Annotated in this window: 51 protein-coding genes, 3 tRNA genes and 1 other RNA gene (1 of these 55 running past the window's edge); 34 read left to right on the top strand and 21 right to left on the bottom strand. The window is 74.5% G+C overall.

Translation table 11 applies throughout. The features are described 5' to 3' along the window. On the bottom strand, positions 1–3 hold the 5' end (the start) of the coding sequence (locus tag B9L22_RS15690; protein WP_086151087.1) for a hypothetical protein. It extends 429 nt beyond the left edge of the window; the window shows 3 of its 432 coding nt (coding positions 1–3); its start codon is at positions 1–3; the stop codon falls past the left edge of the window. Between the two features lie 113 nt (positions 4–116). Between B9L22_RS15690 and B9L22_RS15685 the strand changes: the two genes are divergently transcribed. After that, entirely contained in the window at positions 117–1,406 is a 1,290-nt protein-coding gene (locus B9L22_RS15685) for a deoxyguanosinetriphosphate triphosphohydrolase (protein ID WP_051027575.1), read from the top strand. A gap of 21 nt (positions 1,407–1,427) precedes the next feature. Here the strand turns inward: B9L22_RS15685 and B9L22_RS15680 are convergent, their stop codons facing one another. Continuing rightward, positions 1,428–1,880 (bottom strand): VOC family protein, encoded by a 453-nt coding sequence (locus B9L22_RS15680; RefSeq protein WP_061268625.1) that lies wholly within the window; start codon positions 1,878–1,880, stop codon positions 1,428–1,430. Between the two features lie 96 nt (positions 1,881–1,976). Between B9L22_RS15680 and B9L22_RS15675 the strand changes: the two genes are divergently transcribed. Further along, positions 1,977–2,939, top strand: a complete 963-nt coding sequence (locus B9L22_RS15675) for a helix-turn-helix domain-containing protein (RefSeq protein ID WP_086151086.1) — start codon at positions 1,977–1,979, stop codon at positions 2,937–2,939. A gap of 9 nt (positions 2,940–2,948) precedes the next feature. After that, positions 2,949–4,895 carry a DNA primase gene (gene dnaG / locus B9L22_RS15670; RefSeq protein ID WP_086151085.1) on the top strand — a complete coding sequence of 649 codons (1,947 nt, stop codon included), beginning with the start codon at positions 2,949–2,951 and terminating at the stop codon, positions 4,893–4,895. A 198-nt stretch (positions 4,896–5,093) separates the two neighbouring features. Here dnaG and B9L22_RS15665 read toward each other — a convergent pair. Both B9L22_RS15665 and B9L22_RS15660 read right to left on the bottom strand, forming a co-directional pair. Continuing rightward, positions 5,094–5,166: transfer RNA gene (locus B9L22_RS15665), tRNA-Asn, on the bottom strand. Between the two features lie 55 nt (positions 5,167–5,221). Then, on the bottom strand, positions 5,222–5,737 hold the full coding sequence (locus B9L22_RS15660) for a hypothetical protein (protein WP_086151084.1): 516 nt from the start codon (positions 5,735–5,737) through the stop codon (positions 5,222–5,224). Positions 5,738–5,795: 58 nt separating this feature from the next. Here B9L22_RS15660 and B9L22_RS15655 point away from each other — a divergent pair. Continuing rightward, positions 5,796–5,869 (top strand) — tRNA-Ile (locus tag B9L22_RS15655). Positions 5,870–5,920: 51 nt separating this feature from the next. After that, on the top strand, positions 5,921–6,280 hold the full coding sequence (locus tag B9L22_RS15650; protein ID WP_198163054.1) for a DUF488 domain-containing protein: 360 nt from the start codon (positions 5,921–5,923) through the stop codon (positions 6,278–6,280). Here B9L22_RS15650 and B9L22_RS15645 read toward each other — a convergent pair. Beyond that, the gene (locus tag B9L22_RS15645) at positions 6,253–7,365 is read right to left on the bottom strand and encodes an acyltransferase (protein WP_086151083.1); all 1,113 of its coding nucleotides are present in this window, start codon (positions 7,363–7,365) and stop codon (positions 6,253–6,255) included. The two genes, B9L22_RS15650 and B9L22_RS15645, sit on opposite strands and share 28 nt — an antisense overlap. Before the next feature lie 142 nt (positions 7,366–7,507). On the opposite strand from B9L22_RS15645, the gene B9L22_RS15640 reads away from it, so the two are divergent. The 3 genes from B9L22_RS15640 to B9L22_RS15630 all read left to right on the top strand — a co-directional run bounded on the left by B9L22_RS15640 (position 7,508) and on the right by B9L22_RS15630 (position 9,536). Continuing rightward, positions 7,508–8,314 (top strand): DUF1206 domain-containing protein, encoded by an 807-nt coding sequence (locus B9L22_RS15640; RefSeq protein WP_233140185.1) that lies wholly within the window; start codon positions 7,508–7,510, stop codon positions 8,312–8,314. A gap of 67 nt (positions 8,315–8,381) precedes the next feature. Beyond that, positions 8,382–8,867 (top strand): peptide deformylase, encoded by a 486-nt coding sequence (def, locus tag B9L22_RS15635; protein ID WP_021481144.1) that lies wholly within the window; start codon positions 8,382–8,384, stop codon positions 8,865–8,867. Between the two features lie 168 nt (positions 8,868–9,035). Next, positions 9,036–9,536: a DUF3145 domain-containing protein gene (locus B9L22_RS15630; protein WP_021481145.1), complete on the top strand. Its 501-nt coding sequence runs from the start codon at positions 9,036–9,038 to the stop codon at positions 9,534–9,536. A 112-nt stretch (positions 9,537–9,648) separates the two neighbouring features. Here the strand turns inward: B9L22_RS15630 and B9L22_RS15625 are convergent, their stop codons facing one another. The 5 genes from B9L22_RS15625 to B9L22_RS15605 all read right to left on the bottom strand — a co-directional run bounded on the left by B9L22_RS15625 (position 9,649) and on the right by B9L22_RS15605 (position 14,724). Next, positions 9,649–10,893, bottom strand: a complete 1,245-nt coding sequence (locus B9L22_RS15625) for a beta-ketoacyl synthase (RefSeq protein ID WP_034651767.1) — start codon at positions 10,891–10,893, stop codon at positions 9,649–9,651. Positions 10,894–10,990: 97 nt separating this feature from the next. Continuing rightward, positions 10,991–11,239 (bottom strand): acyl carrier protein, encoded by a 249-nt coding sequence (locus B9L22_RS15620; protein ID WP_021482065.1) that lies wholly within the window; start codon positions 11,237–11,239, stop codon positions 10,991–10,993. A 163-nt stretch (positions 11,240–11,402) separates the two neighbouring features. Continuing rightward, the gene (locus B9L22_RS15615) at positions 11,403–12,410 is read right to left on the bottom strand and encodes a beta-ketoacyl-ACP synthase III (RefSeq protein ID WP_086151081.1); all 1,008 of its coding nucleotides are present in this window, start codon (positions 12,408–12,410) and stop codon (positions 11,403–11,405) included. After that, positions 12,407–13,393, bottom strand: a complete 987-nt coding sequence (locus B9L22_RS15610) for an ACP S-malonyltransferase (RefSeq protein ID WP_086151080.1) — start codon at positions 13,391–13,393, stop codon at positions 12,407–12,409. Before B9L22_RS15610 ends, B9L22_RS15615 begins: the two co-directional genes overlap by 4 nt. 131 nt (positions 13,394–13,524) lie before the next feature. Continuing rightward, the gene (locus B9L22_RS15605; protein ID WP_076405505.1) at positions 13,525–14,724 is read right to left on the bottom strand and encodes a CdaR family transcriptional regulator; all 1,200 of its coding nucleotides are present in this window, start codon (positions 14,722–14,724) and stop codon (positions 13,525–13,527) included. Positions 14,725–14,843: 119 nt separating this feature from the next. Here B9L22_RS15605 and B9L22_RS15600 point away from each other — a divergent pair, with 119 nt between their 5' ends. After that, the gene (locus B9L22_RS15600; RefSeq protein ID WP_034651756.1) at positions 14,844–15,530 is read left to right on the top strand and encodes a hypothetical protein; all 687 of its coding nucleotides are present in this window, start codon (positions 14,844–14,846) and stop codon (positions 15,528–15,530) included. A gap of 85 nt (positions 15,531–15,615) precedes the next feature. Here the strand turns inward: B9L22_RS15600 and aceE are convergent, their stop codons facing one another. Next, the gene (gene aceE, locus B9L22_RS15595) at positions 15,616–18,378 is read right to left on the bottom strand and encodes a pyruvate dehydrogenase (acetyl-transferring), homodimeric type (RefSeq protein WP_086151079.1); all 2,763 of its coding nucleotides are present in this window, start codon (positions 18,376–18,378) and stop codon (positions 15,616–15,618) included. 431 nt (positions 18,379–18,809) lie between these two features. Here aceE and B9L22_RS15590 point away from each other — a divergent pair, with 431 nt between their 5' ends. The 10 genes from B9L22_RS15590 to B9L22_RS15545 all read left to right on the top strand — a co-directional run bounded on the left by B9L22_RS15590 (position 18,810) and on the right by B9L22_RS15545 (position 33,781). Further along, positions 18,810–19,223, top strand: a complete 414-nt coding sequence (locus tag B9L22_RS15590; RefSeq protein ID WP_031316633.1) for a DUF3052 domain-containing protein — start codon at positions 18,810–18,812, stop codon at positions 19,221–19,223. After that, a complete protein-coding gene (locus tag B9L22_RS15585) occupies positions 19,207–19,704 on the top strand; it encodes a peroxiredoxin (protein ID WP_086151078.1) in 498 nt (165 codons plus the stop codon). The genes B9L22_RS15590 and B9L22_RS15585 overlap by 17 nt, the downstream gene beginning before the upstream one ends. Positions 19,705–19,773: 69 nt before the next feature. Continuing rightward, positions 19,774–19,847, top strand: a tRNA-Val gene (locus tag B9L22_RS15580). A gap of 142 nt (positions 19,848–19,989) precedes the next feature. After that, a complete protein-coding gene (locus B9L22_RS15575) occupies positions 19,990–23,718 on the top strand; it encodes a DUF4132 domain-containing protein (RefSeq protein WP_086151077.1) in 3,729 nt (1,242 codons plus the stop codon). A 36-nt stretch (positions 23,719–23,754) separates the two neighbouring features. Further along, a complete protein-coding gene (locus B9L22_RS15570) occupies positions 23,755–25,176 on the top strand; it encodes a YihY/virulence factor BrkB family protein (RefSeq protein WP_086151076.1) in 1,422 nt (473 codons plus the stop codon). Continuing rightward, a complete protein-coding gene (locus B9L22_RS15565) occupies positions 25,173–26,306 on the top strand; it encodes an AAA family ATPase (protein WP_086151075.1) in 1,134 nt (377 codons plus the stop codon). Before B9L22_RS15570 ends, B9L22_RS15565 begins: the two co-directional genes overlap by 4 nt. After that, positions 26,297–28,804 carry a DUF5682 family protein gene (locus B9L22_RS15560; protein WP_086151074.1) on the top strand — a complete coding sequence of 836 codons (2,508 nt, stop codon included), beginning with the start codon at positions 26,297–26,299 and terminating at the stop codon, positions 28,802–28,804. Before B9L22_RS15565 ends, B9L22_RS15560 begins: the two co-directional genes overlap by 10 nt. Continuing rightward, complete coding sequence (locus B9L22_RS15555) at positions 28,801–29,985, top strand: VWA domain-containing protein (RefSeq protein WP_233140184.1); 1,185 nt, start codon at positions 28,801–28,803, stop codon at positions 29,983–29,985. Before B9L22_RS15560 ends, B9L22_RS15555 begins: the two co-directional genes overlap by 4 nt. Further along, entirely contained in the window at positions 29,982–32,093 is a 2,112-nt protein-coding gene (locus tag B9L22_RS15550; protein ID WP_086151073.1) for a hypothetical protein, read from the top strand. Before B9L22_RS15555 ends, B9L22_RS15550 begins: the two co-directional genes overlap by 4 nt. Further along, a complete protein-coding gene (locus B9L22_RS15545; RefSeq protein WP_086151072.1) occupies positions 32,090–33,781 on the top strand; it encodes a bifunctional 3'-5' exonuclease/DNA polymerase in 1,692 nt (563 codons plus the stop codon). Before B9L22_RS15550 ends, B9L22_RS15545 begins: the two co-directional genes overlap by 4 nt. Positions 33,782–33,899: 118 nt before the next feature. Here the strand turns inward: B9L22_RS15545 and B9L22_RS15540 are convergent, their stop codons facing one another. From B9L22_RS15540 to B9L22_RS15525, 4 genes are read right to left on the bottom strand one after another with little or no spacing between them, the layout of a single operon-like run. Next, entirely contained in the window at positions 33,900–34,388 is a 489-nt protein-coding gene (locus tag B9L22_RS15540) for a VOC family protein (protein WP_086151071.1), read from the bottom strand. Then, the gene (locus tag B9L22_RS15535; RefSeq protein ID WP_198947315.1) at positions 34,354–35,259 is read right to left on the bottom strand and encodes a helix-turn-helix domain-containing protein; all 906 of its coding nucleotides are present in this window, start codon (positions 35,257–35,259) and stop codon (positions 34,354–34,356) included. The genes B9L22_RS15540 and B9L22_RS15535 overlap by 35 nt, the downstream gene beginning before the upstream one ends. Positions 35,260–35,276: 17 nt before the next feature. Beyond that, entirely contained in the window at positions 35,277–36,989 is a 1,713-nt protein-coding gene (locus B9L22_RS15530) for a SulP family inorganic anion transporter (protein WP_086151070.1), read from the bottom strand. Further along, entirely contained in the window at positions 36,986–37,432 is a 447-nt protein-coding gene (locus tag B9L22_RS15525) for a metalloregulator ArsR/SmtB family transcription factor (RefSeq protein WP_086151069.1), read from the bottom strand. The genes B9L22_RS15530 and B9L22_RS15525 overlap by 4 nt, the downstream gene beginning before the upstream one ends. A 90-nt stretch (positions 37,433–37,522) precedes the next feature. On the opposite strand from B9L22_RS15525, the gene B9L22_RS15520 reads away from it, so the two are divergent. From B9L22_RS15520 to B9L22_RS15510, 3 genes are all read left to right on the top strand, one after another. Continuing rightward, positions 37,523–38,500, top strand: a complete 978-nt coding sequence (locus B9L22_RS15520; RefSeq protein ID WP_086151068.1) for a Nif3-like dinuclear metal center hexameric protein — start codon at positions 37,523–37,525, stop codon at positions 38,498–38,500. Positions 38,501–38,580: 80 nt separating this feature from the next. Further along, positions 38,581–39,324, top strand: a complete 744-nt coding sequence (locus tag B9L22_RS15515; RefSeq protein ID WP_034653131.1) for a zinc ribbon domain-containing protein — start codon at positions 38,581–38,583, stop codon at positions 39,322–39,324. Beyond that, entirely contained in the window at positions 39,321–40,568 is a 1,248-nt protein-coding gene (locus B9L22_RS15510) for a bifunctional RNase H/acid phosphatase (RefSeq protein WP_086151067.1), read from the top strand. The genes B9L22_RS15515 and B9L22_RS15510 overlap by 4 nt, the downstream gene beginning before the upstream one ends. 57 nt (positions 40,569–40,625) lie before the next feature. Here the strand turns inward: B9L22_RS15510 and B9L22_RS15505 are convergent, their stop codons facing one another. Continuing rightward, positions 40,626–40,961: a TfoX/Sxy family protein gene (locus B9L22_RS15505; RefSeq protein WP_061268605.1), complete on the bottom strand. Its 336-nt coding sequence runs from the start codon at positions 40,959–40,961 to the stop codon at positions 40,626–40,628. Between the two features lie 104 nt (positions 40,962–41,065). Further along, positions 41,066–41,908, bottom strand: coding sequence for a YaaA family protein (locus B9L22_RS15500; RefSeq protein WP_043653506.1), 843 nt, complete (start codon positions 41,906–41,908; stop codon positions 41,066–41,068). 86 nt (positions 41,909–41,994) lie between these two features. On the opposite strand from B9L22_RS15500, the gene B9L22_RS15495 reads away from it, so the two are divergent. Continuing rightward, positions 41,995–42,378 (top strand): tautomerase family protein, encoded by a 384-nt coding sequence (locus B9L22_RS15495; protein WP_085387735.1) that lies wholly within the window; start codon positions 41,995–41,997, stop codon positions 42,376–42,378. Between the two features lie 57 nt (positions 42,379–42,435). Here the strand turns inward: B9L22_RS15495 and recQ are convergent, their stop codons facing one another. Both recQ and B9L22_RS15485 read right to left on the bottom strand, forming a co-directional pair. Further along, positions 42,436–44,265 carry a DNA helicase RecQ gene (gene recQ, locus B9L22_RS15490; RefSeq protein WP_086151066.1) on the bottom strand — a complete coding sequence of 610 codons (1,830 nt, stop codon included), beginning with the start codon at positions 44,263–44,265 and terminating at the stop codon, positions 42,436–42,438. Positions 44,266–44,333: 68 nt separating this feature from the next. Then, on the bottom strand, positions 44,334–46,412 hold the full coding sequence (locus B9L22_RS15485; protein WP_086151065.1) for an AAA family ATPase: 2,079 nt from the start codon (positions 46,410–46,412) through the stop codon (positions 44,334–44,336). 119 nt (positions 46,413–46,531) lie between these two features. Here B9L22_RS15485 and rnpB point away from each other — a divergent pair. Further along, positions 46,532–46,945, top strand: an RNA gene (gene rnpB / locus B9L22_RS15480) — RNase P RNA component class A. 660 nt (positions 46,946–47,605) lie between these two features. Here rnpB and puuE read toward each other — a convergent pair. After that, entirely contained in the window at positions 47,606–48,568 is a 963-nt protein-coding gene (puuE, locus tag B9L22_RS15475; RefSeq protein WP_086151064.1) for an allantoinase PuuE, read from the bottom strand. A gap of 146 nt (positions 48,569–48,714) precedes the next feature. On the opposite strand from puuE, the gene B9L22_RS15470 reads away from it, so the two are divergent. The 10 genes from B9L22_RS15470 to B9L22_RS15425 all read left to right on the top strand — a co-directional run bounded on the left by B9L22_RS15470 (position 48,715) and on the right by B9L22_RS15425 (position 57,287). After that, positions 48,715–49,491, top strand: a complete 777-nt coding sequence (locus tag B9L22_RS15470; protein ID WP_086151063.1) for an FCD domain-containing protein — start codon at positions 48,715–48,717, stop codon at positions 49,489–49,491. 109 nt (positions 49,492–49,600) lie between these two features. Continuing rightward, positions 49,601–50,743: a sialidase family protein gene (locus B9L22_RS15465; RefSeq protein WP_198947314.1), complete on the top strand. Its 1,143-nt coding sequence runs from the start codon at positions 49,601–49,603 to the stop codon at positions 50,741–50,743. A 149-nt stretch (positions 50,744–50,892) separates the two neighbouring features. Continuing rightward, entirely contained in the window at positions 50,893–51,522 is a 630-nt protein-coding gene (locus B9L22_RS15460; RefSeq protein ID WP_086151236.1) for a hypothetical protein, read from the top strand. Between the two features lie 30 nt (positions 51,523–51,552). Further along, the gene (locus B9L22_RS15455) at positions 51,553–52,350 is read left to right on the top strand and encodes an energy-coupling factor transporter transmembrane protein EcfT (protein ID WP_086151061.1); all 798 of its coding nucleotides are present in this window, start codon (positions 51,553–51,555) and stop codon (positions 52,348–52,350) included. Between the two features lies 1 nt (position 52,351). Further along, on the top strand, positions 52,352–53,224 hold the full coding sequence (locus B9L22_RS15450; RefSeq protein ID WP_086151060.1) for an energy-coupling factor ABC transporter ATP-binding protein: 873 nt from the start codon (positions 52,352–52,354) through the stop codon (positions 53,222–53,224). Next, the gene (locus B9L22_RS15445) at positions 53,221–54,087 is read left to right on the top strand and encodes an energy-coupling factor ABC transporter ATP-binding protein (protein WP_086151059.1); all 867 of its coding nucleotides are present in this window, start codon (positions 53,221–53,223) and stop codon (positions 54,085–54,087) included. The genes B9L22_RS15450 and B9L22_RS15445 overlap by 4 nt, the downstream gene beginning before the upstream one ends. A gap of 9 nt (positions 54,088–54,096) precedes the next feature. Continuing rightward, positions 54,097–55,104 (top strand): NAD(P)-dependent oxidoreductase, encoded by a 1,008-nt coding sequence (locus B9L22_RS15440; protein ID WP_086151058.1) that lies wholly within the window; start codon positions 54,097–54,099, stop codon positions 55,102–55,104. After that, positions 55,101–56,087 (top strand): 2-dehydro-3-deoxygalactonokinase, encoded by a 987-nt coding sequence (locus B9L22_RS15435; protein WP_158097219.1) that lies wholly within the window; start codon positions 55,101–55,103, stop codon positions 56,085–56,087. Before B9L22_RS15440 ends, B9L22_RS15435 begins: the two co-directional genes overlap by 4 nt. After that, positions 56,084–56,704 carry a 2-dehydro-3-deoxy-6-phosphogalactonate aldolase gene (locus B9L22_RS15430; RefSeq protein WP_086151056.1) on the top strand — a complete coding sequence of 207 codons (621 nt, stop codon included), beginning with the start codon at positions 56,084–56,086 and terminating at the stop codon, positions 56,702–56,704. The genes B9L22_RS15435 and B9L22_RS15430 overlap by 4 nt, the downstream gene beginning before the upstream one ends. 148 nt (positions 56,705–56,852) lie before the next feature. Beyond that, positions 56,853–57,287: a hypothetical protein gene (locus B9L22_RS15425; protein ID WP_086151055.1), complete on the top strand. Its 435-nt coding sequence runs from the start codon at positions 56,853–56,855 to the stop codon at positions 57,285–57,287. Between the two features lie 135 nt (positions 57,288–57,422). On the opposite strand, the gene B9L22_RS15420 is transcribed toward B9L22_RS15425, so the two are convergent. Further along, a partial coding sequence (locus B9L22_RS15420) for a PfkB family carbohydrate kinase (RefSeq protein WP_233140183.1) occupies positions 57,423–57,671 on the bottom strand: 249 nt, incomplete at its 5' end.

The raw sequence follows: 57,671 nt of genomic DNA, 5'->3' as shown, positions 1-57,671 counted from the left end.
CATACGCCGGAGGGTACGCCCACGGCGGCCCGCCCGCCGTCCGCCACGTGCCGACCGGCGTCGTTACGCTGGGGCCCGTGCAGACGTTCGAGCAGCAGGCGTTCGACCCCGCGGTCGTGGGGACCGGCCCGCGCCCGGCGCGCGGCGAGGAGGGCACGGCGTCGTACTCCGACGCCGACACCGAGCGGTGGTTCGTCGAGTCCGCGAAGTCCCGGGCCCGCACGCCGTTCGAGCGCGACCGCGCCCGCATCGTGCACTCGTCGGCGCTGCGCCGTCTCGGCGCCAAGACGCAGGTGCTCGGGCCGGGCAGCGACGACTTCGTCCGCACCCGGCTCACGCACACGCTCGAGGTCGCGCAGGTGGGCCGCGAGATCGGCAAGGCGCTCGGCTGCGACCCGGACATCGTGGACACCGCGTGCCTCGCGCACGACCTCGGGCACCCGCCGTTCGGGCACAACGGCGAACGGGCGCTCGCGGACCTCGCGGTCGATGTCGGCGGGTTCGAGGGCAACGCGCAGACGCTGCGCCTCCTCACGCGGCTCGAGCCCAAGGTCGTGGAGGACGGCCGGTCGTACGGGCTCAACCTCACGCGCGCGAGCCTCGATGCGAGCGTCAAGTACCCGTGGGGCGCGGGCGAGGCGCCGCTGCGCGCGGACGGCCGGCCCACCCACAAGTTCGGCGTCTACGAGGACGACCGCCCGGTGTTCGACTGGCTGCGCGCCGGGGCACCCGCGCAGGTGAAGTGCCTCGAGGCGCAGGTCATGGACCTCGCGGACGACGTGTCGTACTCCGTGCACGACGTCGAGGACGCCGTCGTCGGCGGGCGCATCGAGCTCGCCGTGCTCGACGACCCCGACGAGCGCGCGCGCGTCGTGCGCGCCGTCCACTCCTGGTACGGCACCGCGTACGACGAGGCGGCGCTCGACGCGGCGATCACCCGGCTCCAGGGCACCGGGCACCTGGTCACCGGGTTCGACGGGTCGCGCCGCGCGCTCGCCGCGCTCAAGGACGCCACGAGCCAGCTCATCGGCCGGTTCACGGGAGCGGCCCAGGACGCGACGCGCGCGCTGTTCGGGGACGGCCCGCTCACGCGCTACGCGGCGCGGCTCGTCGTGCCGGACGAGACGGTCGCCGAGATCCTCGTGCTCAAGGGGGTCGCGGTCGCGTACGTCATGGCGCCGCGCGAGCAGGAGCCGCTCTACCAGCGTCAGCGCGAGGTGATCGCCGACCTGGTGCACGTCCTGGGCGACCGCGCGCCCGTCGCGCTCGAGCCGTCGTTCGCGGCGGACTGGGAGGCGGCGCCCGACGACGCGGCCCGCCTGCGCGTGGTGATCGACCAGGTCGCGTCGCTCACCGACGTCTCCGCGATGCAGCTGCACGCGCGCCTCGTGCGCCCGCCCGCCTGACCGGCGGGCGCACGGGCCGGGTCAGCCGCGCTCGGCGACCCACGCGTCGCTCGCGCGCTGCACGTCCTCGGCCGTCACCGACTCGGCGACGGTCGCGAAGTACCAGCGGTGCCCGAACGGGTCGCGCACCGCCGCCTGGCGGAACCCCTCGAACCAGTCCGACGGCTCCGCGAGGCTCGACGCGCCGGCCGCGAGCGCCCGCGCGTACGCGGCGTCGGTGTCCTCGACCGGGACGGTGAACGACGCGTGCGTCGGGGCGCCGGGCTCCGGCGCGACCGAGTCCGGCGGGAACGCCTCCGCGACGGTGAACGTGCTGGTCCCCGCCGGGGAGACGAGCCGCAGGTCGGAGTGGATGACGGCGTCGCCCGCCGTGATCGTGTCGACCACCTCGGCGCCGAGCGCGGCCTCGTAGAACGCGATCGCCTCGCGCGCGCCGCTCACCGTGACGTTGGGGTGCAGTGCCGACATCTCCATGGTGTCCTCCTCCTCGTCGTTCCCCGCCCACCCGGGGCGGGCCGTCCCCCCATGCTCGTGTCGGCGGGCCGTGCCAGTCTTGGAGGAATGCGACAGGTGTTCGAACCCGCCGGTGCCGGCGCCCCCGCGGGGCCCCGGCGCCCGACGACGTCCGTCCGCGGCCTCGTCGACCCCGCGGCCGCGCGGCGCGGCTTCGAGCTGGTGCGCGTCGAGCCCGCCCCCGACCTCGCGGACCTCGTGGAGCGGCACTGGGTCGTGCGGTGGGACCTGCCGCCCGGCACGGAGTTCACCCAGGTCCTCGTGCCCCACCCGGTGGCGAACGTCGTGGCCGAGGAGTCGGGGTACGTCGCGCACGGGATCCCGCCCGGGCTGTTCGAGCGCACCCTGACCGGGTCGGGCGCCGTCGTGGGCACCAAGCTCCGGCCGGGCGCCTTCCGGGTGCTGCTCGGCCACCCCGACGCCGTGCGTCCGGGCGTCCAGGTCCCGGCCGCGGCGCTGCTCGGCCCGACGGCGGAGCGCACCGGCGCCGCCGCGCTCGCCCTGGCGGTCACGGGCCGCGACGAGGAGGCGGCGCAGACGGTCGAGCCCCTGCTGCGCGCCCGGGCCGAGCGGGTCCGCATCGCACGCGCGAGGCGCGACCTCGACCGGGTCGCGCGGGCGTTCGCGGCGCTCGTCGGCGGCGAGCTCGGGCCGGGGGCGGGCGTGGGGGACCTCGCGGACGTCGTCGGCACGTCCGCGCGCTCGCTGCAGCGGCTGTTCGCCGCGTCCGTCGGCGTGAGCCCGAAGTGGGTGCTCCAGCGGCACCGCGTGCACCTCGCCGCGGACCTCCTGGCGGCGGACCCGGGCCAGGACCTCGCGGCGCTCGCGACCGCCGTCGGCTACTACGACCAGGCCCACCTCGGGGCGGACTTCGCACGCGCGACGGGCGTCACCCCCGGCGCGTACGCGCGCCGCTGCGCGGCGTCGCGCGCGGCCCTCGTGGGGGCGGCGGCGGGGACCGGCGCCGGGGTGACGGACGACGCCGCCGGGGCACCCGCCGGGCCGGCCCGGGGCGCATAGACTCGCCTCGTGGCAGGCCTGATTCGACGCGAGGACGTGGAAGCCGTCCGCGACCGCGCGCGGATCGACGAGATCGTCTCCGCGCACGTCACGCTCAAGACCGCAGGCGTCGGCTCGCTCAAGGGCCTGTGCCCGTTCCACGACGAGCGCTCGCCGTCGTTCCACGTGCGTCCCGGCGTCGGGCGCTGGCACTGCTTCGGCTGCGGCGAGGGCGGCGACGTCATCTCGTTCGTGCAGAAGATCGACGGCCTGACGTTCGTCGAGGCCGTCGAGTACCTCGCGGACCGCATCGGCATCCAGCTCCGCTACGAGGACTCCGGCGGCCCGCAGCGCCCCCGCGAGGAGCCCGGCCGTCGCCAGCGGCTGCTCGAGGCGCACCGTGTCGCCGCCCAGTACTTCTCCGAGCAGCTCTTCGCCCCGGGCGCCCAGGCCGCGCGCGCGTTCCTCGCCGAGCGCAGCTTCGAGCGGGCCGACGCCGAGCACTTCGGCGTCGGGTACGCGCCGACCGGCTGGGACAACCTCCAGCGCCACCTCCAGGGCCGCGGCTTCACGCAGGCGGAGCTCGTCGCGTCCGGCCTCATGAGCCAGGGCCAGCGCGGCATCTACGACCGGTTCCGCGGCAGGCTCATGTGGCCGATCCGCGACGTGACCGGCGAGATCATCGGGTTCGGCGCGCGCCGCCTCTACGACGAGGACCAGGGCCCCAAGTACCTCAACACGCCCGAGACCACGCTCTACAAGAAGTCGCACGTGCTCTACGGCATCGACCTCGCCAAGCGCGAGATCGCGAAGCAGAAGCGCGTCGTCGTCGTCGAGGGGTACACGGACGTCATGGCCGCGCACCTGTCCGGCGTGACGACGGCCGTCGCGACGTGCGGCACCGCGTTCGGCTCGGACCACGCGCGCATCGTGCGGCGCCTCCTCGGCGACACGACCGCGGGCGGCGGCATGCAGCTCGCGTCGGGCGCGTCCGTCGGGGGAGAGGTCGTCTTCACGTTCGACGGCGACGCCGCGGGCCAGAAGGCCGCCGTGCGGGCGTTCGGCGAGGACCAGCGCTTCTACGCCCAGACGTTCGTGGCGGTCGAGCCGAGCGGCATGGACCCCTGCGAGCTGCGCATGGCGCGCGGGCCGGACGCGGTGCGCGCGCTCGTCGACGGCCGCCAGCCGCTCTTCGAGTTCGTCATCCGCACGACGCTCGCGTCGTTCGACCTCGACACGGCCGAGGGGCGCGTCGGAGCCCTGCGCGCGGCCGCGCCCGTCGTCGCCGGCATCCGCGACACCGCGCTGCGGCCCGAGTACGCGCGCATGCTCGCCGGCTGGATCGGCACCGACGCGGAGCGCGTCCGGCGCGAGGTCGCCGCGGCCGCCAAGCGCGGCAGCGCACCCGGGCCCGTGCGGACCTCCCGGCCCGACGACGCCCGCCCCGGTGCCGAGGCCCGACCGCCCGAGCCCGAGGTCCCCGCGCTGCCCCTGCCCGACCCGCGCGACCCCGTCGCGCGCCGGGAGCGACTCGCGCTCGCCGCCGTCCTCCAGTACCCCCAGCACGTGCCGCCGATGTTCGACGACCTCGGCGAGGACGCGTTCGCCGTCCCGGCCTGGCGTGCCGTGCACGCCGCGATCCGCGCCGCGGGCGGCGTGCGCGAGGGCAGGTCGCTCGGCGCCGGGCACTGGGTCGAGGCCGTCGTCGAGCAGGCAGCCGAGCCCGTGCGCGGCCTCGTGACCGAGCTTGCCGTCGCGCCCCTGCCCGAGGACCGGGAGAACGTTGTCGGCGGCTACGTCGCGGGCGTCGTGCGCGGCCTCGTCGACCTGGGCCTCACCCGCCGCGTCGCCGACGCGAAGAGCCGGCTCCAGCGGCTCGACCCGTCGGTCGACCTCGCCGCGTACCAGGAGGCGTTCGCCGCGCTCCTCGCCGTCGAGGCCGAGCGCCGCACGCTGCGTGAGGGCGAGATCGCCTGACCCCGGCGGCCTCGGTCGGTCCGGGGCGTCCTGCGCCGACGGAGGTGTGTCCGCAGACGACCGGCCCGCGCGAGCGGCACGGACGCGTCCACGGGCGCTCGGAGAGGTCGGACGCCCGCGCGCCGGTCGGAGGTCCGTCCCGGGGACGCAAAAGGTCCGGCCCCGGACCGCTGTGCGATCCGGGGCCGAACCTGAAGGCTCCCGCGGTAGGACTTGAACCTACGACCGTCCGATTAACAGTCGGATGCTCTGCCAGCTGAGCTACGCGGGATCGACCATAGCCGTTGCGGTGTGCACCGCAGCGACCGGGGAAAACTCTAGCAGGCTCAGAGGGGTAGTCCGGACGCCGACCGGACCCGACCCTCGGCCGCGTCGACCCGGGCCTCGACCTCCGGGTCCGCCAGGTCCAGCCCGGGGTCGGCGACGACCTGCGAGAAGAGCTCGCCGTCCGCGTCCCGCCGCACGGCGACGCGCGCGGTGAGGCCTGCGGCGAACGTCACGGTCTCCGAGAGCACGACCGACGACTGCACGCGCTCGCGCAGCGTCTGCGCGAGCGACGTGCGGCGCGGGTCGGCGAGGCGCAGGGCCAGGGGAGGGGCGCCGTCGACCCACGAGACCGTGATCGTCGCGCTCTCCGGGTCGTACCCCGCCCGGTCGACGTCCGACCAGAGGTGCCGGACGACGGTCGTCCCGCCGGCGTCGCTCGTGAGGAGCCCGGCCCGCGTCGCGACGGCCCACGACCCGTCGGCGAGCTCCGCCGACGCGAGGACACGATCGGTGGCCGGGAGGTCGAGCGCACGACGGACAGGGTCGGGCAGCGCGGGACGGCGGAACCAGGACACGTCCCCACCGTAGCGGCTCTCCGACCGCCTGCCGCACGGGCGGTATGCTCGCCCGCGCGCCCCGTTAGCTCAGCTGGTCAGAGCAGGAGACTCATAATCTCTCGGTCGCGGGTTCAAGTCCTGCACGGGGCACCCTTCCGCGTCGCGCGTGCGGCGCGAGCGTCCGCGCGGTGTCATGGCCTCATGACGGTGCGGACCAAGCGCGTGTACGAGCCGGCCGAGGAGCAGGACGGGTTCCGCGTGCTCGTCGACCGCCTGTGGCCGCGCGGCGTGAGCAAGGAGGCGGCGCACGTCGACCTGTGGCTCCGGGACGTCGCGCCGTCGACGGACCTGCGGCGCTGGTTCCACCACGAGGAACGGCTGTTCGACGAGTTCGCCGAGCGGTACCGGGCCGAGCTCGACGCCCACGGTGACGCGGTCGCGGAGCTGCGGGACGTCGTCGGGCAGCACCCCGTGGTGACGCTGGTGTACGGGGCGAGGGACGAGCAGCACAACCAGGCCGTGGTGCTGCGCGACTACCTCGCGGCGAGCGCCTCGTCCTGAGCGCCCCGGGATGCGGCGGCCCGGGTCGGGCGGTCGCGGCGCAGGTCGCGGTCGAGGGCGTGCCGCAGCCGGGGCCCGAGCGGGCGTTCGACGGCGCGGTGGATCACCCAGGCGAGGGCGAGGCACACCGCGACCGCCACCGCGAGGGTCGCGGCGCGCGAGAGGTACGGGTGCACGGACTCGATGACCCATCGTCCCCAGGACGAGTGCACGAGGTAGAGCGGGTACGTGAGGGCGCCGAGCGCGGTGAGCCAGCCCCAGGAGACGCGAGCGAGCGGCGTGAGCGTCGCCACGGCGACGAGCGCGAAGCACACGACGATCGCGACCCACCACGCGGTGGGGGAGACGACGACGTCGGTGCTGTTCTCGATGCGGCCGGACTGGATCCGCCCGGAGAGCGCCGCCCCGAGGAGCACGTTCAGCGCGAGCGCGAGCCAGAGGACGGGGGAGCGGCGCTCGCGGGTCAGCAGGTAGAGCACCATGCCGCCCGCGAAGAGCGGGGCGTCGGGGGCGACGAGCACCGTCGCGGCCAGCTCGGAGCCGGTCTGGGTCGCGATCGCGCCAGCGACGGGCCACAGCACGACGAACGCGAGGACCCGCGCCCGGGTCAGGCCGACGGCGACGAGCACGCCGACGAGGACGTAGAACCGCAGCTCGGACCAGAGCGTCCAGTAGACGGCCTCGAGGTCGGGGATGCCGAACGCGCGCTGGACCATGGTGAGGTTGGCCGCCGCCTGCGGCAGGTCGACGTCGCGCCGGCCGGGGACGACGAGCACCAGCAGGACCACCGTGAGCAGCACCGAGGCCCAGTACGCGGGGAAGAGCCGCCCGGCGCGCGAGGCGACGAAGCCGCGCACGTCGCGGCCCCAGGCCGTCATGAGGATGACGAAGCCGCTGACGACGAAGAAGAGCTGGACCCCGAAGGACCCGTAGGCCGTGACCGCCTGGGCGTCGGGGAGCGAGGCGCTCGTGCGCGCGCCCCACGCGTGGTGGTTGACGGCGACGAAGTGGTAGACGAGCACCGCGGCCGCTGCCGCGAACCGGAGTCCGTCGAGCACGGCGAGGCGAGGGTTCTGCGTGGGCATCCGCGGCACGTTACCGAATCGTGATCAACGCCGCCTGGCAACGCCGTCCGGCGTGCGCGGAGTGCGCAGTTCTGGCACCGTGTGCGGGCCGGAGAACCCGGCGGCGCGGTGGGGGCGGCGTCCCGACGACCGAGGAGGTCCTGTGGCACCGAGCATGAGCTCGACCGGCAAGGCGGCAGCACGCGGCGCACGCGGCAGCAAGACCCTGGAGCTCCTGGCCCGCGGGGGCTATGCGGTGAGCGGTCTGCTCCACCTCGTCGTCGGCGTCCTCGCCGTGCAGGTGGCGACGGGCGCGGCCTCGAGCGAGCAGGCCGACCAGACCGGTGCGCTCACCGCGATCGCGCAGACGCCGGGCGGCACCGCGCTGCTCTGGTTCGCCGTCGTGGCGTTCGCGGCGCTCGCCCTGTGGCAGGTCACCGTCGCGCTGAGCGGCGCGGCCGAGACGTCCGACCGGCTCAAGGCCGCGGGCAAGGCCGTCCTCTACCTGGCGCTCGGGGTGGTCGCCCTCCAGGTCGTGACCGGGTCCGCCGGCGGCTCCGGCCAGGAGGAGAGCATGACCGCGACCCTCATGGAGAAGCCCGGCGGCGTGCTGCTCGTCGGCGCGGTCGGGGTGGGCATCGTCGCCGGTGGCGTCTACCACGTCGTCAAGGGGTGGCGGAAGAAGTTCCTCGAGGACCTCCAGGGCGGGACCAGCGGGCACCTGGGCCGCGCCGTGGTGACGCTCGGGCGCGTCGGGTACGTCGCCAAGGGCATCGCGCTCGGCGTGCTGGGCGTGCTGTTCGTCGTGGCCGCGGTCCAGCACGACCCGCAGCAGGCGGGCGGCCTCGACAGCGCGTTCGCCACGCTCGCGGCGCAGCCGTTCGGGGTCGCGCTCCTCGTCGCCGTCGGTCTGGGCTTCGCGGCCTACGGGCTCTACTCGTTCGCGCGGGCGCGGTACGCGCGGATGTGACGCGCGCCCCGGTGCGGGGCTGGGGACGACGGCCGGACGTCGTCGTGCGCATGGAAGAATGGTGACCATGGCGATGAGAGAGATCCGGACCATCCCGGACCCCGTGCTCCGCACCCCCTGCGACGAGATCACCACCATCGACGACCGGGTGCGCTCTCTCGTCGCCGACCTCGTCGAGACGGTCGACCACGAGGGGCGCGCGGGGCTCGCCGCCAACCAGATCGGCGTCAACCTCCGGGCGTTCTCGTGGAACATCGACGACGAGATCGGGTACGTGCTCAACCCGCGCATCGTCGAGCTGTCCGACGACTACCAGGACGGCGACGAGGGCTGCCTCTCCGTCCCCGACCTCTGGTACCCGACGCGCCGCGCCTGGTACGCGCGCGTGGTCGGCACCGACCTCGACGGCAACGAGGTCGTGGTCGAGGGGACCGAGCTCATGGCCCGGTGCCTCCAGCACGAGTGCGACCACCTCGACGGCATGCTCTACCTGGACCGGCTCGACCGCTCCGTGCGCAAGAAGGCGATGCGCGAGCTGCGCGAGCACCTCTGACACGGGTGTGCCCGGTCGGTCCCGGGCACGCCCGCCCGATCTCTCGCGCGCACGCGCGATGTCGTGCAAGATGAGCACGAGACACGCCGCGACATCGGTGCGAGCGCTGTGGACCCGCCCTGGGTGAGGACGTTGGGGAAGACGAAACCTCGACCTAGGGAGGCAGACATGGCCGGTGCCATCACCCGCGGTGTTCTTTACGTGCACTCAGCACCGCGTGCTCTGTGCCCGCACATGGAGTGGGCCGCGGGCAACGTCCTCGGCGTGCGCGTGTCGCTCGACTGGACCGAGCAGCCCGCTGCGCGCGGCCTCTACCGGGCCGAGTACTCGTGGCAGGGGCCGCAGGGGACGGGCGCCAGGCTGGCCTCCGCGCTGCGCGGATGGTCCCACCTGCGGTACGAGGTGACCGAGGAGCCCAGCCACGGCGTCGACGGCGGTCGCTGGTCCCACACGCCCGACCTCGGCATCTTCTACGCCCAGACGGACGTGCACGGGAACATCGTCGTGCCCGAGGACCGGATCCGGGCCGCGCTCGAGCAGGTGAGCGAGCCCTGGGCCATGCGCGACGCCCTCCACCTCGCGCTCGGCAAGGCCTGGGACGACGAGCTCGAGCCGTTCCGCTACGCCGGCGCGGGCGCGCCGGTGCGCTGGCTGCACCGCGTCGGCTGACGCTCGCGCGCGCCTGTCGGCAGCGACTGCCCACGAACGCCCGTCCGCAGGGACGGCGAAGGGCGCCTCCCCGAGATCAGGGAGGCGCCCTTCGCGTCGTCGTGGCGTGCGGTCAGACGCTGGCCACGGCGAGGGCGACGTTGTGGCCCCCGAAGCCGAACGAGTTGTTGATCGCGACGACGTCGCCGCTCGGCAGCGGCGCGGGCGTGTCGCGCACGAGCGGCACCTGGAGCTCCGGGTCGGGGTTCGCCACGTTGATCGTCGGGGGAGCGAGGCGCTCCGCGACGGCCTTGATCGTGAAGATCGACTCGAGCGCGCCGGCACCGCCGAGGAGGTGCCCCGTCATCGACTTGGTGGCCGAGAGCAGCACGTGGTCGGCGTCGTCGCCCAGGAGCGAGCGGATGGAGCGGGTCTCGGTGAGGTCGCCCACCTTGGTCGAGGTCGCGTGCGCGTTGACGTGCACGACGTCCCGCCCCGTGACCCCGGCCTCCTCGAGCGCACGGCGCATCGCCGCGACCTGGCCCCGTCCCTCCGGGTCGGGAGAGGTGATGTGGTAGGCGTCGGAGGACAGCCCGACGCCGGCGAGGCGCGCGTAGACGCGGGCGCCGCGGGCCGCGGCGTGCTCGGCGCTCTCGAGGACGACGACGCCCGAGCCCTCGCCGATGACGAAGCCGTCACGGTCGACGTCGTACGGGCGCGACGCGCCCTGGGGGTCGTCGTTGCGCAGCGAGAGCGTGCGCGAGGCGGCGAAGGCCGCCATCGGCATGGGGTGGATCGTGGCCTCGGTGCCGCCGGCGACGACGACGTCCGCGCGGCCCGCGCGGATCATGTCGACGCCGTAGCCGATCGCCTCGGCGCCGGACGCGCACGCGGAGACGAGAGCGTGGGCGCCCGCCCGGGCACCGAGCTCGAGCGAGACGTACGCGGTGGGGGAGTTCGGCATGAGCATGGGCACGGTCATGGGCAGCATGCGGCGCGCGCCGCGCTCCCGCAGCGTGTCCCAGCCGTCGAGCGTGGTCCAGATGCCGCCGATGCCGGACGACACGACCGTGCCGAGCCGGTCGCCGTCGACCTCGGGGCTGCCCGCGTCCGCCCACGCCTCGCGCGCGGCGATGATCGCGTACTGCGTGGAGGGGTCCATGCGCTTGATCTCGGGGCGCGCGAGGACCTCGGCCGGGTCGACCTTGATCGTCGCGGCGAATGTCACCGGGATCTCGTAGCGCTCCGCCCAGTCGTTCTCGAGCGTGCGCGCGCCGGACTCGCCGGCCAGTGCCGCGGCCCAGGTGGAGGGCACGTCGCCGCCGAGCGGCGTGGTGGCGCCGAGGCCGGTGACGACGACTTCAGTAGCGGCAGACATGGTGCTCCTCGGGGGTTGCGGCGGGGGCGGGAGGACGAGCGGGCCGGCGTGGGTGACGCCGACCCGCCCGCAGGCCTGCGAGGCAGGCGGGGCGTGCTCAGGCCTGGGCGCCCGTGATGAAGGACACGGCGTCGCCGACCGTCGTGAGGTTCTTGACCTCGTCGTCCGGGATGCGGACCCCGAACTTGTCCTCGGCGTGGGTGACGATCGTCATCATCGACAGCGAGTCGATGTCGAGGTCGTCGGTGAAGGACTTCTCGAGCGCGACGGCGTCGGTCGGCAGACCCGTCTCCTCGGCGACGATCTCCGCGAGGCCGGCGAGGACTTCCTGCTCGGTGTAGGCCATGGTTTCTCCTTGTCGTGGGGCCGGCGGCGACCGGTCCCGGTGGCGGTGCCCGGTGGGTGTGCCGGGCGGTACTTCGTCAGACGGTGCGCGCGACGGACGGGTCCGCCGACGGCGTGGGCCCTCCCCGCGGGGAGGGCGGCCGTCCGTCCAGGGTGATTCTCCCCTACGGCAGCACGACCACCTGCGCCGCGTAGACGAGCCCGGCGCCGAACCCGATCTGGAGGGCGAGGTCGCCGGAGCGGACCTGCCCCTCGTCGAGCAGGCGCCGGGTCGCGAGGGGGATCGAGGCGGCCGACGTGTTGCCGGTCTCCGCGATGTCCCGGGCGACCGCGACGGACGCGGGGAGCTCGAGCTGCTTGATCATCTGGTCGATGATCCGCATGTTCGCCTGGTGCGGCACGAACGCGCCGATGTCGGCCGGGGCGACCCCGGCCTCGGCCATCGCCTTGGCGGCGACGGGGGCCATCTGGAACGCGGCCCACTTGAACACGCTCTGACCGTCCTGGCGCAGCGTGGGCCACCCGAGCGAGGGGTCCTCGCGCAGGTCCGACCACGCGTGCGTCTGGCGGATCGCCTGCGCCTTGCCGCCGTCGGAGCCCCACACCGTCGGGCCGATGCCCGGGGTGTCGGACGGCCCGACGATCGCGGCGCCGGCGCCGTCGCCCAGGAGGAACGAGATCGAGCGGTCGGTCGGGTCGATGAAGTCGCTCATCTTCTCCGCGCCGACCACGAGCACGTGCGTCGCGATGCCGGCGCGCACGAGGGCGTCGGCCTGCGCGATGGCGTAGGCGTAGCCCGCGCACGCGGCGGAGACGTCGAACGCGGCGGCGGGCGTCGCGCCGAGGCGCTCCGCGAGCACCGCCGCGGCGGCGGGGGTCTGGTGGAAGTACGTGACCGTGGAGACGATCACCGCGTCGACGTCGCCACCCTGGAGGCCCGCCCGGGCGAGCGCGTCGCGCGCCGCGGCCTCGGAGAGATCCAGGACGTCGACGTCGGCGCCCGCACGACGCCGCGTGACGATCCCGGTGCGCTGGCGGATCCACTCGTCGGAGGAGTCGATGGGCCCGGCGATGTCGTCGTTCGTCACGACGTTCTCGCCGCGCACCCCGCCGATCGCGAGGATGCGCGAGTGCGCCGGACCGGTGGCCTGGCGCAGGGTCGCGCCGCTCACGCGTCGATGCCCGTGGCTGCGCCGGCCGCCACCGAGTGCCGGGCGACGAGGTCGCGGGCGGCCTCGACGTCGTCGGGCGACTTCACGGCCACGGCCTCGACGCCCTTGAGCGAGCGGCGGGCGAGACCCGTGAGGACGCCTCCGGGCGCGAGCTCGAGCAGCGCGGTGACGCCGAGCTCCGCGAGGGTCTCCTGGCACAGGTCCCAGCGCACGGGCGCCGCGATCTGCGCGGTGAGGCGGCGGACGACGTCGCGCGCCTTGCCGTACGTGCTGCCCTCGATGTCGATGGTGCCGTAGGACTCGCCGTCGGCGTTGGACAGGAGCGGCAGGCGCGGGTCGGCGACGTCCCACGACGCGGCGACCGGCTCGAACTCCTCGAGCGCCGGCTGCATGAAGGGCGTGTGGAAGGCGCCCGCCACCTGGAGCGGGATGACGCGCGCCTTCGCAGGCGGGTTCTCCGCGAGGGCGGCGAGGTGGTCGAGGGCGCCGGCGGCGACGACCTGCCCGCCGCCGTTGACGTTCGCGGGCCACAGGTGGGCCGCCTCGATCGCGGCGAGGACCTCCTCCGGGTCGCCCCCGACGACGGCGCTCATGCCGGTGGGCGTCGCGGCGGCGGCCGCGGCCATGGCGCGCGCGCGGTGCGCGACCAGCCCGACGGCGCCGGTGTCCGTCAGCGCCCCCGCGACGGCCGCGGCGGCGAGCTCGCCGACCGAGTGCCCGGCGGTCACGTCGACGACGTCGGCGGTGTCGCGCCCGTCGAGGATCACGCGGAGCGCGACGAGCGACGACGCGACGATGAGCGGCTGCGCGACGGCCGTGTCACGGATCGTGTCGGCGTCCGACTCCGTCCCGTGCGCGCGCAGGTCGAGGCCCGCGGCCTCGCCGAACGCGGAGACCTGGTCGGCGACGCCGGGCAGCTCGAGCCAGGGGGCGAGCATTCCGGGGGACTGGGAGCCCTGTCCAGGGCACAAGACGGCGAGCACCCGTCAACTGTGCCAACGCGAGGGCCGTGCGCCACGTCACGACGCGCACCAACCTTGCGGAGGGAGGTTGTGCCGAACCTACAAGACACCGATCGGGGAGGTGCCCGGGGGTGTCGGGCGCGCCCGGCTCCTCAGCGGACCGTCGAGAGCTGCCCGAGCGCGAGCGCGACCTGCAGCACGAACGACTCGCGGGCGTCCAGCGGGTCCCACCCGGTGATCTCCGAGACCTTGCGCAGGCGGTAGCGCACGGTGTTGGGGTGGACGTACAGGGACCGGGCCGCCGCCTCGAGCGACCGGCCCGTGCCGAGGTAGGCGGACAGCGTCTCGAGCACCGAGCCCGTCGCCTCGGCGAGCGGGCGGTACGCCTGGGCGACGAGCGTGCGCCGCGCCGTGGTGTCGCCGGTGAGGACGCGCTCCGGGAGCAGGTCGTCGGCGAGCACCGGGCGCGGGGCCTGCGGCCAGGCGGGCGCGGCCCGCAGCCCCGCGAGCGCGGCCTGCGCCGAGCGCGCGGCCTCCTCCAGCCCGGGGACGGTCGGCCCGATGACGACCGGGCCGGGCCCGAAGCGGGGCAGGAGCGACGCCGCGGCGGCCTGGAGGTCGCCCTCGCCGCCGAGCACGAGGACGAGCCGGTCGCCGTGGATGCCCACGAGCGCGTCGCCCGCCGCGCGGCGCGTCGCGCGGCGCAGCTCCGCCGTCCGGACCTCGTCGAGCGTCGCGGCGATCGTGCCCGCCATGACGAGGGTCGAGCCGTGGCCGCCCCAGCCGAGCGCCGAGACGCGCGACCGCAGGGAGTCGTCGCCGTCGCCGCGGATGAGCGCGTCCACGACGAGGGCCTCCAGGCGCGCGTCCCACGCGCCGCGGACCTCCGCGGCGCGGGCGTAGACCTCCGCCGCGGAGAACGCCACCTCCCGCGAGTAGCGCAGCACGGCCTCGCGCAGGTCGCGCTCGCCGCCCGGCGCCGCGAGCTGGTCCGAGTACGCCTCGACGACCTCGACGACGATGCGGACGAGCTGGAGCGTGTTCTGGAGCGAGATCGAGCGCGTGAGCTCGGGCGGGGCCGCGGCGAAGATGTCGCTCACGCCGTGCGGCGGGGCCTGCGGGTCCGCGTACCACGTGACGAACGCCGTGATGCCGGACTGCGCGACGAGACCCACGTAGGAGCGGTCCTCGGCCGGGAGCTCGCGGTACCAGCGGATCTCGTCGTCGAGCCGGCGCAGCGCGGCGGACATGAGCAGGCCGCTGCCGTCGCGCAGGCGCTGGAGGTTGTCCGCGTTGCCGGCCGGGCCGGTCGGGGCCGGCGCGGTCGCCGGGGTCCTGGGGGTGGCCGTCACGCGCCGAGCATACGGCCGGGGTTGTGGACAGTCCACAAAGCGTGCGCCACGGCGGCCGCCGGGTCGCCGGGGGACCGGGTCGCTGGGTGAGCACCCGGACGACCCGCTAGGGTCGGGGAATGGCACTCATGCCCCGACTTCGACAGCTCATGCGTCGGCCGACGTCCGCGTCGACCGTCGGCACGCGCCGCCCACGGTCCGGGGAGAAGCGTGGCGACACGGTCCACGAGGACGCGCTGCGGGCGATGCTCGTCGACGACCCGAACGACGAGCGGGCCTTCCGCGCGCTCGCGGAGCTGGTCCGCCGTCGCGCCGCGGAGGGACCGACCACGGACGACCCGCTCGCCGCCCCGGCGGACGAGACGGAGAAGCAGCGCGCCGCCGACCTCGCGGTCTGGGCGCTCGCCGAGGAGCTCGCCGGGCACCCGCGCGGGTGGTACCCGCTCGTGGAGCTCGGCCGCCTCTCCCTCGACGACGACCCGGAGGCGGCCCTGCGCCGCTTCGCGACGGCCGCGGAGCGCGACCCCTCGGGGCACGCGCTCGCGCAGTCCATGGAGGTGCTGCGCACGGCGGGCCTGCCGGTCGAGGCGCTGGGCCTCGGCGTCGGCCACTGGCGCGCCCGCGAGCACGAGGCCGAGGTCGGGCGCCAGCTCGTCCTCGCCGCCATCGAGGCCGACCGTCCCCTCGACGCCCGCCACCACCTCGAGTCGCTCGTCGAGTACGGCGACCCCCGGGGCGTCGCGCCGCTGCGCGCGGACCTCGAGCGCGCCGTCGCCCAGGCCGAGCAGCACCGCGCCGGGACCTGACCCGCGGCGCTCGCCACCTTCCGGAGACGACGACGGCCGGTCACCCCGCGGGGTGACCGGCCGTCGTCGTCTCAGGCGGTGGCCGTCAGGCCTCGCCGCCCGCGTTGCCGGACGTGCCGGCGGTGACGTCCATCAGGCGGTACTTCTCGATCGCCCGGGCCGACGCGTCCGCGGGGACCTTGCCCTGCTTGGCGAGCGCCTGGAGCGTGCGCACGACGACGGACGGGCCGTCGATCTTGAAGTGCCGGCGGGCCGCCGCGCGCGTGTCCGAGAACCCGAAGCCGTCGGCGCCGAGCACCTCGTAGTCGCCCGGGACCCACTTGCGGATCTGGTCGGGGACCAGGTGGTCGTAGTCGCTCGTCGCGACGAACGGCCCCTCGGCGCCGGAGAGCTTCTCCGTGACGAACGGGACGCGCGCGGGCGCGGCCGGGTCGAGGAACGCGGCCTGGTCGGCGGCGAGCGCGTCGCGCCGCAGCTCGTTCCAGCTCGTCACGCTCCACACGTCCGCCGCCACGCCCCAGTCCTCCCGCAGGAGCTGCTGCGCCTCGAGCGCCCACGGCACGCCGACGCCCGACGCGAGGATCTGGGCGCGCGGCCCGTCACCCTCGCCCACGGAGATGCGGTGGATGCCCTTGAGGATGCCCTCGACGTCCACGTCCTCCGGCTCGGCCGGCTGGACCATCGGCTCGTTGTACACCGTGAGGTAGTACATGACGTTCTGGTCGCGGCCGTCCGCGCCCACGCCGTGCTCGCCCGGGCCGAACATGCGCTCGATGCCGTCGCGCACGATGTGCCGGATCTCGTAGCCGAACGCCGGGTCGTACTGGACGATCGCGGTGTTCGTGCCCGCGAGGAGCGGCGAGTGGCCGTCGGCGTGCTGCAGGCCCTCGCCCGTGAGCGTGGTGCGGCCCGCGGTCGCGCCGACGATGAAGCCGCGCGTGAGCTGGTCGCCCGCCGCCCAGAACTGGTCGCCGGTGCGCTGGAAGCCGAACATCGAGTAGAAGATGTAGAACGGCACCATGATCTCGCCCTGCGTGGCGTAGGACGTGCCGACCGACTGGAAGGCGGCCGCGGAGCCCGCCTCGTTGATGCCGGTGTGCATGATCTGCCCGGCCTCGGACTCCTTGTAGCTCAGCATGAGCTCACGGTCCACGGCGAGGTAGTGCTGGCCCTGGGTGTTGAAGATCTTCGCCGACGGGAAGATCGAGTCCAGGCCGAACGTGCGGGCCTCGTCGGGGATGATCGGCACGACGCGCTTGCCGAACTCCTTGTCCTTGATGAGGTCCTTGAGCAGGCGGACGAACGCCATCGTCGTGGCGATCTCCTGCTGGCCCGAGCCCTTCTTGAGGATCTCGTAGGACTTGTCGCCGGGCAGGGTGATCGGCTTCGGCGACGAGCGGCGCTCGGGCACGAACCCGCCCAGCTGCTGGCGACGGTTCAGCAGGTACTGGATCTCCGGCGCGTCGGGGCCCGGGTGGAAGTACGGGGGCTCGTACGGGTTGGCGTCGAGCTCCTCGTCCGTGATCGGGATCCGCAGGGAGTCGCGCAGCGCCTTGAGGTCGGCCAGGCCGACCTTCTTCATCTGGTGCGTCGCGTTGCGGCCCGCGAACGACGGCCCGAGCGCGTAGCCCTTGACCGTGTGCGCGAGGATCACGGTCGGCTGGCCCGTGTGGGCGCGCGCCGCCGCGTAGGCCGCGTAGATCTTGCGGTAGTCGTGGCCGCCGCGCTTGAGGTTCCAGATGTCGTCGTCGGTCATGTTCTCGACGAGCGCCTTCGTGCGCGGGTCGCGGCCGAAGAAGTGCTCGCGGATGAACGCGCCGGACTCCGCACGGTACGTCTGGTAGTCGCCGTCGGGCGTGACGTTCATGAGGTTGACCAGGGCGCGGTCCTTGTCCGCGTTGAGCAGGACGTCCCACTCGCGGCCCCAGATGACCTTGATGACGTTCCAGCCCGCGCCGCGGAACTGCGCCTCGAGCTCCTGGATGATCTTGCCGTTGCCGCGCACCGGGCCGTCGAGGCGCTGCAGGTTGCAGTTCACGACGAACGTCAGGTTGTCGAGCTGCTGCTGCGCCGCGAGCTGGAGCATGCCGCGCGACTCGGGCTCGTCCATCTCGCCGTCGCCGAGGAACGCCCACACGTCCTGCTGCTCCGTGTCGCGGATCCCGCGGTTGTGCAGGTACTTGTCCGTCCACGCCTGGTAGATCGCGCTCGCCGGGCCGAGACCCATGGAGACGGTCGGGTACTCCCAGAAGTCGGGCATGAGGCGCGGGTGCGGGTACGACGGCAGGCCGCCGCCCGGGTGCGACTTCTCCTGGCGGAACCCGTCGAGCTGGTCCGCGGAGAGGCGGCCCTCGAGGAACGCGCGCGCGTACACGCCGGGGGAGGCGTGGCCCTGGAAGTAGACCTGGTCGCCGCCGCCGGGGTGGTCCTTGCCGCGGAAGAAGTGGTTCAGGCCCACCTCGTACAGCGTCGCCACCGACGCGTAGGAGGAGATGTGGCCGCCGACGCCGATGCCGGGCCGCTGCGCCCGCGTCACCATGACGGCGGCGTTCCAGCGGATCCACGAGCGGTAGCGGCGCTCCAGCGCCTCGTCGCCGGGGAAGTAGGGCTCCTCGTGCACACCGATGGTGTTCACGTAGGGGGTGGTCAGGGAGGTCGGGACGGCGACGTTGCGCTCCCGGGCCCTCTTGAGCAGATTCAGCAGAACGTAGCGGGCGCGCGGGCCCCCGCGGTCGTCGATCAGGCCGTCGAGGGCCTCGACCCACTCGCCGGTCTCGGCGGGGTCGAAGTCCGGAACCTGGCTGAGCAGACCGTTGATCAGCGGTCCGGTCTCGTCGTACGAAGCCACCAGCAACCTCATATCTCGTCGGATGCCGGGCGCTCGGCCGCGCGGTACACGGCCGACACCCGTCTCGGGCCCACTCCGGGCACGCGGCCGCGGCCGCTGGTGGCGACCGCGCCTCTTCACGAGACCAGGGTGGTCTACCCATTGTGTTCACAACGCACGCGTAAGTCACACCATCGGGTGGTCAAGAGGGCGTGATTTCGGCGACACGGGCCGGACGGCGTGCGCGCCGCCGTCGTGCGGCCGCCCGGCCGTGCCCGGCCACGGCCGACGACCCGCGCGACGGCCGTCCGTGGGCGGTGCCTTGCCAAGCACCGCACCCTGCGGTGGGCTACCTTTGCCAGACACGGCAGGTCGTCGTGCGCGCGGGCGCCCGCCCGGGCGCGCGCGACGGCCCACCGCACGGACAGGACGAGGAAAGGAACGACACGACAGTGACCGACACCGTAGGGCCCAGCGGGGCGGACCGACTGGGGTTCGCGCCCGGCAACGTGGTCCAGGAGTTCGGCTGGGCGGACGACGTCGACGACGACCTGCGCGGGGAGCTCGAGGAGCTCGTCGGCGGCGAGCTCGTCGACGAGGACTACGACGACGTCACGGACGGCGTGGTCGTGTGGTTCCGCCAGGACGACGGCGACCTCACCGACCTGCTCGTGGACGTCCAGACCGTGCTCGACGACGGCGGCCTCATCTGGGTGCTCACCCCGAAGCCCGGCCGGCCCGGCCACGTCGGCCACAACGACATCCAGGAGGCCGCGACCACGGCCGGGCTGCACGCGACGAGCACGTTCGCCATCGCGCCCGACTGGTCCGCGACGAAGCTCGGGACCCGTGGCCGCGGTCGCTGACGACGCCGCGACGACCGGGCGCCCGACGCCGCCCGGTCCGGGCGACCCGGCGCCCGACTTCACGCTGCCGGACACCCACGGCACGCCCGTCCACCTCGCGGACCTGCGGGGCGGGCCGGTGCTCCTCGTGTTCTACCCCTTCGCGTTCTCGGGGATCTGCACGGGCGAGCTGTGCGAGCTGCGCGACAACCTCGAGGAGTTCGAGGCGGCCGGCGTCACGCTGCTCGGGATCTCGTGCGACTCGGTGTTCGCGCAGAAGGCGTGGACGGCGCAGGAGGGCTTCGAGTTCGACCTGCTCTCCGACTTCTGGCCGCACGGGGACGTCGCACGGGCCTACGGCGTCCTCGACGAGGACAACGGCCTCGCGCTGCGCGGGTCGTTCCTGCTCGACGCCGACGGGATCGTGCGGTGGTCGGTCGTCAACCCGCGCGGGCAGCGTCGTGACCTCGACGGTTACCGACGGGCGCTCGAACAGCTCTGAGCCCCGAGCGCCCGGCGGTCGTGGCCGGTGGCGGGGTGCCGACCCGGTAGGCTGTGCTCCGCCGTTCCAGGGCCTGTAGCTCAGCTGGTTAGAGCGCCACGCTTACACCGTGGATGTCGGGGGTTCGAGTCCCTCCGGGCCCACCCACACCTCCCTCCCCGCCGGTCACGGTCGTGCCGTGCTGCGACGTGGCACCCGTCGCCCGTGCGAGCGCAGCGCGCCGTGTCGGCGGCCGCCCCTAGCATCGGGCCCACCAGCAGCGACGACGTGACGGTGAGGTAGAGGGTGCTCGAGAAGGTCAAGGGTCTGTTCCGGCGTGACGAGGGGCAGACGGGAGGCGACCGCCCGAGCGCTCGGCTCGTCGACGCCCTGAAGGTGCTCGCGGTCGCGTCGCCGGAGCTCGCGGACCGTGCGGTCGCGTACGTGCACCGGGGCGAGGGACCGGAGGTGCTGCTCGAGCTGGAGGCGCTGCGGGGTGGCGACGTCGAGGCGCTCCTCGGCCGTCCCGGTCAGTCCGGGGTGTACTCGTGGACGACCCCTGCCCAGGACGACCGGCTGAAGGCCGCCGTGCCGGGGTGGACGTCGGCCAAGGCGGTCACGGCGCGCTCCAACCTCTACACGCTCTCGGACTCCGTCACCGTCCCGGAGCTCGTACGCCTCGGCCGCGTCCTCAGCGCGGTCTCGTCCGAGGTGGACCGCGAGCGGGCGTCGGACCCGCGCTGGCTCACGACGCTCGTCAACGACATGTCGCGGCGCGCGAACGAACGCCGGCACGGGCAGAAGGGCAGGGGCGCGCCCGACCGTTGGACGCCGGACCTGCTCGTGGCCCTCGCGGTCGAGGGCGGCGTGCCGGAGGCGGACGCGCCGGCGGTGGTGCTGCGCGAGCTGTTCGAGCGGCCGGCGTCGGCCGGCTGGGCGTCGCGGCACCTGGGCCCGGCGCTGCTGGGCGACCCGGCGCGGGAGTTCGTCGTCGCGCACCTGGACGTCGCGACGCGGGTGCTGCCGGGGGTGAGCGCCGCGGGGCGCGGTGAGCTCGTGGCGCTCGTCGCGGCGGACCCGGCGGCGACCGAGACGTTCGCCCCGCTGCTCGCCGCGCTCGCCGCGGACACGAGCAAGGCGGTGCGCGAGGCGGCGGTCGCCGCGCTCGTCCCGCTCCCCGCGGCGCGCCAGCGCGAGCTCCTCGCCCCTCTGCTCACGTCGCTCCCGGCCTCGCGGCTCGGCGCCGTGGTGACGCGGCTCGCCCAGGTCGAGGGCGGCCTGGCCGCCTTGGAGGACGCGGCCGAGCGGTCGACGGGCGCCCGGGCGACGCTGCTGCGCGACACCGTCGAGCGAGCGCGTGTGCTCGACGCCGCGCAGGAGGACGAGCCCGAGATCGACGTGCCGCCCTTCGAGCCGCTGCCGGAGACGGTGCTCGGCGACGAGTTCGTGCGGGCCGCGCGGGCCGCGATCGACACCGCCCTCGAGCGCGCCCGCGCCGACCACGCGGCGCACGCAGGGAAGAAGGACGACGACGGGTGGCCGCGGTGGCGCCGTCTGACCGTCGAGCAGGACCTCAAGGAGCTGCCGGGCATCACCGACGACGACCTCCGGGTCTTCGCGGCGTTCCTGTCCGGGACGAGCACCCGGCGCCCCGGCGGCGTCGTCATGCGCAGGCTGTCCGCGCCGGGCGTCTTCTCGCGCCTCCCCGGCATCACGCTCCTGCACCGGCTGCGGCTGCAGGGGAACGAGGGGCGCGGGCGCAGCGAGCGGTTCGGCTGGTACCGGCTCCACGAGGGCGACCTGCTCGACGTCGACCTGCGCGTCCTCGACGAGGCGCTGCGGCGCGTCGGACGCGACGACGCCGGGGAGCTGGTCGACGAGCTGTACTTCTCGACCTGGTGGGCGGCCGACACGGTGACGCCCGAGCACGCGTGGCCGTACTACGCGGGGCACCTCGACCGGCTCGCCGCCGCGCTCGACGACCGCGAGCGCACGTACGGCAGCGCCAAGCCGGCCCGGGCGCTCGCGGTGCTCGCACAGCTGCCGCAGGTCCCGCGCCGGTTCCTGCCGCGCCTGACCGAGCTCGCGCTGGGCGAGGGCCGCACCTATCGCGCGACGGCGCAGGCGGCCCTGAGCACGCACCCCGGGGTGCGCGGGCTGGCCGAGCAGGGCCTGGGCAACGGCCGGTCCGAGGTGCGCCGCAGCGCGGCGGAGTGGCTCGCCCGGCTCGGCGACGCCGAGGCGGTGCCTGCGCTGCGCGCCGCGCTGGGCAAGGAGCGCAGCGAGGTCGTGCGCGCCGCGCTCCTCACGGCGCTCGAGGCGCTGGGCGAGGACATCTCGGCCGACCTCGCGCCCGCGGCGCTGCTCGCGGAGGCGACCAAGGGCCTGCGCGCGAAGAAGCCGGTCAGCATGGCGTGGTTCGACCTCGACGCGCTGCCCGCGGCCCGCTGGGCGGCGGACGGCTCGCCGGTGGACCCGACGGTCCTGCGCTGGTGGGTCGTGCTCGCGGTCAAGCTCAAGGACCCGAGCGGTGCCGGGCTGCTGGAGCGGTACCTGTCGCTGCTCCAGGAGGAGGACCGCGCCCGGCTCGGCAGCCACGTGCTCGCGGCCTGGGTCGCGCAGGACACGCGCAACCCCTCGCCGCAGGAGAGCGACGCGTACGCGACGGCCGGTGCCCAGCTGCGGTACGACCAGTACCAGGCGTGGGCCAAGCGCGCGCCCGAGCACTACTCGGTCGAGGCGTCCAAGTCGCTCGAGGACCACCACCGCGACCTGTACCGCGAGCACCAGGCCACGTACGTCGGCTCGGCGGTCAAGGACAAGGGTCTGCTCGCGCTGACCGTCGCGATGCCGGGCGCCGAGCTCGCCGCGACGTTCCAGCGCTACGCGAAGGCGCACGTCGGGCGTCGCGCGCAGACCGAGGCGCTCGTGCACGCGCTCGCGGCGAACGGGCAGCCGGCCGCGATCCAGGAGCTCCTCGCCGTCTCGCGGCGGTTCCGCCAGGCCACGGTCCAGGAGACCGCGCAGCGCCTGGCGGCCGAGCTCGCGGAGCGGCGCGGCTGGACGGCGGACCAGCTCGCCGACCGCACCGTCCAGACCGCGGGCTTCGAGGACGACGGCCTGCTCCATCTCGATCTCGGCTCCCGGGAGTACGTCGGGCGCATCACCCCCGCGTTCACGCTCGAGCTCACGAGCGACGCCGGGAAGGTGGTCAAGGCGCTCCCGTCGCCCCGGGCGCAGGACGACCCCGAGCTCGTCGCGGCAGCCAAGAAGCAGCTCACCGCGAGCCGCAAGGAGCTCAAGGCCGTGGTCGCCCTGCAGACCCAGCGGCTCTACGAGGCGATGTGCGTGGGCCGCACGTGGACGGCGGCGGAGTGGCAGGAGTACCTCCTCGGTCACCCCGTGATGTCGCGCCTCGTCGAGCGGCTCGTCTGGGTCGAGAACCCCGGGACGGAGGGTGCCCGCCCGTTCCGGCCCGACGGCGGCGCGCTCGTCGACGTCGACGACGAGGACGTAGAGCTCGGGGCGGAGTCCACGGTCGGGCTCGCGCACGCCGTCCTGCTCGGCCCGGAGGCGACGGCGGCCTGGACGGCGCACCTGGCGGACTACGAGGTCACGCCGCTCTTCGCGCAGCTCGACGTCGCGACGCCCGACGTCCCCGCGGGCGCGACCACGATCGACGACCACAAGGGCTGGTTCTCCGACACCTTCTCGATCCGCGGGCGCGCCACGAAGCGGGGCTACTCCCGCTCGCAGGCCGAGGACGGCGGGTGGTTCAGCGCGTACACCAAGGCGTTCACGAGCGCGGGGATCGTCGTGCAGATCGAGTTCACGGGGTCGTTCGTCCCCGAGGAGAACATCCCGGCCGCGGTGACGGCGCTGACGTTCGAGCGGACGGGCCGCGGCTCCGGAAGGGGGACCGCGCGGATCGCGGACCTGCCGCCCGTCCTCGTCGCGGAGGCGTACCGCGACTACGTGGCGGTGGCCGAGGCGGGGTCGTTCGACCCCGACTGGGAGCGGAAGAGCCAGTGGTGACCCGGCGGACGCTCCCGTGAGCGGCGGCGCCGCCCCGTGATCGTCGTCGCGACCCTCGCCTGGCTGCTCGTCGCCGTGCTCGCGCGCCGGTCGCCGGCAGTCCGGTCCGCCGTGAGCACGGCGACGTCGACGCTGCTCGCCCTCGCGGGGGTCGGGGCGGTCGTCGTCGTGGTGGCCGTCGCCGCGGACGACGGCGGGACCCGGGCGCTCGGCGCGCTCGCGAGCGTGCCCGTCGCGGCCGGCGCGGTCGCCGCCGGTACGTGGTGCGCGCGAGCGGTGGTCCGCCCGTGGACGGAGCGGCGGCGCGAGCGCGCGGCGGGCCGGGTGCCGTGGCAGGACCGCGTGCTCGCCGCCGCGGCGCGCACCGGGCCGCGCGTGCGGGGCGTGCGCGTCGTCGACGTCGCCGCCCGCTCGGCGTTCCGCGTCGCCGGGGTGCGCGTCACGGGCCTCGCCGCCGAGATGTCGTACTACGGCCTCATCTCGCTCATCCCGCTGACGACCGCGATCGGGTCGAGCCTCGGCTTCCTGCGCCCGCTCCTCGGCGACGACACCGTCGACTCGATCCGCTCGTCGATCGTCGGCGGGCTCACCACGGTGTTCGCCGAGCACGTGTCGACCTCCGTCGTCGCGCCGCTCGTCGACAGCCTGCTCGACGAGCAGCGCACCGGGTTCGCCGTCGGGTCGTTCCTCGTCGCGCTCTGGCTCGCGAGCCGCGTCTTCCGTGCCGCGGTCCGCGCCCTGGACGACGCGTACGGCGTCGAGCGGCGCCGCGGGGTCGTCGCGCAGTACGTCCTGGGGGTCGCGCTCGCCCTCGGCGCGATCGTCACGGCGGTGTCCGTCGTCGCGCTCGTCGTCGTCGGCCCGCTCCTGGGCGACGGCGCCGACCTGGCCGAGCGGCTCGGTCTCGACGCGGCCTTCCGGCAGACGTGGGACGTGCTGCGCTGGCCGACCGTCGTGCTCGTCTGCGGCGCGTACCTCACGCTGCTCTACCGCTACGCACCGAACGTCGACACGACGTGGCGGCGGTGCCTGCCGGGCGCGGCCGTCGGGACCGGCGGCGTCCTCCTCGTGTCCTGGGGGTTCGGGCTCTACGTCCGGCTCGCGGGACCGGCGGCGCCGGGCTCCGAGGCGGGGACGACGGCGGTCGTCCAGGCGGCCGGGCAGATGCTCGGCCTCGTCCTCGCCGGGGTCCTCTGGGGCTGGCTCACGAGCATCGTCGTGCTCGTGGGCGGCGTCGTGAACGCGGAGGCCGACCCGCACCGCGTGGTCCCGGCGGGACGCGCCACGGGCGCAGCCTGGACCGGTGGAGAGAGCGCCCCCGTGACGCGCACGGCCGCCGAACCCGTCGACGACCGCTCCCGCGGCGCGGCCGCCGGGAGTGTGGGAAGCGGCTCCTACGCTGACCCGCAGGACCACGGGCACGGAGCCCACGATCGGACCGAGGAGGAGCCCGGGTGACGAGCACGACGACCGGTGACGAGCAGGCGCCCCCGGCGCTCGCCGAGCTGCGACCGCCGGCGGAGGTCCGGTACGCCGACGAGCTCGCGGCGCTCGCCGAGGCCGACGCCCGACGCGGGGCCGACGTCCCGCCGGGCTGGCGCCTGAGCCCGCGCGCCGTGCGGGCGTTCGTCGTGGGCGACCGGGAGCTGGGCGTGAGCCGCAAGTTCTTCGGTGACGACCCGCTCGTCGACCGCGCGGTCGTGTCGTTGCTCGGCCGGCAGGGCCTCATGCTCGTCGGTGAGCCCGGCACGGCCAAGTCCCTGCTGTCCGAGCTGCTCGCGGCGGCCGCGAGCGGCACGTCGACCCTCACGGTGCAGGGCACCGCGGGCACGAGCGAGGACCACGTGCGGTACTCGTGGAACTACGCGCTCCTCATCGCGGAAGGGCCCAGCGAGCGCTCGCTCGTCCCGTCGCCCGTCTACCGTGCGATGGAGAGCGGGCGCGTCGCGCGGTTCGAGGAGATCACGCGCTGCGCCCCGGAGATCCAGGACACGCTCGTCTCCGTGCTGTCCGAGAAGCAGCTCATGGTCCCCGAGCTCGGCGCCGACGCCCGCGTCGCAGCGCGGCCCGGGTTCAACGTGCTCGCCACGGCGAACCTGCGCGACCGCGGGGTCCACGAGATGTCGGCCGCGCTCAAGCGGCGCTTCAACTTCGAGACGGTCGCGCCGATCCGCGACCGCGCGTTCGAGATCGAGCTCGTCGAGACGCGCCTCACCGCCGAGCTCGGGCCCGTCGAAGACCGACCGGTGCTCGACCGCGACGTGCTCGAGGTGCTCGTCACCGTGTTCCAGGACCTGCGCACCGGCACGACGGCGAGCGGCGCACCGGTCAAGCGCCCCGAGACCGTGATGTCGACGGCGGAGGCGGTGAACGTCGCGATCGCCGCGTCGCTCGAGGCGCGCTACCTCGGCGACGGCACGGTCACGGCGGGGCAGGTCGCGCGCCAGGTGGGCGGCGTCGCGCTCAAGGGCGACGAGGAGGACTCGCGGCGGCTGCGGCACTACGTGGACAACGTGGTGCGGGAGCGCGCGCGGTCGGACGCGCGCTGGAAGGACTTCCTCACGGCGGCGGGCGACCTGTGGCGGTAGCCCTGCGCGCCGCGTGGGACGCCGCGCCGCCGCGGCTGCGCCAGGCGGCCCACGACCTCGCGCTGCTGCGCGAGCGCGACGGCGTGCACCTCGTCGGGGTACGCCACCACAGTCCCGCCTGCGCGGTCGCGGTGGCCGCGCTGGTCGCCGAGGTCCGGCCGTCCGTCGTGCTCGTCGAGGGGCCCGAGGAGTACACGCACCTCCTGCCCGCGCTGCTCGACGAGCGGACGGTCCCGCCCGTCGCGGTCCTCAGCCTCGCCGGCGACCTCGCGGACGCCGCGGGAGGCGGCGTGCGCGCCGCGGGTTTCTACCCGCTCGCGCGGTACTCGCCCGAGTGGGTCGCCCTGCGTGCGGGGCACGCGGCGGGCGCGGAGCTCGCGTTCGTCGACTCCCCGTGGGGGGAGCGGGCGGCCGAGGAGGACGACGAGGGGGGAGCCGCCGCGCGGACCGTCCTCGCGGAGCGCCACCTCGCGCACTCGCGCACGGTCGCCCGGCTCGCGGAGCGGCTCGGGTGCCGCGACCACGACGAGCTGTGGGACCACCTCTTCGAGGCGCGCGAGACGGCGCGCCTGCACGACTGGCGCGAGCTCGTCGACGACGTGTTCGCGTGGGCCGCACTCGCGCGGCTCGACTACGAGGACGAGGCGCTCGCCGCCGACGGCTCGCTCGACCGCGAGGCGCGCATGTCCGCGCGCGTCGCGGAGCACGCCGCGCGTGCGGACGGGCCGGTCGTCGTCGTGACGGGGGCGTTCCACACGCTCGCCCTCGTCGAGGCGCTCGTCGGGAGCGAGCACGGCGCGGCGGTCGTGGCGCGGCGCCCCGCGGACGGGTACGGCGACCTCGCCGACGCCCCCGCGTGGCTCGTCCGCTACGACGACGAGCGGCTCGACGCCCTGCGGGGGTACGGCGCGGGCATGCCCGCGCCGGGCTACTACGACCGGCTCTGGTCCGCGCACCACGACCCGGCCGGGCCCGCTGCCGCCGCGACCGGGGTCCTGGTCGACGTCGGGCGCGGGGCGTCGGAGCGCGGGGCCCTCCTGAGCGTGGCCCAGTCCCAGGCCGCCGTCGAGCACGCGCACCGGCTCGCGGCACTGCGGGAACGGCCCTGGCCGTGCCGCACCGACCTGCTCGACGCGATCACCTCGTGCTACGTGAAGGACCCGGACGACCTGGACGCCGCGGGCGACCGCCCGCTCGGTCTCGCAGTCGCCGAGGTCTTCGCCGGGCGCGCGCTCGGCGACGTCGCCCCGGGCGGTGCGGCCCCGCCGCTCGTCGAGGAGGCGCGGGCCCGCGCCCGGGCGCTGCGCCTCGACGTGTCCGACGCCGTGCCGCGCACCGTGCGGCTCGACGCCCGCCGTCGTGCCGCGCACCGCGACCGGCGCCGGTTCCTCGCGCTGTGCGCGTTCCTCGAGCTGGGCTTCGCCCGCCGGGTCTCGGGCCCCGACCACGTCGCGGGCCGCGGGCTGGGCCTCGTGCTGGAGGAGTGGACGTACGCGTGGACGCCGCTCGTCGAGGCGCGCCTCGTCGAGCTCTCCCACCGCGGGGCGACGCTCGAGGCGGTCGCGGTCGCGCTGCTCGACGACGCCCGCGAGCGGGCGCGGGAGGAGCGCTCGAGCGACGCCGTCGCGCGCCTCGTCGCGCAGTGCGTCGTCGTCGGGCTCCCGGAGCGGCTGCCCCCGCTCGTCGCGCTCGTGCGCTCCACGCTCGACGTGGACCCGTCGCTCGCGTCCGTCGTCGCGGGCATGCGACGGCTCGTCGCGCTGTGGCGGGCGCGCGTCGAGCTGGAGCTGGGCGACAACGCGGAGGCCCTGCTCGACCTCGCGGAGCAGGGGCTGGCCACGGCCGCGTACCTGGTCCCGGACCTCGCGGCGGCCGACGCGACGACGCAGGACGACGCCCTGGCGTGCCTCGTCGCGCTGCGGTCCCTCGTGCGCGACGTGCGCGGCGCGGGCCGGGACGGACCGGGCTCGGCAGCCGCGACGGTGGGACAGGCGCTCGCGCGCGTCCGCGAGGACGCCGACGCGTCCCCGGCGGTGCGCGGTGCGCTCACCGCGTTCGCCGCCGTCGACGATGAGCTCGACGACGAGCCCGGCGACCGCGGGCTCGTCGAGCGGGTGCGGGCCCAGCTCGTACCCGGCGCGGACCCCGTGGCGGCGACGGCGTTCCTCGGCGGGGTCCTGCGCGCGGCCCCGGACCTGCTGCTCCACACGCCGGAGATGTTCGACGCCGTCGACGAGGGCTTGCGTGGTCTCGACGAGGACGCGTTCCGAGCGGTCCTGCCGGACCTGCGGCGCGCGTTCACGTGGTTGCGGCCGACCGAGACGCACCGGCTCGCCGAGCGCGTCGCCGCCCGCACCGGGACGCGCGCGGACGCGCTGGACCGGCGCGTGCACGTCTCGGAGGACGACCTGCGGGCCGCGCTGGTGGTGGAGCGCGAGCTCGTCGCCGTCCTCGAGCGGGACGGGCTGGGCGCGTGGGCTCGCGGGAGCGCCTCGTGACGGCGGGTGACGGTCTCGGCGTGGCCGGGCGGGCGGACGACCAGGAGGCCGCTCGGCGCTGGCGGCTCGTGCTGGGCCGTTACGCGGGCGACACGCTGCCCGTGGCGCCGCCGGACCAGTCGCTGGACCGCACGCTCGGGCACCTCTACGACCGCGAGTACACCGCGCGCGGCCACCGGCACGGTACCGGGGGAGACGCCGACGACGGCCGGGGCAGGGGCCGCGGAGGCGGCCGCGGCGGGTCGGTCGTCGAGGGGCTCGACTGGCTGGGGTCGGCGCGCGAGCTGTTCCCGCGCGAGACGTTCGAGCGCATGCAGGTCGAGGCGGTCGGCCGGTACGGCATGACGGAGCTGCTCGCGGACCCGCAGGCGGTCGAGGCCGTCGAGCCGAGCACCGAGCTGGCGTCGGCGCTCCTGCGCGTGCGAGGCAGGCTCGGGCCGCAGGTCCAGGACGGGCTGCGACGGATCGTCGCGCGCGTCGTCGAGGACGTGGTGCGCCGCCTGCGCCCCCGCTTCGAGACGGCCGTCGACGGGCGCCGGGACCGGACCCGTCGCTCGTTCGTGCGGTCGAGCCGCACGTTCGACGCCGCTGCTACGGTCCGCGCAAACCTCGGCCGCTGGGACCCGGAGCGCGGGCGCCTGGTCGTCACGGACCTGCGCTTCTCGGCGCGGCGGCGCCGGGCGCTGTCGTACGACGTCGTGCTGCTCGTCGACCAGTCGGGGTCCATGGCGGCCTCGGTGCTCTACAGCGCGGTGAGCGCGGGCATCCTCGCGGGGCTGCCGGGGATCACGGCCCGCCTCGTGCTGTTCGACACGGCGGTCGTCGACATGTCGCACCTCGCGCACGACCCGGTGACGGTGCTGCTCACCGCGCAGCTCGGCGGCGGGACCGACATCGCGCGCGCCGTGCGGTACGCGGAGCAGCACGTGCGCGACCCGCGGCGCACGGTCGTCGCGCTCGTCAGCGACTTCGAGGAGGGCGGCTCGGTGTCGCAGCTGGTGTCCGCGGTGGGGCGCCTGCACGCGTCGGGCGTCCGGCTGCTCGGGCTCGCGGCCCTCGACGGGCAGGCGAACCCCGCGTACGACCGCGGCGTCGCGCGCCGGCTCGCCGAGCAGGGCATGGAGATCGCGGCGCTCACGCCGGAGCGGTTCGCCGAGTGGCTCGGCGAGGTGCTCCCGTGAGCGGGGCCGGCGCCGGGCTCGGTGCGTGGGCCGCGGTGTATGCGGGGTACGACGACGACGCCCTCGCCACGCTCGCGAGCCCGGGCCTCGTGCGGCGCGCCCGCAAGGACGTCGCCGCCGGGCGCGTCGAGCCGGTCGAGGCGCGCCCCGACGGCGTCGTCGTGTCCGTGGGCGGGGTGCGGGTCGAGCTCGACGCGCGCGGTCCCGCCGGGGCGCGGTGCGCGTGCCCGACGCCGGGCACGTGCCAGCACGTCGTGGCCGCGAGCCTGTGGGCGCGGGGGACGGGTGCCGCACCCGCGCCGCCTCCCGCCGCGGCAGGTGACGGCGCGACGCCGTCCGCTCCCGCCCCGGACCCGGTGGCGGAGATCCTCGCGCTCGACCCGCGCGTCGTGCACCGTGCCGCGGGCGCCGCCGTCGTGCGGGCGGTCGCCGAGACGGTGCCCGCTGATCCCGCGCAGGCGTCGGTCGACGGTCTCCCCGTGGAGGGGGCGGTCGGTGGGCCGCCCGTGGAGGTGGCGGTCGACGGCCCGCGCGCGGAGGTCTCGTGGCCCGGCGCGCCGCGCGTCACGTACGTCGCGGGGGCGGGGTTCCCGGGGATTCTCGTGGCCCGCGAGGGGGCGGCGTGGAGCGACGCCGACGAGCGCCGGTGGCGGCTGGAGGCGCTCGTGCACGTGTGGCGTGCGCACGGCCGTCCGTGGCCCTGGCCCGAGCGGGTCGCCGCGACGCCGCGTGCCACGGGCGTCCCCGACACCCGGGCGGTGGCCGACGAGGTCGTCCGCGCGGTCGAGCGGCTGCTCGACGTCGGGCTCTCGCACGTCGGCCGCGACGACCTGGAGGAGCTGCGCGGTGCGGGCGTGGTGGCGCGGCTCGGCCGACGGCCCGCGGTCCAGCGTCTCGTCACGTCCGCGGTCGGCCGGCTCGAGGCGCTCGCGGACCGCCGCGACGCGGTCGACGAGACGGACTGCCTCCTCGCCCTGGCCGAGCTGTGGGCGTACGTGCAGGCGGAGCCGCCGCCCGACGCCGGCACGCCCGACGAGCGCCCGACCGACCTGGCGCGGGTCGTGCCGCTCGGTGCGCGGTGGTGGGTCGCGGCGTCGGGCGCGCGCGGGGTGACCGTGCACCTGTGGGACGCGGACGCCGGGCGCGTGCGGTCGGTCACCACCGGCCGCCCGCCGGGCGCCGACCCGACCTTCCGGCGCTCGTGGGACCTCCCGCTCGTCTGGGGCCGCTCGGTCGAGGCGCTGTGCCGCGGCCCGTTCGCGCTCCGCGGCGCGACCGAGCGGGCGGACACGGGGCTGCGCGCGGGCGAGGGGCCCGCCGTCGAGCCGCTCGGGGCGCTCGACGCCGACGAGCTCCGTGACGTCGCGGCCCGCACAGCGACGACCCCGCCGCGGGCCGAGGCCGGGTTCGGCCGGACACCCGCCGCCGTGCGGGTCGTCATGGTGCGCGAGGCAGGGGCGATCGGCCTCGACGAGGTCGCCCAGGAGCTCACCTGGACGCTGGTCGCGGCGGACGGCGCGGAGACGGTCGTGCGCGTCGACGCCGCGGACGAGGCGGCGTGCGACACCCTGCTCGGGGTCGCGGCGGGGAGCCGGCGCGTGGTCGCCGTCGCCGTCGAGCGCGACCTCGCGTCGCGGCGCGACGAGGCCGTCGGGCTGTTCGTCGACCGCCCGGGCGAGGGCCTCGACGTCGTCGTCCCGACGCTGACGCCGGCGTACGACCACCGGGCGTGGTCGACCCCCTGGACGCGGCTCCGCGCCCGCGTCCGGTCGCTGCGCGGGCGTGCCGGCACGCACGCGCGGGAGGTGGTCGTGCCCACGCCCGTCGAGGACGTGTGCGACACGCTGCTCGACACGGTCGTGGCGCTCGCCGCCACGGGGCGCCGACACCTCACGCCGCACCAGGCGAGCGCGCTCGCGCGCGCCGCGCGCACCGCCGACGACCTCGGGGCGACGACGCTCGCCGCCACGGTCGGCCTCGTCGCGCACGAGCCCGACGCGGCCCGGCTCCTGCGGGCCGGCTTCGTCGCGTCCCGGGGCCGGGCGCTCGCGCGCGCCGTGGCCGCCGCGCCCGACCCCGGGCCCCGAGCACGGGAGGCGAGCGCGTGAGCACCTACGCCGTCCACGTCGGCTCGCCGGGACGGGCCCGGGTCGAGCACGTCGCGGACGGCCCGGCGGACCCGGTCCGCGAGACCTGGGACGACACGAACCGGTGGTACCCGCCCCTGCTCACGGCCGGGCGGCGCGTGGAGCGGTCGCACGACCTGCGTCTGTCCCACGTGCTGCTACGACGCTCGCGGCTCGTCGCGGGCACGCCGTTCGCGCGGCGCGACCCCGGGCCGTGGGACGCGCTCGTCGCGGTACCGGCCGGGCGCGACCCGTCCGCGCCGCGGCAGCCCGTCGGGCTCTTCGAGCTCGGCGCGCAGGACGGCCCGAGCGTGCGGCTCGACCCCGTCGCCGAGCTCCGCGACCAGCTCGCGACCGTCGCCGCCGCGGACGGGCCGGACGCCGCCGGGCGGCTGCGGCTCCTGCTCGCCGCCGAGTCCGCGGGCGCGCTCGTCGCCGCCGAGATGCACCACGCGGGCGTGCCGTGGCGCGCCGACGTGCACGACGCGATCCTCAGCGGCGAGCTCGGACCACGGCCCCGGCCGGGCGAGCGGCCCGCGCGCATGGAGGAGCTCGTCGCACGCATCCGCACGGCGCTGGACGCGCCGCCTACCCTCAACCCCGACTCCCACCCCGACCTGCTCAAGGCGCTGCAGTACGCGGGCGTCGGCGTGCGGTCCCTGCGCAAGGGCGAGCTCGAGCGCACGGACCACCCCGTCGTCGAGCCGCTGCTGGAGTACAAGAAGCTCGCGCGGCTCCTCACGGCGAACGGCTGGGCGTGGCTCGACACCTGGGTGCACGACGGCCGGTTCCGTACCGAGTACGTCGTGGGCGGGGTCGTCACGGGCCGGTGGGCGTCGAGCGGCGGGGGAGCGCTGCAGCTCCCGAAGCAGGTGCGGCGCGCCGTCGTCGCGGACCCGGGCTGGCGGCTCGTCGTGGCCGACGCCGCGCAGCTCGAGCCGCGCGTGCTCGCCGGGCTCGCGCACGACGAGCGCATGGCCGCCGCGGGTCGCGGCGGCGACATGTACGCGGGGATCGTCGCGTCGGGCGCTGTCGCGACCCGCGACCACGCGAAGGTGGGGATGCTCGGCGCGATGTACGGCGGTACGACCGGCGACAGCGCGCTCGTGCTCCCGCGCCTCGCGAAGGCGTTCCCCGACGCCATCGGCCTCGTGGAGCGCGCCGCCCAGGCCGGCGAGCGCGGGGAGGTCGTCTCGACGCTCCTCGGCCGCAGCTCCCCGCGCCCCGGCGAGTCGTGGCACGCCGCGCAGGACGGGGCGTACGCGGTCGACGAGGTCGGTGCCACGGAGGACGCCGCGTCCGGGGCCGACGCGCAGGCGCGGGCCCGGTCGTACACGCGGGCCTGGGGTCGTTTCACGCGCAACTTCGTCGTGCAGGGCACCGCCGCCGAGTGGGCGCTGTGCTGGCTCGCGTCGATCCGGCGGCGGCTGTGGGACCTGCCCCTCGCCGCGACCCCCGGGGCGGCGCCCGCCCCGTTCACCGACCGGGCGCACCTCGTCTTCTTCCTGCACGACGAGGTCGTCGTGCACGCGCCGGCCGAGCTCGCCGAGACGGTCGCGCACGAGGTCCGCGCCGCGGCGGCCGAGGCGGGTCGCCTTCTGTTCGGCGACTTCCCGGTCGACTTCCCGCTCACGGTCGCGGTCGTCGACCACTACGCGGAGGCGAAGTGAGGCGCGACGAGGTGAGCCGAGGCCAGGCGCACCGCGCCCGACCGGCCGCGCCCGACCGGCTTCGCCCGGCCGGCTGCGCCCTACCGGCCGCGCGCGGCGGGCAGGACGCCCGGCGCTGTCACCGACGCGGTTCGCCGCGGTACGTGCCGAAGGACCAGAGGTTCCCCTCGGGGTCCTGGAGCACGAGCTCGCGGCTCCCGTAGTCGGTGTCCCGCAGCGGCACGACGACGCGACCGCCGGTACCCGGCACGCGCTCGCGCAGCCGGGCGTCGAGCGCCTCGATCGCGGCGTCGTCGGGCACGACGGCGTACGTGCCGCACGTCCCCGGCTCGCGCGACCACTCCCGCTCGGGGGAGTGGCTGCCGAGCATGATCCCGCCGCCGTGCGGCCAGTCGAGCTGGGCGTGCGCGACGTCGCGGTCGTCGCCCGCCATGACGGCCGTCGCGACGAACCCGACGACGTCGGTGAGGAACGCGACGAGCGCGCGGGCGTCGCGCGCCTGGAGCGTGGGCCAGACATGGGGGCTCGGTGTCCCGGTCGGCGTCCCGGCCGCGTCGGCGGCGGGGGTGTGGTCAGCGGTGTCCCGGGTGCTCTCGTGGATGCTCATGGTCCCAGGCTGGGCCGTCGGTGTGGCCCCCGGCTTGGATGTTCCCGACCTCCTCCCGGACCCACCCGGTCGGGGTCGTGCCGGCGAACCGCCGGAAGTCGCGCACGAGGTGGGAGTGGTCGGCGTACCCGGCGCTCGCGGCGACGTCCGCGAGCGTGCGGGGCCCGCGGCCGAGGGCGAGGCGCTGCGCCGCGCGACGGGCGGCGTCGAACCGCGCGAGCCCGCGCACCGCGCGCGGCGAGACCCCGAGCTCCGCCCGGAACAGCGTCTCCAGGCGGCGCTCGCCCAGCGCCACGTGGCGGGCCACGTCCCGGACCCGGGCGCGCCCGTGCGTGCGCACGAGCACCCGCCACGCCTCCGCGACCTCGGGGCGCACGCCGTCGCACCGGGCGACGGAGCCACCCGGTGCGACGCCCCCGGGCTGCGTGAGCGCCGCCCGCACGGCGTCGAACGCCGCGGGCCACGAGCCCGCCTCGGCCACCTGCTCGCGCAACCGCTCGGCGACGGGCCCGAGCACCGCGTCCGCGTCCTCGACGAGCCCGAGCTCGGCGGCCCGGACGCCGAGCAGCTCCCGGCACGCGAGGGGGTCGAGGGCGAGCTGCACGCCTGCCTGCTCGGGCGGCTGGTGGATGTACGCAGGCCGTGTGTGCAGCCCGCCGACGAGCGACGCGTAGCCCACCGGGGCGTCGTCCGGCCCGACCGCCGTCGGCACGGCGCCCGCGGTGCTCACGACGAGCGTGAGCCACGGCGACGGCAGGCCGCGGTGGACGGACGGTGTCCCGTCCGTCGTCGCGGTCCGCAGGCGGTAGCCGACCATCGACACGACGCCGGGCGGCAGCGCCGGCGGCAGGGCTCGCACGTACTCGTGCACGGCTCCAGGCTAGGCACTCACGTCGCGGGTCGCAGACCGCGCACCTGCGGGACGTCGGTGCCGCTCGCCGCGCGGCGCACGTGGGAGCGCGCGTGCTCGACGGCGTCGTCGAGCGTGTCGAACAGGTGGTTCTCGTGCCGGAGCTCGGCGAGCGCGCCGACGTTCGTGAGCAGCGCGCGGTGCCGGTCCTGGACGCCCTTGACGAGGACGGTGACGCCGCGCGCCTCGAGACCCTCGATGAGCCCGCCGAGCGCCTTCGCCCCGGTCGCGTCGACCATGCGGAGCTGGGAGAGCCGCAGGACGACGACCGCGACGTCCTCGTGCGCCGAGGCGTCGGTCACCTCGGCGAGCACGCGGTCGGCGGCGCCGAAGAACATGGACCCCTCGAGGCGGAAGAGCGCGACGTGCTCGTCGCCCGGCTCGGCGGGGCTGGGCAGCGGCTCGCGGTGGACCCCGGAGGCGCGGGCGACGGTCCGCAGCGCGAAGAACGCGGCGACGAGGATGCCGATCTCGATGGCCTGCACGAGGTCGAACGCGACGGTGACGACGGCGGTCACGGCGAAGGTCGCCGCGCTGGAGCGCCCGGCGCCGACGACGGAGCGGATCGTGCGCCCGCCGATCATCCGGAAGCTCGTCACCATGAGGACGCCGGCGAGCGCGGCGAGCGGGATCCGCGAGACCGGGCCGGTGGCGAGGTACATGACCGCGAGGATCACGACCGCGTGCACGACGGCGGCGAGCCGCGTGCGGGCGCCGGAGCGCACGTTCACCGCGGTGCGGGCGATGGCCCCCGTGGCGGGCATGCCGCCGAAGAGGCCGCTGGCGACGGAGGCGACGCCTTGTCCGACGAGCTCCCGGTCGGGCTGGTAGACGGAACCGCTGCCGGGCCCGGACTGCACCATGGTCGCCGCGACGCGCGCGGACAGCAGGGACTCGATCGCGGCGAGCGCGGCGATGGCGAGCGCGGCGCCGCCGAGGTCGCGCAGCGCGCCGGGCGTGACCGACGGCAGGACGGGCGTGGGCAGCGACGACGGCAGCGCGCCGATGCGCGGGACGGGCGCGCCGAGCACCTCGACGAGGACGGTGGCGAGCACGACCGCGACGAGCGACGCGGGGATCCCCGCGTGGAGCCGGGGGAGCAGCACCATGGTCGCGGCGACGAGGGCGACGCAGCCGAGCGTCCACAGCACCGGGGCGGCGGGCACGTCGGTGACGGCGGCGCGCACGGCCTCCACCGCGGACACGAGGGTGTTGTGGCCGGGCGCGACCTCGACGCCGACCGCGGCCGGGACCTGCTGGAGGAAGATGATGCACGCGATCCCGAGCGTGAACCCCTCGACGACCGGCCACGGGATGTACGTGACGACCCGGCCGAGCCGGGCGAGCCCGGCGACGAGGACCACGAGCCCGGCGAGGACGGTGACGAGCGCGACGGAGCCGGGGCCGTGCGTGACGACGACCGGCGCGAGCACGACCGCCATCGCCCCGGTCGGTCCGGACACCTGGTGGTTCGACCCTCCGAGGACCGCCGCGACGACGCCGGCGACGACGGCGGTGACGAGCCCGGCGGCGGCCCCGACGCCGGAGCTGACGCCGAACGCGAGCGCGAGCGGGAGCGCGACGACGCCCACGGTGACGCCGGCGAGGAGGTCGGCGCGCAGGGTCCGGGGGCGCAGGTCGTAGTCGGAGCGCCGGGGCAGCAGGTCGCGGACGGCGGCGAGGCGGTTCATGCCGAGGGGGACGACACGGTGGTCGCGTCGAGCACCGCGCGCGCGGACGCGCCGGGCAGGGCCGGGAGCCGCCGCGCGGCCTCGAGCTGGTCGGACGCGCCGGCGAGGTTCGACAGGAGGAAGGCCCGCGCGACGACGAGCAGCTCGGCGACGAGCGGCTCGGCGAGGCGGTACTCGACGGCGTTCCCGCTGCGCGTCGAGGTGACGACGCCCGCCCGGCGCAGCACCGCGAGGTGCTGGGAGAGCTGGGACGCCTCGCACCCGGTGACGTCGAGCAGCACGGAGACGGGCGCGGTGTGGTCGGCGTCGGCGGCGAGGACCTCGAGCACCTGGATGCGCGTGGGGTGCGCGAGGCACCGGAAGAGCTCGGCCTTGATGCGGTAGAGGGGAGCGGTCTCGTCGGTGCCGGGGGCGCCGTCGTCGGGTCGGGGTGGGCGGGGCACGGGTCCTCCGGGCTGCGGGATGATGGATTGCGCAATCCATCAAACCACGGCGAGCGGCGTCCGGCGGCCCGCCCGGGATAGCCTGCCGCCATGACCGCCGCGCCCGACCCGAGCACCGACACGTCTCCCGCGGACCCGGCGGCCGAGGGCGCGGGGCACCCGACGCTCGGCCGCGTCGTGCGGACGCTGGACGAGCTGTACCCGCCGTCGACGGCGGAGGACTGGGACGCCGTCGGGCTCGTCGCCGGCGACCCGGACGCGCCCGTGCGCAAGGTGCTGCTCGCCGTCGACCCCGTCGAGGAGGTCGCGGACGAGGCGCTGGCCTGGGGCGCCGACCTCCTCGTGACGCACCACCCGCTGTTCCTGCGGCCCGTGCACTCCGTCGCCGCGACGACCTTCAAGGGCTCGCTCGTGCACCGCCTCATCCGGGGCGGCTGCGCGCTGTACGTCGCGCACACCAACGCCGACGCCGCGCAGCGCGGGGTCGCGGACGCCCTCGCCGACGCGCTCGACCTCCTGCACCGCGTCCCCCTCGTGCCGCACCCCGCGCCGTCGCCGCACGAGGCGGCCCGCACCGGCACCGGCCGCGTGGGCCGGCTCGCGGAGCCGACGACGTTGCGCGCCTTCGCGGAGCGCGTCGCGCAGGTGCTGCCCCCGACGGTGCAGGGCGTGCGCGTGGCGGGCGACCTCGACGCGCGCGTCGAGTCGGTGGCGGTCGTGGGCGGGTCCGGCGACTCGCTGTTCGACGCCGTGCGTGCGAGCGGGGCCGACGTCTACCTCACCTCCGACCTGCGCCACCACCCCGTGTCCGAGCTGCGCGAGCGCGCGCGGCTCGACGGCGGCGAGGCAGGGACGCCGTTCCTCGTCGACGTGCCGCACTACGCCTCGGAGTGGCCGTGGCTCCGCTACGCTGCCGAGGACCTCGTGCGCGTCCTCGCGCGCTCCGGCGCGGCCGTGGAGACGCGGGTTAGCACGCTCGTCACCGACCCGTGGACGGCGCGGTTCCCGTCTGCACCCGCCGACCCCGCAGCCGACGCCGGACCGCCCCGCGACACCGCGCAGGGCTGACGCCCGCCGCGCGTCGACCCCCACCCGTCCCCACCGACCCGCACGCCGGCCCCGTCCGGGGCCCACGAAAGGAACCACCCGTGGCCACTGCACCGCCCGCCGACCAGCTCCGCCTGCTCGACGTCCAGGAGCTCGACACGCGTGCCCAGCAGCTCGCGCACCAGCGCAAGAACCTGCCGGAGCACGCGCGCATCGCCGAGCTCGACGCCCAGCTCGAGGACCTGCGCGGCAAGCTCGTGGAGTCGCGGACCGCGGTGAGCGACCTCCGGCGCGAGCTGACCAAGGCCGAGGGCGACGTCGAGCAGGTGCGCACGCGCGCCGCCCGCGACCAGTCGCGCCTGGACTCCGGGCAGGTCGGGGCGAAGGACGCGCAGGCGCTCGTCGCGGAGCTCGAGTCGCTCGCCCGCCGGCAGGGCGTCCTCGAAGAGGTCGAGCTCGATGTCATGGAGCGGCTCGAGGCGCACGAGGAGGCCCTCGCGAAGCTCGAGTCGGCGCACGCCGAGCTCGAGTCCGCCAAGGCCGAGGTCGTGGCCGCGCGCGACGCCCGGTACGCCGAGCTCGACGCGGAGGCCGCGCAGGTCGCGGGGCGGCGCACGGACGCCGTCGCTGGCCTCGACGCGGGCCTGCTCGCGCTCTACGAGCGCGTGCGCGACCAGAACGGCGGCCGCGGCGTCGTCGCGCTGCGCGGCCAGCACGTCGACGGGCTCAACGTCTCGCTGAGCCCGGCCGAGCTCGCGGCGATCACGTCGGCCGCGCCCGACCAGGTGGTGCGGCTCGAGGACTACGGCCACATCGTGGTGCGGCCGGAGGGCGCCGGCGCGTGAGCGGGGCGAGCGGTCGGCAGCTCGTCGTCGAGGCCGACGGCGGCTCGCGCGGCAACCCGGGGCCCGCGGGCTTCGGGGCGCTCGTGCGCGACGCCGCGACCGGCCAGGTGCTCGCCGAGCGGGCCGCGTACCTCGGCACGACGACGAACAACGTCGCCGAGTACTCGGGCCTCGTCGCCGGGCTGCGCGCCGCCGCGGAGATCGACCCGGCCGCGCACGTGACGGTCCGGATGGACTCGCGGCTCGTCGTCGAGCAGATGTCGGGGCGCTGGCAGATCAAGCACGACGACATGCGCCGCCTGGCGGCCGAGGCCGCGGCGGTGCTCCCCGCCGCGCAGGTCACCTACGAGTGGGTGCCGCGCGCGCAGAACGCGGCAGCCGACGCCCTGGCCAACGAGGCGATGGACACCCGCGGGACCGTCGTGCGCGATCACGACCCCGCGGACACGTCGGAGGTGCCGTCCGGCGCCGCGGCCGACCCCGCGGCCGTCCCCGTGGACGGGACGACCCTCCCCGCCGTCCCTGAGGGCGCGGCGGTCGACACGCCTGCCCGGCCGTCGGGCGCCACCGTCCGGTTCGACGACGCGCCCGCGCTCACGGTCGTGCTCGTGCGCCACGGGCAGACGCCGCTCACCGTCGCGGGCGCGTTCAGCGGCTCGTCGGTGCCGGGACCGTCCCTCACCGCGCGCGGCCGGACGCAGGCCGCGCAGGCCGCGGACCTGGTGTTCCGGATCGGTCGCCAGGCGTGGCCCGACCTGCCCCGCCCGTCGGCCGTCGTCTCCTCGCCCATGGTCCGGGCCCAGGAGACCGCGCGCGCCGTCGGCCGCCGCCTCGGGGTGCCCGTGACGACGGACGACCGGTTCGCCGAGGTGGACTTCGGCGCGTGGGAGGGGCTCACGGCCGCGGAGGTGGACGCCGGGTGGCCCGGCCTCCTGCCCGCCTGGTACGCGACCGGGACGACGCCGGCCCCGGGCGGCGAGTCCGCCGCCGACGTCGGCGTGCGCGTCCGGCAGGGGCTGCGCGACCTCGTCGACACCGTGCTGCCGGGTGCCGGGCCCGCGGGCCGCACCGTCGTCGTCGTGGGCCACGCCGTCCAGGTGCGGGCCGCGATCGGGACGTCCGTGGGCGCGCCGCCCGAGCAGTGGTCGCGGATCCGCGTCCCTCCGGCGTCGGTGAGCATCCTGCGGTTGTGGGCCGACGGCACGAGCGAGCTCACGGCCCAGGGCGTCCCGAGCGACCTCTGACCCGGCCGAGGTAGAGGCCTGGTAGCGCGAGGTAGAGGCATGGTCGTGACCGCGGCTCTACCTCGGCGGCCTCGGACGCGCGGTGCGGGCGGACTGGAGACCGGTCTCCACCCAGGCGTCGAGCTCGCGCGTGTCCGCCAGGCGCGGACCGTCGACGACGACCCACCCCGCCATCGTGCGGGTGCCCATCGTCATCGGCCGGGCGCCGCGCTCCAGGGCGGCGGTGCGTCCGCCCGTGCCGACCCGCACCATGAGGGCGTCCCCGGAGATCGCGACCGCCATGCGCCCGTCGACGAGGAACGCGAGGCCGCCGAACATCGTCCGCTCCTCGAACGGGGCGCGGGGCGCCAGCACCGCGCGGACGCGGTCGGCGAGGTCCTGGCTGACGGCCATGGATCCACTGTGGACCCCTGCCCGTCCCGGCGCAGTGGCACGCGGCGCCGGCCCGGGCCGACCACCGCGCCGGACCGCTCGCCCGGACCGCTCGGGCGGACCGCTCAGGAGATGACGAGCTCGAGCGTGCGCGGCCCGCTGCGCGTCGTGGCGTCGTGCAGGGTCGCCTCGATCAGCCGGTAGGTGAGGCCCGAGCCGACCTCGGTCCCGATCACCGTGCCGACGAGCTCGCGCGCGGCGTCCAGCAGCCCGGCCGCGGACGACGGCGACGCCGCCTCCCGGCGCACGAGGTGCCCGGCGAGCACGCCGCGCGTGTGCTTGGCGTTGTGCGAGACGACGGTCCGCTTCCCGGCGTGCTCGCGCACGACCCGCACCGCGACCCACTCGGCCGCCCGCGGGCCCGATGTCCGCGGCTTCCACGCGCCCACGTACGTCGCGGACCGGCAGTCCACGACGACGTCGCCCGCGGCCCGCTCGTCGAGCACGGGGGCGAGGTGGGGCCGCCACGCCGTGGCGAGCTTCCCGACGCCCGGCAGGTCCACCGCCATGGAGAGCCGGTACGCCGGGACCCGGTCGGCGGGGGAGAGCGCGCCCCACAACCCCGACACGACGCGCACGTCCTCGCGGGCCCGACGCGCGGGCTCCCCGCCCGCGGCGAGCGCCCCCGCGAGGTCCGCGGCGCCGTACAGCACGCCCGTGTACACGTCGGCTGCCGGACCGGCCGGGGCCGAGCGCAGCACGGTGTTGCGCCGCACCTCCTCGGCGAGCCCCGGCGTCGTGCCCAGGACCTCGTGGGCGTCCGGCCGGGCGCTCGCGGCGGCGAGCGCGTCGAGGACCGTCACGCGGTGCGCGGTGAGCGCGGGGGAGGTCAGGGTGTCGAGGTCGACGGGCGGGGCGCCGTCGGGCGCGGGGGTCTTGCCCTCGGACGGGGGGAGCAGCACGAGCATCGGGTCACTCTACGAGCGCGCGCGACGTCGCCGCCGCGGGTGACCGGGGCCGACGGCGTGGGGTGCGTCACGGCTACGCTCGCCCGATGGCCCAGGTGAAGATCTACGGACGGCGCAGCGTGTGGGGCGCGCGGCGGACGGAGGTGTCCGACGCGCTGCACGACGCGCTCGTGCGCGCGTGGCAGCTCCCGCCGGACAAGCGGTTCCACCGCTTCCTGCTCCTGGACGACGACGACCTGGTCGCCCCGCGCTCGGACGCGTACCTGGTCGTCGAGGTCGTCTGCTTCACGGGCCGCACGCGCGAGGCCAAGCGCGCGCTGGTCGCGGCGCTGTACGACGACGTCGTGCCAGCCCTCGGCCTGACGGTGGACGACGTGGAGCTCGTGATCCTCGAGAGCCCGCGCGAGAACTGGGGCATCCGCGGGGTCAGCGGCGACGAGCTCGCGCTGTCGTACCGCGTCGACGTCTGACACGCTCGTCCCCTGCCTCGGGCGGCGGGGGACGGTCCGAGCCCGGTGTGCGGCCGCTCAGCCTGCCTCGACGACGACGGCCAGCACCGCGTCGCCGTACCGGGCGAGCTTGTTCTCGCCGACGCCGCTCACCAGCGCGAGCCGCTCGAGCGAGCCGGGCCGGGCGGTCGCGATCCCGCGGAGCGTCGCATCCCCGAACACGATGTACGCGGGCACGCCCTGGGTCTTCGCCTCGCCCGCCCGCCAGGCGCGCAGCGCCTCGAACAGGGGGACGTCGGCCTCGGCCAGCTCGGCGGCGGCGGCCGCCTTCCGTGCCTTCGCCGCGCGCACCGGACGAGCCGGCTCGTGCCGCATCCGGACCTCGCGGCGCCGGGCCAGGACCTCCCCGCTCGCCGCGGTGAGCACGAGCGTCCCGTGCGCTCCCTCGACGGTGAGCAGCCCCTGGGCGAGGAGCTGGCGCACGACGGCCCGCCACTCGTTCTCGGACAGGTCGTCCCCGACCCCGAACACCGACAGCTCCTGGTGCCGGAACCGTCGGACCTTCTCCGTGTCCCGGCCGAGGAGGATGTCGACGACCTGCCCGACGCCGAAGCGCTGCCCGCGCTCGCGGTCCAGGCGGAACACCGTCGAGAGCACCTTCTGCGCGGCGACCGTCCCGTCCCAGGCCTCGGGCGGGGCGAGGCACGTGTCGCACGACCCGCAGGCCCCCGGGTGCTCCTGGCCGAAGTAGGCGAGGAGCTGGGCGCGGCGGCACTCCACGGTCTCGCAGAGGGCGAGCATCGCGTCCAGGTGCCGGCCCAGGTTGCGCCGGTGCGCGGCGTCGCCGTCGGACGTCTCGATGAGCTTGCGCTGCTGCACGACGTCGGCGAGGCCGTAGGCCAGCCAGGCGGTGGACGGCAGCCCGTCGCGCCCCGCGCGTCCCGTCTCCTGGTAGTACCCCTCGACGGACTTGGGCAGGTCGAGGTGGGCGACGAACCGGACGTCGGGCTTGTCGATGCCCATGCCGAAGGCGATCGTCGCGACCATGACCACGCCGTCCTCGCGCAGGAACCGGGACTGGTTCGCGGCGCGCACCGACGCGGGGAGCCCCGCGTGGTAGGGCAGCGCCTGGATCCCGTTCTCGACGAGCGTCGCGGCGGTCCTCTCGACCGACGCGCGCGAGAGGCAGTAGACGATCCCGGCCTCCCCGGCGTGCTCGGTGCGCAGCAGGTCGAGCAGCTGCTTCTCGGGCCGGTCCTTGGGCACGATCCGGTAGGTGATGTTGGGGCGGTCGAAGCTGGAGACGAAGTGCCGCGCGCCCTCCAGGTCGAGGCGCTGGGCGATCTCGGCGCGCGTCGCGGCCGTCGCCGTCGCGGTCAGCGCGATGCGGGGGACGGACGGCCAGCGCTGGTGCAGCACCGACAGCTCGAGGTAGTCCGGCCGGAAGTCGTGGCCCCACTGGGAGACGCAGTGCGCCTCGTCGATCGCGAACAGCGCGATCGGCGCCCTGTCGAGCAGGTCGAGGGTGGCGCGGCTGCGGAGCCCCTCCGGCGCCACGTAGAGCAGGTCGAGCTCACCCGCCACGAGCGCGCGCTCCACGGCGCGGCGGTCCTCCGAGGACAGCGTGGAGTTGAGGAACGCGGCGCGGACGCCGAGCGCCGCGAGGGCGTCCACCTGGTCCTGCATGAGGGCGATGAGCGGGGAGACCACGACGCCGGTCCCTGGACGGACCAGGGCGGGGATCTGGTAGCACAGCGACTTGCCCCCGCCGGTCGGCATGAGCACCAGGGCGTCGCCGCCGTTGACGACGGTGTCGATGACGGCCGCCTGCTCACCCCGGAACGCGTCGTACCCGAAGACTCGCCGGAGCACGTCGAGCGCGGGGTCGGTCGCAGTCGCTGTGGCCACCCGGGCACCCTACCGAGGAGTCCCGACACGACGGTCCCGGCGCGTCCGCCCCACCGCCGGGGCGCCCGTCACGGGCGGCGGAGCTCCGCGGGCAGGTCGTCCCGGTGGCGGACGGCGAGCGACGTCACCGCGCGGGTCAGGCAGACGTACAGCCGTCGCAGCCCCGTGACCCGGTCGGGCTCGCCCCGGACGACGCCCTCCGGGTCGTCCAGCACGACGTGGTCGAACTCCAGCCCCTTCGCGAGCGACGCGGGCACGAGGTCGAGGCGCGCGTCGAACTCGACCGCGCCGTCGTCGTCCGACGCCTCGCCGACGACCGCGAAGGCGAGGCCCGCCGCGGTGAGCGCCGCGCGCGCGGCGTCCGTGCCGGCGTCGGGCACGATCAGCCCGACCGACCCCTCCCGGGCGAGCGCCGTGCGGACCAGGTCCACGAGCGGCCCGGTGGTGAGGACGAGCTCGCCCCGCGCCCGGCGGACGGCGACCGGCGGGTCGAGGTCCGGCGCGATCTCGGGCAGCAGGCGGGCCGCGTACTCGATGACGTCGCCGGGGACGCGGAAGCCCGCGGTGAGCTGCTCCACATGGCCGTCGGGCTTGCCGAGGTGCGTCAGCGCGTCGGTCCACGAGGAGACCCCCCACGGCGTCGTCGCCTGGGCCAGGTCGCCCAGCACCGTCAGCGAGCCGGTGCGCGCCCGGCGCCCGAGAGAGCGCAGCATCATCGGCGACAGGTCCTGCGCCTCGTCCACCACGACGTGCGCGACCGACGCGCCGCGGGCCAGCAGGTCCGCGACCTCGTCGAGCAGGACGAGGTCGGCCAGCGTCCAGCGGGCCGTGCCCGGCGTCCGGGACGGTCGGGCCGGGCGCAGCAGCTCCTGCTCGGCCGGGGTGAGGACGCCGTCGGCGCTCGCGGCGAGGAACGCGGGGTCGACGAGGAGCCGGTGCAGCAGCGCCGTCGGCGTGACCTTCGGCCACACCGCGGCGGTGTAGTCCCGGACCGGGCGGGTGCGCGCGAGCGCGTCCCACGCCCGCTCGTCGAGCGCCTCGCCCGACTCCTCGATCTGCACGAGGATCCGGTGCGCGAGCGCGTGCCGCAGGTGGTCGCGACCGGCGTCGAAGCGCGGCTCCCGGCCGACCACCTGCGCCACGCACTCGCGGGCCTCGTGCGCGGCGACGCGCCAGCGGCGCGCACCGCGGGGCAGCACGAGCGCCTCGGACGGCTCGACGAGGTGCGACCACACCGCGCGGCGGAGCACCTCGGCCATGCGCCCGTCGCCCTTGAGCCGCGCGACGTCCGCAGGCTCCGTCCCGCGCAGGCGGCCGTGCGCCGTGACGATCTGCTCGACGGTGGTCTGGGTCGCGTCGACCTCGCCGAGGGCGGGCAGCACGTCGCGGATGTACCGCAGGAAGCTCGCGTTGGGCCCGACGACGGTCATCCCGGCGCGGCTCACCCGCTCGCGGTGGGAGTACAGCAGGTACGCGGCGCGGTGCAGCCCGACGGCGGTCTTGCCGGTGCCGGGCGCGCCCTGCACGACGACGGTCCGGTCGATCCCGCTGCGCACGATGACGTCCTGCTCCGGCTGGATGGTGGCGACGATGTCGCGCATCGGCCCGGTACGGGGCCGCTCGATCTCGGCCTCGAGGATCGCGGAGGACTCCGCGCCGGGACCCGGGGCGGTGAGCGACTCGTCCTCGAAGCCGGTGAGGGCGCCGCGCTGGAAGCCGTAGCGGCGGCGGACGGCGACCCCCATCGGCTCGGTGCGCGTGGCGCGGTAGAAGGGCGTGCTCACCGGGGCGCGCCAGTCGACGACGAGCGGGTCGCCCTCGGGGTCGGAGACGTGGCGGCGGCCGATGTGGAAGACCTCGGCGGGCTCGTGGCCGGTGCCGTCGAGGTCGATGCGTCCGAAGAAGAGCGGGACCTCGGGGTCGTCGGCGAGCTGGGCGAGCCGACGGGCGAGCGCCGCCTCGAGGTACTCGGCGCTGACCCGGTCTCCCGCGAGCGCGTCGAGCGACCCGGCCCGCTCGCGCATGCGGGCGAGCTGCCTGCGGGCGTCGGCCAGGAACTCCTGCTCCCGGGCGAGCTCGGCCGACGTGTCGGGGGCGGGTGCCGCGCTCGGGGCGTCGGGGGCGGACGGTTCGGCGGTGGCGGGCACGACAGACCTCCGGGAGCGGGCTTCGAGGGGGGCGGGCCATCCTACGGGGCACGACCCGCCGCCGGGACCGGTCGCTGGTCCGCCGAGCCGCCCGGGAGCGGTAGCCTTGCTGGCGCGGACGAGTCGGTCGGACGGTCGCGTCGGGAGGCCTCGTGCCTCCTGCCGAGGAACGTCCGGGCTCCGAAGGGCAAGGTGGTGGGTAACGCCCACCCGGGGTGACCCGCGGGACAGTGCCACAGAGAACAGACCGCCGCGTCGGGAAGGGCTCCGGCCCCGACCGCTGCGGTAAGGGTGAAACGGTGGTGTAAGAGACCACCAGCGGACCGGGTGACCGGTCCGGCTCGGTAAACCCCACCTGGAGCAAGGTCAGACAGACTGTGTCTGAGGGCTGCCCGCCCGATTCTCCACGGAGAAGCACAGTCGGGTAGACCGCTCGAGCCCTGCGGCGACGCAGGGCCTAGATGGATGACCGTCGCCCGCGCGAGGGTGACCTCGCGCGGGAACAGAACCCGGCGTACAGACCGACTCGTCCGCATTTATGCCTCTGACCTGCGGTTATGCATTGGCCGGTAGCAAGAACATCACAGAAACAGCACAGCGGGCCGTCCGCATCGGACAAACTGGAGGTTCAGTTGCGGTCTTTGGCGGTGTCACATCCTCCAGGCAGCCTGCAGGCCGGGTGCGGGTGCCGCGATGGAGTGGCTTCGGCAGGGAAGCTCACGTGCTCGTCGTCGGTTCGCTCGTGCTGTGGCGGGGCGCGAGAGGGTCAGCTGTTTGCCGTGGCCACCCGCCAGGACCGAGCGATGACCGATGGTCACAGCGCGGACTCATACGTTGGAGCGGCGGCGTGGCGGGGGGCGACAGCGGTGCACGCTGGGCCTTGTAGAAGTCGTGAGGCGACGCGTGCTCCGGCCCACCGGTGGGCTTGGTCGTCGAGCCACACGAGCGGTCGCCCGCGGTAGATGCTCTTGAGGGCTCCAGCTTTCCATGCGGCACTGTCTCGGTCCCTGGCCTCGCCGAATCGAGGGCTGGTGCGGTTGTTGCCCCAGGCGGTGGCGACGGGCAGGGCGGGTATGGCGAGCTGGGGTGCGATGTAGGTGTTCGCGGCGGGCTCCCGCGTGGTGGCCCAGACGAACTTCCGTCCCATGGTCGAGCATTTTCCCGCATGGCCACCTGGTGTGCACGACTGCTGCCTAGGACATGTCGGCGAGGGGGTCGACGCTGTTCGGTAGCCAGTTCTTTGCCGGGTGGACCGATCGCCAGTGACGCGCGATGTCGATGCGTCGCGCGACCCACACATCGGGGTGGCTGGCGACCAGGCCAAGGAAGCGCTTGAGGTCGGCTGCGCGCCCGGGCCGCCCGGAGATTCGCAGGTGGAGGCCGATGCTCATCATCTTGGGGCTGTCGGCACCCTCTTCGAGAAGCTGCTCCAGGCCGCGGGTCAGATATGCGGAGAAGGACTCGGACTGGAAGCCGTAGGTGTTGACGTACCGTCCGTCGTTGTTGTCGAGCGTGTACGGGACGACGAGCTGGGCGATGCCGTCGACGTCGACCCAGTAGGGCAGGTCGTCGCTGAACGAGTCGGAGTCGTAGAGGAATCCGCCGTGCTCGACGACCAGGCGGCGGGTGCTGTCGCTGTTGCGACCGGTGTACCACCCGGCGGGCGGCTCTCCAGCGACATCGGTGTGAGTGCGGACGGCCTGCGCGATGTGGTCGCGCTCGATGTCGGAGCTCACCTCGGCGTAGTTGATCCAGCGCAGCGAGTGCGACGCGATCTCCCAGCCGGACTCCTGCGCGGCCGCCACGAGGCCCGGGTTGCGCCGCATCGACTCGGCGATGCCGAAGACGGTGACGGGCAGCGAGTGCTCGGCGAACAGGCGCTGCAGGCGCCAGAAGCCAGCACGAGTCCCGTACTCGTACTGGGACTCGACGTTGAGGTTCCGGCGCCCTGCCAGTGCCGTCGTCGGCTCCTCGGTCAGGAACGCCTCGGATGCAAGGTCGCCGTGCAGCACGTTGTTCTCCCCGCCCTCCTCAAGGTTGATGACGAACGAGACGGCGACCTTCGCCCCGCCCGGCCACCCCGCGTGCGGAGGGCGCCCGGCATAGCCGGCGAGGTCGCGCGGGTACGGCTGCTCGGTAGGGTGCGTCGTTGTCATCGCGTGTCTCTCCGTAGGGGTGCCGTCGGTCGCTGATGGCACCGACTAGAATGCGTGGTGTTCGTTAGTCACATCTGACCAACATCGGCCAACGATGGCCCTGACTCGCCATCCGCGTCAAGCGGACGGGCCGGGAGAGGACACACATGAACGATCGCGAAGGCGCGATGCTCGCACTGGCGCACGCCATCTCGACGTCGGACGCTCCCGTAGGCACGCGTAACGCTCAACGCGAGCTCGCGGCACGCGGGATGGTCCTCAGCGAGTCCTCCGTGTCTCGCCTCTTGCGCGAGATGGATCGGCGCGGGTGGACCGCCCCGGCGGGGACGAAGGGGCGCACTCTCTCAGCGGAGGGGCGGCGGCGCGCTGCGGAGGCAGTCCTGGCTGAGCGGACGTCGGACTCGCTGCAGCACGCGGTGCGCGATGTCCAGGATCTGCTCGACCTGCTGCGGGCACGCCAGGCGGTCGAGAGCGCTGTTGCCGCCGACGCGGCCCGGAATCCCGGCGCGGAGGGGGTGGCCGAGCTTCGGCGGCTGTGCTCCGACCACGCTGATGCGGTCGGGAGCATGCCGATGATCGAGCAGCCTGGGCTTCAGTTCCACCGCGGCGTGGTGGACCTCGCGAGCAACAGGATGCTCAAGCTCGCCGCTGACATGATGCTCGCTCCGCACCTGGACCGGGTTGAGGCTGTGCTCGACGCCATCTTGTCCACCCGCCGCGACGAGGAGCGCGTCGTCGCCGAGCACAGGGACGTCCTCGACCGCATCGAGGCTCGCGACCCCGCGGGTGCACAGGCGGCGATGGAGGCGCACTTCGACGACATGATCGCGGCCGCGGAGAACGCCCTGGTGGGAAGCGGCGGCGCTCTCGTCGAGCGCTTCCTCGGCTGGGTCGAAGCCGTACCCGACACCATCCGACGCTGACCTGGGGAGCGTTAGTCAGAATTGACAGACGCCTCCCCAGGTGTGCAGACTGCCGCCGTCGACGGAAACGACCGTCGGATCGACGACGCAACGACGGCAGGAGCAGATGGTGACCTCAGGCACGATGTCCCCAGCACGGGTGCTGAACAACCCGACCGAGGACCGGTTCCAGGACGAGCACCGCATGTGGCAGGGCATCCCCTCGATCGAGCGGACGGCCGGCGGCCGTCTCTACGTCGACTGGTACACGGGGATGGAGACGGAGACCGGTGGCAACTTCGTCCTCGCAGTAACCAGCGACGACGAGGGCCGAACCTGGGATGGTCCTCGGTTCGTCGTCGAGCATCCCGATCCGCAGGTGCGCGTCTACGACCCGGCGCTGTGGCGCGACCCGGCCGACCGGCTGTGGATGTTCTGGAACCAGAGCCGCGACTTCTTCGACGGCCGGGTCGGGGTGTGGGCGTCGGTGAGCGAGAACCCTGACGACGACACGCCCTCCTGGTCGCCGCCGCGGCGAATCGCCAACGGCCTGCAGATGAACAAGCCGACGGTGCTGTCCGACGGCACCTGGCTCTTCCCGACCGCCATCTGGGCATGCCACGAGCCCACCGAGGACCACCCCCTCGACGGTGAGCGGTTCTCGAACGTGTACGCCTCCACCGACCAGGGCGAGACCATCAGATACAGGGGCAGCGCTGACGTCCCGAACCGCAGCTTCGACGAGCACATGGTCGTTGAGAAGCAGGACGGCACGCTGTGGATGCTGGTGCGCTGCTTCGACGGCGTGGGGGAGTCGTTCTCCACCGATGGCGGACGCACGTGGTCGCCCGGCCGGCGCAGCCACGTGGACGGCCCCTGCTCGCGGTTCCACCTCCGGCGGATGCCCTCAGGGCGCCTGCTCATGATCAACCACGTCGACTTCGGCGAGCGGCGCACCGTCGAGGAGCTCGAGCTGCAGGGCAACGTCAAGGAGTGGAAGGGGCGCACGAACCTCACCGCTCTCCTCAGCGACGACGACGGGGCCACCTGGCCGCACCGCCTGCTGCTCGACGACCGCGATGACGTGTCCTACCCCGACGCGGCGATCAGCCCCGACGGTCAGATCTACGTGACCTACGACCACGACCGGTTCGGCGACCGCGGGATCTACCTCGCCCGCATCACCGAGGACGACATCCTCGCCGGCACCCCGAGCAGCCCCGGCTCCGAGCTCGCCCTGCTCGTCAACCGCGCGCTCGCCCGAGTGCACTGACATAGACCTCCGGATACCGGCACGCGAGCCGGTGCCCGGCCCTGGCCGCAACGCGGCCCCGATCGCTCGTCGGCATGAACGCGCACGGGCGGCCACCAGAAGGTGCTGTCAGCGACGACCGCACCATGACACGTCCCCGGAGGGACACCATGACTCGAGCTCAGCAGACCAAGACCCGCTGGACCGTCCTGCCCAACTGGAAGTTCCAGATCCTCCCGCGTGACACGCGCACGATCATCACGTGCGTGTTCCTCGGACTGACGATGGCTGTCATCCTGCAGATCACCGAGCGCATCGACCTCGCCCTGACCGGCGGGAGCATCCCGATCGTCTCGGCGATCGTCGTGTGCGCCATCTGGGTTCCGTCCGCCGCGTTCTACGGGCTGACAGGCGCCTTGATCACGGCGTGGATCAACCCGATCATCTCCAACCTCACGGCATCCCAGCCGATGGCACCGTTCCTGTTCCTGACGAACGCTGCCCACACCATCCCGGTGGCTCTGCTGGTCTGGGCGCTCAAGCCGCGCGACCGAGGCCTCAAGCTCTGGCAGGTCGTGGTCATCGGCCAGATCGCCGGTCTGTGCGACGCCATGATGTTCGGCATCGGCAACCGCGTGATCCTGCACCTGCCCTGGGACTTCATCACCGTGCAGATCCTCATCGTCCAGCCGTGCTACCTCGTGGGCTCCTTCATCACCTACGGGATCATGCGCCGACTGGTGAACACCGGCCTGGTTCCCAAGGAGCGCGCGACCGCTGGGAGCCTCGATGCGGTGTGACCTGACCATCTCGTCCGCGGGAGGAGCACGATGAGCGGCACGATGCTGTACCGCCCCGGCCGGTCCTTCCTGCACCGCGCCGACGCCCGGGCGAAGCTCGGAGTCATCCTCCTGGTCCTGGCCGTGGCGCTCAGCACGACGCGGCTCGACGTCCTCGTCGCGCTCACCGTCCTGGTCGTCATCGGGCTCGCCGCCCTCGCGCGCATCACCCCAGCCTCCTACTGGAAGGCGCTAGTCCTCATCGTTCCCCTGATCGCGCTGCTGACGCTCCTGCAGGCGCTGGTTCAGGGAGGCCCGGCGCTGATGCATATCGGCTCAGTCTCGCTGTCCCGCTCGGGGGTGCTCCTCGGGCTCGGCATCGGGATGCGGCTTTTCGCGATGGGCATCTGCTTCTACGGGTTCTCCGTCACCACGAGCCCCTCAGACATTGCCCTCGCGCTGGACAAGCTCGGTGTCCCGTACCGGTTCGCTTATCTGACGAGCTTCGCGTTCCGGTTCCTGCCGCTGCTGCAGGACGAGGCGCGCACCCTGCTGACCGCCATGGCCGTGCGCGGGTCCAGCGAGAGCGGCTCCAGCAACCCGTTCAGACGCGGACGAGCGATCGTGCGGATGCTGTTCCCCATGCTTGCGGGATCGATGAAGCGCAGCGGCGACATCGCCCTGTCGATGGAGCTGCGCGGATACGGGCTGCGCGGCACGCGCACGTACTACCGCTCGCCGGTCTTCCGCGCCACCGATGCCGCCCTGCTGCTGTGCACCCTTGTGCTCGCTGTCGCCCTCATCGGCGTGCAGTGGTGGGCCCCGACCCCGTTCCTGGGAGGAACGTGACATGACCACACCAGCAATCGAGGTCGCCGGCCTCAGCGTCCGGTACGACGGCGCCGACCGCCGTGCCCTCGACGAGATCGACCTGACCATCGGACAGGGTGAGATCGTCGGCATCCTCGGCCCGACCGGTGCAGGCAAGTCCACGCTCCTGCAGTGCCTGTCCGGCGTCATCCCCCTGCACGAGCACCACGCGAGCCTGAAGGGAACCGTCCGCGTCCTTGGTCGTGAGCTCTCCGAGTACGACGGGCTGGCCCAGATCACCGAGGACGTCGGGCTCGTCATGCAGGATCCAGAGGTCCAGCTCGTCAACACGGTCGTGCGCGAGGAACTCGTCTGGGGCATGGAGAACCGCGGCGTGCCGGTCCCGGAGATCGAGCGGCGCCTTGCCCGAGCGGCGCACCTGTTCGACATCGAGCGGCTGCTCGACCGCTTCACCCACGCGCTCTCGGGCGGGGAGAAGCAGCGCGTCGTGGTTGCCTCGATCTTCTGCCTCAGCCCGCGAATCATGCTGCTGGACGAGCCCACATCAGAGCTCGACCCGGCAGGAACCGAGAACGTCATGGACGCCATCCGCGTGCTCGCCGACGAGGGCGTGACCATCATCGTCGTCGAGCACAAGGTCGAGGAGCTGGCGGTGTACGCCGACCGGCTCGTCGTCCTCGACGAAGGGCGCATCCGCGCTCTAGGCACCCCGCGAGAGGTCCTTGAAGGGCCGACCGCACCCGAGCGCCCACAGGTCCTGGACGTCGCACTGCGGTTGCGTGAGCAGGGCCTGTGGCCAGGACAGCTGCCGCTGTCCGTCCAGGAGGCGGTCGACACGTGGCGCCGGGCTGACCTGGCCGAGCCGATGCTGCACGAGGGGAGACTGGCATGACGAGCACCGAGACGGTCATCGAGATCGACAACGTCGAGCACACCTACGGCGGAACGAAACGCGCGCTCGCAGGGGTGTCGCTGTCCATCGGCCAGGGCGAGTTCGTCGCAGTGATCGGGAAGAACGGCTCCGGCAAGACGACGCTCGCCAAGCACTTCAACGGCCTCCTGCGACCGACCAATCCCGGCGGCAGCGTCCGGCTGCGCACGCGAGACGGCATCGTGGACACCCGGCGCACCAAGCTGCACCAGCTCGCCTCCACGGTCGGATACGTGTTCCAGAACCCTGACCGACAGATCTTTCACGACACGTGTCGAGAGGAGCTGGAGTACGGGCCGCGCAACCTCGGCGTGGACGAGTCCGCACTCGAGGATCAGGTCACCCGCACCCTCGCCCTCGTAGGTCTCGCCGGGCGCCAAGACGCCAACCCCGTCCACCTGTCGCGTGGCGAGCGCCAGCGGCTTGCCGTCGCCTCCACCCTCGTCATGGGATGCGAGGTCGCCGTCATCGACGAGCCGACCACCGGGCAGGACCGCGCCGAGTCCCGCAAGATCCTCGACGCCCTGGCCCACCATCACGCACTGGGACGCACCGTGGTGATCATCTCCCACGACATGGCCCTCGTCGCCGAGTACGCGACGCGCGTCATCGCGATGCGCGAGGGAGCCGTCCTTGCCGACGGCACCCCAGCAGAGGTGTTCTCCCGCAGGGCAGTGCTCGAGGAGACCAATATCCGCCCACCGCAGGCCGCTGTCCTTGCCGCCGAGCTCGGCCTGCACGGCGTCCTGACCGTCGACGACGCAGTCCGCGCGATGACACGCGAGCGCGCCGCCGCTCCTGTTGCCGACCGGCACCGACCGTAAGGAGAGCCCATGCACTACCTGATCACCGGAGCCAACGGCTTCGTCATGAGCGTCCTCGCGGCGAGAATCCTCGACTCCGAGCCGGACGCTCAGGTCACGGCGATCGACCTGCACGACCCCGACCAGGCAGCTCTCGACAACCTTGGCCCCCTGGCCCAACGCGCCCACTTCCGTGCCGTCGACGTCACCAACGCCGACGCCGTAGCCCAGGCAGTCCGTGAGGCGAGCCCGGACGCGATCGTGCACGGCGCGACCGTCACACACGACGCCCGCAGCGAGGTCGAGAACCCCGCACGATTCACCGGGGTCAACGTCGAAGGGACGGTCAACCTGCTGGACGCCGCACGCCGCCTGCCGCAAGCGCCACGCATTGTCCTGGTCAGCAGCGGCGCGGTCTACGGGTCCTCGCCCGAGACGCTGCTGACCGAGGAGAGCACGCCCCGCCCCGACGAGCTCTACGGCATCAGCAAGTGGGCGAGCGAGCTCGTCGCCCACCGCTTCGCCGAGCTGCACGCTCTACCGACGACCATCACGCGCCTGACGAAGATGTTCGGACCGATGGAGCGACCCACTAGTGGACGGGCGGTCATGTCGCTCCCGTTCCACCTCGCGGCCGCCGCAGTGCGGGGAGAGCCAGCTCGATTGACGGCCCGGACTCTTGAAGCGTGCGGCGACTGGCTCAGCGCCGACAGCGCGACCGACGCGCTGCACAAGGCTGCCCGCCATGGGGGAGACCCCGGCACGACACGCACCCTGAACATCTCCTCCGGCCGACGCACAAGTGTGCGCGAGCTCGTCGCAGCGTTCGGCGTTGACGTGGTCGAGACGCCGCTCGACGTGGCCGAGGCCGACATGGACCCGCGCGACGATCACGGGAAGAACGGGGTCTACGTGTCCGAGCGCGCCCAGTCAGAGCTTGGCTGGTCACCCGGCGACCTTCAGACGCAGGTGTCCCACTACCTCGAGTGGGCCCGCGTCCACGCACATCTGCTCCAGCCTGCCGCTGGTCGGTCGTGACGCCCGGCCTCGTCGCCCTGGACTGGGGCACGACAGCCTGCCGCGCCTACCTCCTCGACAACGCCGGCACGGTGCTCGCACGACGAACGAGCCAGGACGGCGTGGCGGCGATCAGCCGGCGCGCGATCGTTGACGGCCACAGCCGGGAGCGTGCCTTCGAGGACGCCCTGGTGCTGCTGTGCGGCGACTGGCTGGCGCGCACCCCCGGGCTCCCCGTCATCGCCAGCGGCATGGTCGGCAGCGACCAAGGCTGGCAGCACACGCCCTACCTGCCGCTACCGATCGACCTCGCGCGCGACGACGTGCCACTGACCGCAGTGCGCACCCGGATCGCGGACGTGCACCTGCTGCCCGGGGTGACGTCGTCGCGTGAGTCCTTGACCGAGGTAGCCCGGGGAGAGGAGACCCAGGCGCTCGGGACCCTCCTGCAGATCCATCCCGCTGCCGACGAGGAGACCGTCCTAGTCCTTCCCGGGACGCACTCCAAATGGCTGCGAGCGCGAGGCACCCGACTGACCTCCTTAGCGACAGCCTTGACCGGCGAGCTGTACGCAGCCTTGCTCGCGCACACCGTCCTCGGTCACGGTGTGTGCGCGCCGCAGGCTCCGAGCTGGTCGGCGTTCGACCGCGGCCTGGACGTCGCCTGGGGCCATCAGGTCGAAGGCACCGTCCTCACGCTCTTCTCGGCGCGGGCCCTGGTCGTGACGGGCAAGATGCCCGCCGGCGACGCACCGGACTACCTCTCAGGCCTCCTCGTGGGCGCGGAGATCGCAGGCGTCGCAAATGCCGAGCTCAGCTCGCCACATGTCCGGCCCGTCGTCGTGGGTGAGCCGCACCTGCAGGAGCGGTACGTCCGAGCGCTGACGCGGTACGGGACGCAGGCTCGCCTCGTCAATGACGACGTCGCCGCGGGCGGACTGCACCACGTCGCTGTGCGCGTCGGTCTTGTCTCTTCACCTACGCCCGCAGGAGCCCTCCCATGACCTCATCGGCGGATCCGGCACGCCTCGTCGCCATCCTGCGTGGACTGCCGTCCACCGAAGCGCCGACCGTGGGCACCGCCCTTTACAGCGCGGGAATCCGCACGCTGGAGGTACCGCTCACGACACCAGACTCCCTGCGCAGCATCACCGCGCTGCGCTCCTGCCTGCCCAAGGACGCTCAAGTCGGTGCCGGGACCGTCAGGACCATTGAGGACGTGGCTCGAGCGCATGAGGCAGGGGCCTCGCTCATCGTTTCCCCGCACGTCGACCCGGCCGTCATCCGCGCTGCACTTGCACGCTCGATGCGATGCCTGCCCGGAGTCGCGACCATCACCGAGGCTTTCACCGCCCTTGCCGCTGGATCTACCGAGCTCAAGGTCTTCCCAGCCGACCAGGTCGGCCCCAGCGGACTGCGCGCCTGGCGAACCGTCCTTCCCGACGGCATCGCCCTCTATCCCGTCGGAGGCGTGGACGCGACCAACCTTGCCAGCTGGGCCGCGGCCGGGGCGGACGGGTTCGGTGTCGGGGGCTCGCTGTACCAGCCCGGTATAGCCACCGGTGACCTGGTCGCGGGTGCGAAGGCACTTGTTGCCAGCCACCGCGCCAACCGCTGCTGACGGCGACAACCCCAATCAAGGGCATCGGAACCTGCTGCGTAGGTCGGCCATCGGGTTTCTCCCTGTATCGCGAGAGGCAAGCAGGACGTGTGTCGTACGTCCTTTGAAGGCCGACGTCCCTTGAAGGCAGGCTCGCGCAGGAGAGTGAGTGCTGCGCAGGCTGGGAGAACGGGCTGCGCTCGACGGGCGCAGGGCAGACCCATTCGCTCTCGACGCCCTGGACGCTGGACACACTGCCGCGGCACAGGCTCTCAGCGGGTCTTTGGTCGATTCCATCCTCACCGACTACTTCGGCGACGACCGCTACAAGTACACGCCGAACAAGGGCACGCGCACGAAGGACGCCTACGACGAGTTCACCTTCCGGCAGTTCGTCGCTTTCGCCCCGATGTGGCAGGCGTACCAGCAGTTCTATGTCACCGAAGGTGACAAGGTGCCCTCGACGTTCAGCTGCAACGCCACCGCCCACACCGTCAGCCCGCGTCAGTTCAACCGCCGCAACGCCGTTCAGGGCCTCATGTTCGTTTGCAGCCTCCACTACCGTCTGGACGAGGAAGCCGCGGCACTCAACCCGGCGGCCTGAGCGCCAGTTTCGAGCGGCGCGACGGAGCGTCCTTCCAAGTGTGCGACGGGCGATCTACGCCAATCGGTGACACGTACTGACCGGCCGGATGCTCTCGGTAGAGGCGTGGTCTGAGCCTCGCTGTTCGTGGCCATCTCAGGCGTGCCCTTCGCGGTCGGCTTCTCGAGCCGGGGCGAGCTCGGCGCGGCGCGGCGGGTTGGCCCCGGCGCGCGAGACGGTGACGGCGGCGACCGCGACGCAGCGGCGCAGCACGTCGCCGAGCACGGTGGCGTCGATCGCGCGCAGCGCCTCGCGCCGGTCCGAGCCGAGCAGGCCGGCCTCCCACAGGCCGTCGAGGAGCGCGCCCATGAACGAGTCGCCCGCGCCGACGGTGTCGACGACCTC

Origin of the sequence: Cellulosimicrobium sp. KWT-B, from assembly GCF_002127155.1 — a bacterium.
Lineage (GTDB): Bacteria > Actinomycetota > Actinomycetes > Actinomycetales > Cellulomonadaceae > Cellulosimicrobium > Cellulosimicrobium funkei.
Note: the sequence above shows the minus strand (reverse complement) of the source record. Positions and strands in the feature narration are given on the sequence as shown.

Coding starts and splice junctions, on each gene's coding strand:
- B9L22_RS15540 (WP_086151071.1), bottom strand. CDS start 34,388: ATGAGCATCCACGAGAGCACCCGGGACACCGCTGACCACACCCCCGCC.
- B9L22_RS15620 (WP_021482065.1), bottom strand. CDS start 11,239: ATGGCCTACACCGAGCAGGAAGTCCTCGCCGGCCTCGCGGAGATCGTC.
- B9L22_RS15520 (WP_086151068.1), top strand. CDS start 37,523: ATGACCGCCGCGCCCGACCCGAGCACCGACACGTCTCCCGCGGACCCG.
- B9L22_RS15440 (WP_086151058.1), top strand. CDS start 54,097: ATGCACTACCTGATCACCGGAGCCAACGGCTTCGTCATGAGCGTCCTC.
- B9L22_RS15495 (WP_085387735.1), top strand. CDS start 41,995: ATGGCCCAGGTGAAGATCTACGGACGGCGCAGCGTGTGGGGCGCGCGG.
- B9L22_RS15625 (WP_034651767.1), bottom strand. CDS start 10,893: ATGTCTGCCGCTACTGAAGTCGTCGTCACCGGCCTCGGCGCCACCACG.
- B9L22_RS15450 (WP_086151060.1), top strand. CDS start 52,352: ATGACCACACCAGCAATCGAGGTCGCCGGCCTCAGCGTCCGGTACGAC.
- puuE (WP_086151064.1), bottom strand. CDS start 48,568: ATGACAACGACGCACCCTACCGAGCAGCCGTACCCGCGCGACCTCGCC.
- B9L22_RS15600 (WP_034651756.1), top strand. CDS start 14,844: ATGGCACTCATGCCCCGACTTCGACAGCTCATGCGTCGGCCGACGTCC.
- B9L22_RS15650 (WP_198163054.1), top strand. CDS start 5,921: ATGACGGTGCGGACCAAGCGCGTGTACGAGCCGGCCGAGGAGCAGGAC.
- B9L22_RS15645 (WP_086151083.1), bottom strand. CDS start 7,365: ATGCCCACGCAGAACCCTCGCCTCGCCGTGCTCGACGGACTCCGGTTC.
- B9L22_RS15445 (WP_086151059.1), top strand. CDS start 53,221: ATGACGAGCACCGAGACGGTCATCGAGATCGACAACGTCGAGCACACC.
- B9L22_RS15455 (WP_086151061.1), top strand. CDS start 51,553: ATGAGCGGCACGATGCTGTACCGCCCCGGCCGGTCCTTCCTGCACCGC.
- B9L22_RS15505 (WP_061268605.1), bottom strand. CDS start 40,961: ATGGCCGTCAGCCAGGACCTCGCCGACCGCGTCCGCGCGGTGCTGGCG.
- B9L22_RS15430 (WP_086151056.1), top strand. CDS start 56,084: ATGACCTCATCGGCGGATCCGGCACGCCTCGTCGCCATCCTGCGTGGA.
- B9L22_RS15530 (WP_086151070.1), bottom strand. CDS start 36,989: ATGAACCGCCTCGCCGCCGTCCGCGACCTGCTGCCCCGGCGCTCCGAC.
- B9L22_RS15680 (WP_061268625.1), bottom strand. CDS start 1,880: ATGGAGATGTCGGCACTGCACCCCAACGTCACGGTGAGCGGCGCGCGC.
- B9L22_RS15500 (WP_043653506.1), bottom strand. CDS start 41,908: ATGCTCGTGCTGCTCCCCCCGTCCGAGGGCAAGACCCCCGCGCCCGAC.
- B9L22_RS15460 (WP_086151236.1), top strand. CDS start 50,893: ATGACTCGAGCTCAGCAGACCAAGACCCGCTGGACCGTCCTGCCCAAC.
- def (WP_021481144.1), top strand. CDS start 8,382: ATGGCGATGAGAGAGATCCGGACCATCCCGGACCCCGTGCTCCGCACC.
- B9L22_RS15630 (WP_021481145.1), top strand. CDS start 9,036: ATGGCCGGTGCCATCACCCGCGGTGTTCTTTACGTGCACTCAGCACCG.
- B9L22_RS15470 (WP_086151063.1), top strand. CDS start 48,715: ATGAACGATCGCGAAGGCGCGATGCTCGCACTGGCGCACGCCATCTCG.